Origin of the sequence: Herminiimonas contaminans, assembly GCF_015645465.1 — a bacterium.
GTDB lineage: Bacteria > Pseudomonadota > Gammaproteobacteria > Burkholderiales > Burkholderiaceae_D > Oxalicibacterium > Oxalicibacterium contaminans.
The window spans coordinates 1-57,671 of the sequence record NZ_JADOEL010000017.1; the positions used below are offsets into that span (position 1 = coordinate 1).

Consider the following 57,671-nt stretch of genomic DNA (forward strand, 5'->3'; position numbering starts at 1 on the left):
CTACATTCGCTTTTACAATCATCATCGCCGCCATTCGACATTAGGGTATTTGACCCCAGCGGAATTCGAGCAGCGCCAATTAGCACTCAGTGCTTAACCTTGTGTCCATTGAGGCCGGGACAGACCAGACTAATAGTTTTTGATGCAAATCAAATTTCGACGCACTTCCTGGATTTAGCATGAAAACGTACTGACACAGCGATGTTTAGTGCAATTCAAACGAGATGAAAAACAGTGTAAATCTTCAATTCGACCTTTTCAGCAAGCATCCTACAATCAATTTTCAGAAAGAAACATCATGGAAACAGGCACAGTAAAGTGGTTTAGTGACAGCAAGGGTTTTGGATTTATCACTCCGGATAATGGCAATGAAGATTTGTTTGCGCACATTTCAGCCATAACTATGGGAGGCGTCAAGACCTTGAAGGAAGGACAAAAAGTAAATTTCGAGGTCATACAAGGGCCCAAAGGCAAGCAGGCAACAAATATCCTGTGCGAATAAGAGCTAGAATTTATTCGTTTAAATCCTGTGGGAGCTGCTTTTGTTTAAGCGACTCGCTTACTAAGCTCCCACAGGTGTGAACAACGAAGCGGATATTCCCCAAGATGCCTTCCCCAGCGCGATGCATATATATGCATATGCAGGCCTCATCATTTCAATCCATAAATAAAATCCCAGCACTCCCCCCCTGAACGCGCGGTCATCAATCGCCCCACAACGTTGGATCTGATCGAATAAAAAAACAGCGTCAATTCTTTTACTTCACGCCAACCTCTTTGACTGGGTTGGCATATTGTTGATTTGCATCGAAAACTGACCCACTTAGCCGCATAATTTGCATCCAAAACTGACCCACGTTTAGAACACAATCCTACTTACCAAAGTGAGTGGGAGATTGGAGTGATCGACGTGGCATTACTTGGAATTATTCGACGCTGGCACCTTCGTGACGACGTGTCCTTGAGAGAAATATCCAAACGACTGGGTATCTCTCGAAATACCGTCCGGCGTTATCTACGCGCTGAAACTGTCGAGCCAGCCTATGCTGATCGACGTTCCCCGACTTCTCTCGACAAATACGCGTTCAAGCTTTCAGCCTGGTTAAAGACCGAGGCAACAAAGTCACGTAAGCAACTTCGGACCTTAAAACAGATGCACATCGATCTGTGTGCGTTGGGATTTGAAGGGTCATACGACCGGGTCGTAGCCTTCGCCAGACAGTGGAAGGTGGATCAGTTAGAGAGGGTCAACTCTGCGAGCAAATCAACAAGTTATTGACACGCCTAAGTTGAGCTATCTCTGCACGTTTGTGCTCCGTCGTATCAAATCGACTTTAAAAGCATCACGCAGGCCGCCAGTATTGTCACCGCCGCGAAAATACATTGCAGTGCGCGGAGCGCGACATATCGAGAAAGCCAGCGTCCGAAAAGTGTGCCAACTCCCGCAGCACCAGCAAACCAGAGCCCAGACACAGGAACACTTGCGCCATGCACCATCATTGCCAACGCTGAAAAGATAGATATAGTCGCAATGACCATAAGCGATGTTGCCACCCCGCTACGCATGTCCAGGTCGCTCACACGCCGCAATCCCGGCACGATGACAAAGCCCCCGCCTACTCCGAACAATCCCGTCAAAAAGCCAGCATATGCACCTACCTGCAGCAGTGATCGCACACATCTTGGTGTCCAGCGTAAGCGCCCGGTATTCGCATCGAGCAAACAGTCACCAGTCATGTCATTTGACAAAGGCGATGTTGAGGACTGCTTAAATCGCAAACTGCGTATAAGACGAAGCGCACTGAAAGCCATCAGCCCGCTGAATAAAATCCCACCGACGCGCTCCGGCATCCACTGCGACAGCGAGGAACCAATCGGCGTGACCAGTAGCCCTACTGCCGCCATCCATAATGCAGCACGATAGCGTACCAATCCTTGACGCCATCCATCCATGCATCCCAAAAATGCAGCTAGACCGATAGCGATGAGCGCTATCGGCTTTGCTTCAGTAAGCGTAAATCCCATGCCTACAACCAATGCGGGCACGGCAAGAATGCCACCTCCGGCTCCAGTCAATCCAAGCAGCAGACCAATGCTACCGCCCATCAATAGCCCACTCAGCAGCATGTGGCCTCCATGATGGCAGCAAGTATTGAATACAAAAATGTCATAGCACGTCCAGAGGGATTCTCAGATAGCGCACGCCATTACTTTCTGCCGTTGGCAACTCACCCGCGCGAATATTGATCTGAACTGCGGGCAGCATCAAGACTGGCGGCGACAAGATGATGTCACGCGCATCGCGCAATGCCACAAATGCGTTCTTGCTGATGCCCGCACGAATGTGCAAATTATTGTTGTTTTGATCGTCAACATTTGTGATGTATGCCGGCTCACGCCCGTTAGGTGGATAGTCATGACACACATATAGATATGTGGAAGGCGGCATCGCTAGAATGCGCCGTATCGATCGATACAGAATCTCAGCGTTACCACCAGGAAAATCGCACCGCGCCGTACCTACATCAGGCATAAACAAAGTATCGCCGACGAATACTGCTTTACCGTCAATCACATAGGCGGTATCGGCCGGCGTGTGTCCAGGCACATGCCATGCGCTAACCTTGATATTGCCAATAACAAAAGCTTCATCTGCTTCAAACAAATGATCGAAATAGCCAAAACGGTCCTTGCCTGCTTCTTCCAAATTGTAGATTTCCCCGAAAGTCTTTTGTACTTCACGAATACCTGAACCAACAGCAATTTTCCCGCCCAATTTGCTTTTTAGATAGCGCGCTGCAGAAATATGATCTGCGTGCGCATGAGTCTCGAGCAGCCATTCGACTTCTAAAGAATTTTCTTTAACAAACTCAATAATTTCATCTGCTGACTTTGTTGAAGTCCGTCCCCACTTGATATCGAAATCCAATACCGAATCGAGGACGGCGCACACACTGCCATGCCCACTGTGAAGCACATAACTGAACGTCGACGAGACCGGATCGAAGAAAGACTTCACCTCATACGCCATAGACCCTCCTTCTATCCGGCCAACGTCAATCAATATGTTTTGTAAGACAGGTATTTTCCGCTCATGACAATCTGTACACGATCACCATTAGGGTCTGCCTGGCGTGTCATATCCATTTTGAAATCGATAGCACTCATAATCCCGTCGCCAAATTCTTCATGAATCAATTCTTTGAATGTGGTGCCATAGACCTGTACCAGTTCGTAAAAACGATAGATCGTCGGATCGGTAGGCACCGATGTCGATAGTGAGCCGCGATATGGGACGACCATGAGCCATTTTTTTTCTTCTGCATTCAAATCAAAAATTTCAGCAATGGCGTCTGCAGCTTTGGCATCAAATGTCATCTGACCGTGACACCCAGCGGTAACCCATTCTTTGCTGAGCCCGACTTTGGCTGCGACCTCTGACCATTTCAATCCTTTTGAGACTTTGGCAGCGATGATTTTTTCTGTAACGTCGAGACGATTCATTGTGTAACTCCTTGTTAGTAATTCAGGCGATTAATTGCAGCGACTTTGCTGCGGGTTGTTGAACTGCAGATCCAAATAATGATTTTTCAGTATCAAGTCCCGGCGTGATCACGGGCGGATAAGAAGGAGCACGACCGTCCGAAAGATCCTTCGAGCGCGTAACCAAAAATTCGACAAGATGGTTACGAATTAGGTAGTACTGTGGGTCGTGATGTAATGTGGCTCGTTGTCTGTCACGCGACATTGTGTTCTGAACTATTTCTGCGACACGCGCCCTAGGGCCATTACTCATTAAGAGAATCTTGTCGGCAAGCAGCACTGCCTCATCGACATCGTGAGTAATCATAAAAACAGTTTGTTTTGTCTCAGCACAAATCCGTAGAAGTTCATCTTGAATTGTTCCCCGAGTTAATGCATCTAACGCACCGAACGGCTCGTCAAGCAATAGCATCTTTGGCTCAATCGAAAACGCGCGGGCGATTCCAACACGCTGTTTCATACCACCAGACAATGTAGAAGGCTTCTTGTCGATCGCATGTTTGAGCCCAACTAACTCTACATATTTCTCAACCTGATGATTAATTTCTGTCTTGGACCATTCCGGCCACTTGCTACGTACCGCAAATGCGATATTTTTACGGACAGTCAACCAAGGCATCAATGCATGGCCTTGAAATACCACGCCACGATCAAGACTTGGACCTGCTACCTCCCTGCCGTTCATAAACACATTGCCGGTGCTAGCACTTTCAAGTCCGGCAAGGACGTTGAGGATAGTGGTTTTTCCGCAGCCAGAATGACCGATGATGCATACAAACTCACCGCGATTGATACCAAAATTAACGTTATCAAAAACAGGCTGCGTAGCACCTGAATAAGTTTTTGAAAGATCTTCAATTTTCAGAAACAAGTTTTTTTCTGAAGAGACTTGGGTATTGTTAGTCGACATAAGTGACCACCTTCTGCGCTTTGGCAAATATCAGATCCAATATCATTCCGACAGTACCTATCATTAAGATCGCAAAGATCACGTTGGTGAGCGAAAGATTGTTCCATTCGTTCCAAACGAAATAACCTATTCCGGTACCGCCTACCAACATCTCGGCAGCCACAATTACCAACCATGCGATGCCCATACTGATGCGCATACCGGTAAGAATGGTTGGTGCTGCGGCAGGTAAGATGACTTCAATCGCTTTCCGTATGGGACTGACTTGCAATGTCCGTGCAACATTCATCCATTCGCGTCTTACGCCTGCGACACCAAACGCGGTGTTCACAAGCATGGGCCAAATCGAACAAATGAAAATCACAAAAATTCCTGACAGCGACGCGTCCTTAATGGTGTAGAGCGCAATTGGCATCCAAGCAAGTGGTGATATTGGTTTCAATATTTGGATAAAGGGATCGAGAATACGATAGGCTAATGGGCTCATTCCAATTACGAATCCAAGCGGAATCGCAACCAATGCCGCCAATCCAAATCCCATTCCTACACGTGCTAAGGAATGTAAAATTTGAATACCAATTCCTTTGTCATTAGGCCCATTGTCATAAAACGGATCACTAAGTTGCTGGACGATTGTGCGTCCCATATCGGACGGTGTGGGAAAACCAGATTTGTTGGCTCCCTCGTTTTGCTCCGAAGACTTCCCCATTAATTTTGCGTAGTCAAGCTCTGCAGCTGTCATAGTAGGAGCTACTGTTTTCTTAGGCAGCGTTGCCAGTTGCCAAATGCCGAGTATTACGGCTAAGAGGAGTACCGATAGCAGAGGTGCCTTGAGCTTGTTTAGATAATTGGCTTTCATCATCAAACTCGCTTAATAGGAAAACTATCGGCATAAGCGACAGCCTTATCCGCATCGAATGTCTTACCCATGATGTTAAATTTCGGATAGCTACCTTCTGGCGTTTTTTGCCCGAGCTGCGCCATAGTTTTTTTGGCATCAGTGAGCAGGAACACTTTTTCAGCTACCTGTTTATAGTTGATGTCGCCTTTCATGTAACCCCAACGTTTCATTTGTGTCAGCATCCACACGGCCATGCTCTGCCAAGGAATAGGATCGAAATCAACTCGGTCAGGCACGTTCACTATATTGCCCAGGCCATCAGCAAATTTGCCTGTAAGCACTTGAGTCACCACCGCTTCAGGTTGATTTAGATACGCTTGTGGAGAGATCACCTTGGCAATCAGTTCACGGTTCTTTTGATCACGAGCCATGGCAGCCGATGTCAACACTGCACGATAAAGTGCAGCAAATGTATTTGGATTTTTCTGAATAAAATCTGTTGATGTGCCGAATGCACAGCATGGATGTCCATTCCAAATATCTTTTGTCAGAAGATGGATGAAACCAACCTCCTCATATACTGCCCGTTGATTAAAAGGGTCAGGCCCAAGGAATCCATCAATATTGCCAGCGCGAAGATTGGCGACCATTTCAGCCGGCGGTACCACACGCAATTGCACATCCTTATCTGGGTCAATCCCCGCTTCAGCCAGGTAATATCGCAAAAGCATGTTGTGCATAGAAAACTCAAATGGAATAGCAAACTTGAAGCCTTTCCAGTTTTTTGGATCCCGATTATTTTTGTGTTTTAACGCAAGAGTTATTGCTTGGCCATTGACGTTTTGGATAGTGGCGACATTCATCGGCTGAGGGTTAGATCCCAACCCAAGAGAAATTGCCAATGGCATGGGTGAAAGAAAATGAGTAGCGTCGTATTCCTTGTTCATCATCTTGTCGCGCACCAGCGCCCAACCTGCTGTCTTCAACAACTGAACATTCAGCCCTTGCTTTGAATAAAAGCCAAGCGGATGCGCCATGATCAATGGCGTCGCGCAGGTAATTGGAATAAATCCGATCTTTAAATCCTTTTTCTCCAGTGCGCCCTTTTCCTGCGCCATGGCTTGCAAGCTGGCAATCGGCAACACGCTAGATATTGCTGCCATCGCAGTAGTTTTTCCTACTGCTCGCAGAAATAGGCGACGCGTTTCATCTTGCGGAAAAATCGCTTTTACTAGTGCAGCTTCAATAAATTCATTCGAATACGTTTCAAATTCAGAAGTCTCGCTGCGACGCTTTAGTTCTGCGACGGCATTTGCGACACTGGCGTTTCGATGCTCATCTTCCGATGCATGACGTCCGCAAGAGCAATTCATCATCAAGGATCGATCGGCGTCGTACGGGGAAAAATATTTGCTCATGATTTTCCTTCTATAGGTTGATTGATGAATACGTCACTTAAATCGTGAAACTACGTGAGCTTGTTTTGACGCGTACAACAGGACGTCTACTTAAATAAGCATCTGCCTTATTACCGGTCAGGTGTGCGGCGATAATTCGAGCTTGCCGATTGATCGGCTCGATGAATCTGTAAGCATCGCCATCAATGCTGATACAGTCGCCTAGCGCGTGGATATTGGAGATATTCGTGCGTAGCGTGAGCGGATCAACAGCGATACCGTTATTCCATGTCAAGCCTGCCGTACGCGCCAACTGACTTGGAGTGGTTAGACCGGTTGCAGATATCACGTGGTCTACGTCAAAGATTTGTCCATCATGTGTTTGTATGCGACGCTTACCGTCTACTAGATGAACACTAGAAATTTGCACCGACCCAACATATTGCAAAGGCAGATTTTCCCAAGCATGTAGCAGATCCGCCGACTCTAGATCACTAATTACTCCCTGCAGAGGGCGCGCGTTTATATCTAAGAGGCAAACATTGTGTCCTGCAAGAGCGAGATCATTTGCAAGCTCGCACCCCACCAATCCCGCACCAACTATTGCGATCTGCTGCGACTCTTTTTTTGCTTGCGCTTCGATGCGTTTACGGAATGCTCCATACGCCTGCAGATCGTTGATACGCCAGCATAATTCTTCAGGGAGCTCTGGAAGTTGGCGTTGCGTCGCGCCATGCGCCAGCACTAGATTCTGGTAAGAAAGCGTACCGCGTGTGGTGCGCAGTGCTGATGCATTTGCAGATACGCTAACAGCATGTGTCTGTATCAACAAACGTACGTTCAATCGCTCTGCTGCTTCCGATGCTGTTTCTTTTACCAGCCGCTCAAGGGGCAATTTCTTTGCGATTGCGACGGAAAGCAAGGGTTTGTCATATACATCACCACTACAGCCCGTGACGATGGTGATTGGCACCTGCGAATCCAAATCACGCAATGCACTGGCCATTTGCCATCCTGCGCAACCTGCGCCGACGATAACGATGCCAGCCTGTCCACGCGTTCCAGATGCACTTGGCAGTTTAACGCCGATGGTCGGGGGAATTGACACTGCGATATACAGCTCAAAATCTGCTTTTGTCACTCCGCACAAGGGGCAGGACCAATCGTCAGGAATGTCCTCATATCTGGTGCCCGCCTGTAGACCGCTATCCGGATCGCCCTCTTTCTCGTCATAGATCAGTCCGCATGCACGGCAAATATATTGCCGCCAAGCGGCCTCGACTAAACGCGCACTCATGACGGCACACCGTTGATGCTGAGTCGAGCGATTTCCTTGCGAAGATGCTTCAAAGCTGGCGTAACGATTGCAACGAAATGCGATTCACGCACACGCCGTTGTACAGGAGATGTGAGTAGATATCCCCGCGCACCGTGATGTAGAAGTGCCGACTGCGCTGCACGTAGTGCAATCTCTGATGCGTGCGCACGCACGTCCAGAACATCAATAAGAAATTGCTTGTCCTTCTTGAACGGCGTTTTAGCGAGCAACATCGTGCGCCGACTCAGTTCATCCAATTCATTTTGCAAATCCTGAGGACGGTCCTCCAGATATTGGTTGACATGACCAAGCTGCCCTTCGACGCCAACCATCGAATCGATCGCACCCTGCGCCACACCCAATCCCATTCCGCATTGCAGCAAAATGAATCCAGCACGAATGTGCTCGATCAACGGACGTACTGGATCGGCAATCATGTTCTGTTCATCAACCCTGAAATTCGTCAGGCGCACACCCCAAGTACCGGTGCCCTCCATGGCTGAAAATGATGGACATTCACGTAATTCGACGCCTGCAGCAGCGCAGTCAACCATGAACATAATCTCGTGCGGTTGATCTGCGTTGTCCGACTCAAGCATAGCAATGGCACCGAAATAATGATCGCTGCCCAGATTGCTGACCCATGGCAACGTGCCATTGACGACATAAGCTCCGTCGACTTTGGTTGCACGGAGCAACATCGACTCAATTCCAGCAAATGTTTTCATCGGATTGCTCAGTGCCGTGCCGCCTAGCGTTTGCGCATTACCATGTCGCTCTAGCGTAGCCCCCTGCAATGCGGGATTGTTTGAGTACTCCATGTACATCCCGCACACATCGTGGCACCACATCATGAAGCCAGTTGCGCCACATACTTGGGATACTTCGGCAATTGCCTGAATAGCTGCCCCGTAATCCAGCTCGCCATCCAACGCCATGTGGGCGTTGAAGGCACCGGCCTCCCCCAACTCTTTCAAAATGTTTGAGGGATACGTTCCTACGCGATCGATCTCATCGGCAAGTTTCGCCAACGGACCCTCTGCTATCTTGCGTACAGTGGACAACATCGTGTCGCGTTGGCTGACTACAAGCGAACTGATCGCAATGTCCAGATTACCCAGGGCGGCTGACATAAAGACTCCTTATTCGCGTGTTAAGCCATCTTGATGTCGAATGGAATCGGATTGCGCATTGTGTTGGCAACAGGCGAGAAGAAATTAGCATGTTTGACGATGTCATCGAGTTCTTCGCGGCTTGCATCGCCTTCAACTAAAACCTTGACGCGGATTGCTTGAAAGCCCATGTCCTTTGGCTCCATGACTGCGCCACCTGCACCCCATGCAGCCGGATTGCCGATGTCACCTTCGAGGAAAATTTCCAGTTTGCTCAGCTTCACCCGGCGATGCGTTGCAACCGCTGTGATGCCCACGACCAGACAGCCGCCAAGACCTGACAAAGCGACTTCACCTGGAGCCGGAGCAGTGTCTTGCCCGAACAGATGAGGTGGCTCATCGACGATCACAGGAGCATGGTTACCAACGTAGCTTTCTGTGCGGAATTGGCCGTCCGCAATGGTATGAACCTTATTGGTTCCACGCTGAGCCGGATTGCCGCGCCCTTTTTCGGCGAAGACCATCAAACCGTCGCGATCAATTGGACGCAAATAGGTTTTGACTGTAGTTGTTGGCTCGGTAACGAAAGTCGATACGGATGAGGACATGTGGCACTCCTTTAAATAGTTAGGTTTGTTCCCTACTATTGCAAACAGTGTGCCACGTCCAACATTTGAAAATGGATATCGCTTGAAAGCCTTTACCGGCTTGGGTTTACAGGATTTTTACTGGATATCTTTAAAGAAAATTGGTAACAATAAAAAATTATAATTAAGACAAAATGGCGACATTTTGTCGCCATTTTGTAAATTTAATTTTTCATTATTCCGAGTTTACGTAGTCGGTAAACAAATTGACGTGGCGTCAATCCCAACGAATATGCGGCACGCGATTGGTTACCGTTATGCATTGCCAAAGCCTGTTGCAACGTCAGTGCGTCATGCGAATGCGAAGGCAGGTATTCACGCACGACTGGCATTGTAGACAAGCCAGCTGGAATCGATTCGATCTTTTCAGTGCTATTTGTAAAAGCTGGAATAAAGCGCTCAACTTCCGCTTTTGAAATAACCGCATGATCGGTCAGCAGCACCATCCGCTCAATGACATTTGCAAGCTCACGGATATTGCCCGGCCACGCATATGCTTCAAGTTCATCCAATGCCTGCGGCGATAAATTGACGTTACGATTATTTGCTTGATTGACTCGATTAAGGAAGTGCAAAGAAAGTGGTCGAATGTCCTGTTTCCGTTGCAGCAAGGAAGGCAAGCGGATTGGAATCACGTTCAAGCGATAATACAAATCACGCCTGAACGTACCGCGATCAACTTCGAAAGACAAATCACGATTGGTTGCGGTAACCACACGAATATCGACCTTGATTTCTCTATCACCACCGAGGCGGACGATCGTCCCTTCCTGCAAAGTGCGCAGCAACTTAGTCTGCATCGCCAATGGCATCTCGCCGATTTCATCGAGAAATATGGTGCCGTGATCGGCCTGCTCAAACAAGCCGATTCTTGATTTCATCGCGCCGGTAAACGCGCCTTTTTCATGACCGAACAACTCAGACTCAAACAAGGTTTCTGGAATTGCAGCGCAATTGACTTTAATAAAAGGTGCATCGCGACGCAGGCTGGACAGATGCAAGGCACGAGCAAACAACTCTTTTCCAGTTCCTGATTCTCCGAGCAGCAATACGCTTGCGGTTGCCTGAGCAACGCGCTCCAGTTCTTCCAACGCTTGCAGCAAAGCTGGTGATGTACCCACAATGCCGTAACGTGCTGCAGCGGATTCCAGTGCACGGGCCAATAGTTCGTTCTTATCCTGCAACGCCTTGGTCTTTTCTTCTACTAAGGATTGCAATTGAAGCAGCTGACCGGCAAGTGTCGCCAGAATTTTCATGACAGCGACGTCATCATTCAAGGAACGATTGCGCTGACGAATGCGGTGAGCGGCCAGCACACCCACTGTCCGCCGGTTCGTTTGAATCGGCACGACAATAAATGCAACTGTCTCTTGCGGCAGATTCGCTCTCTTCACTGACCGCGATAAGAATCGAGGTTCTGCATCTATATCCTGCACGATTATTGATTGCCCGATGGCCAATGCAGCTCCGGTAATTCCTTCACCTACAAAATAGGTACCGCGCGCAATTTCTGCTTTGGTCAAACCATAAGCGAAGCGAATCCGGGAAATCGGAGCGCTTGTATTTTTAGTCTGTTTGGTTTCTGCATCAAATGCATCGATGAGTACGATGCGCCCACGATTAAGTCCAAGTAACTCTGACATTAGGTGCAACATCTCGCGGAACACCATATCCGGAGCCAAACTTCTTCCTACCAGACGCATTACTTCGCCAAGTAGTAAGCGCTCCTGCTCCCGCCATGGCGGCGCCGAAGGTTCTTCCGATCTAGCATTGCTCCCATTTTTTACTACACTCATTTGTTATGCGTCCATTTGGTAGCCAGAGCCATAAAATATTGAAGCTCTTTTTTATTCTAGATGGTTATTCGTCATTTGCGTTGAAGTAATTAATGAATACAGATTGAACCAGGTGAAGAAAAATTACGACTAGTTTGATCCGGGTTAGCACTTATTGTTGATTTGCTCGCAGAGTAGCCCCTCTCTAGCTAATCCAACTTCCACTGCCTTGGGAGGGCTGCGACCCGGTCATACGGCCCTTCAAATCCCAATGCACACAAGTCGATGTGCATCTGTTTCAAGGTCCGTCGTTGTTTACATGACTTCATTCTCTCGGTCTTTAACCAAGCTAAACGCTTGAATGGGTATTTGTTGAGAAAAGTCGGGGAGCGCCGATCAGCCTAGCCTCGCTCTATTGTTTCAAAGCGTAGATCGCGCCGGACGGTATTTCGTGAAATACCAAGTTGGTTGATATCTCTATCAATGAGATCTGCTCACGAAGTACCAGCGTCGAATAATTTCAAGTAATGCCACGTCGATCACTTCAATCTCCCTACCCACTTTGTTAAGTAGGATCGTGTTCTAAATGTGGGTCAGTTTTCGATACAAATCAACACGCATGGTTCAAACAGAAAGTACAATCCTCCATATTCAAGCCATGTTGCAGCTTGCGTATTCTTTGCCGCAAGCGCATACGAAATCGAAAGCGCAATCGAACTGAACAGGATCGCAAGTAATGCGATCCTGTTCACGAACGCGCGGGGATAACGCTTCAACGTCATTCAGGCTTCCCAATTCTCATCAACCAAGCCATGTTCTTTTAATGCCCCGAATGCATTTTTTCGGTCGGATTGACTGACACCGCATTGTTTAATGCTCTTGCAGGCACTTTTAATTCTACTGTTTCGCGCTTCCTATCCTTACTCTCAAAAACCAACGTTAGCGGTATGACATCGCCTTCCTTGATTTGCTTTTTAATGTCAAAAAACATTACGTGGTAACTACCTGGTTTGAGTTCCACTGATTTCCCTGCGGGCAGATCTAAGCCATCAATCTGACGCATGCGCATCACGTCGTCTTTCATTGCCATCTCGTGGATTTCAGTTACCAGACCCGGCGAACGCGCTTCTATCAATCGCGCGTCTGTCTTACTTGTTAATTGCATGAACGCGCCAGTCGCTTTTTGCGTTGGGACGGTGGCACGCACCCATGGATCAGTAACTGTGACTTGTGCCAGCAAAATATTAGGGGCAATGCAAAGCATAGAAGCAAGTAAATATTTTTTCATTTTGTTGATTCCTAAAAAATTGAACAGCTATGGTGGTTGGAGAAAAAACTCAATTAGTCACTTGCTTAAACCAAGTTCTGAACGAATAGTAATGACGCAATATGGGTACAGCCCGATGACTTGTCCGAGGTCATCGTTTTAATAGGAACAAGCTGCATTTCTACAGTCGGGCCATAAACTTTGTATTGAGAAGGGGTATTGCGGTAAGTCGCGTATGAAAATATCGCGCTGCAGATAGAAATGATGTTAAGGGCGATGAAAAACTTGCGTCGTGTAGACATGACAAGCTCCTGACTCGATATGAATAAACACCAACAGGCAAGCGCTTTATCAAAAAGTGCGACTATAGGTACTCAGCAAAGATCAGGAGATTACTGGGGGAGCGCGAGGCTGTGCTGCAGCCCATGCAAAAAGCGGCTGCGATGTTTGATAAAACAGGGAAGGTAGAACATGGTCGCCACTAATAAATGGCATAACAAAATTAGCTGCAGGTGGCAGACCGAGAGAAACGGCATGATTCAAACAAAATGGGCAATGCTCGACGTGTGTAATTTTTTGATCGTTCCCAGGAGCTTGCGATGCAGTGTTATCACCTGTTTGAACTAATTTTTTACCCGTAACACTACAGATTTCTATCCAAACATTGGATGTACTGTTTGCTGTACTCACTGCATGAGAAAACGACGGCGCAAGCGCAGACATCAGGATGGCAAAAACAGCAGTCCAAGTCGCTATGCACTGAGTTAATTGGGTCATTCTCATGGCGCAGATACTAGCACCGAAATTTTGGTGGAATAAAAGTTTGCAAGCTGTTGGGACAATTTGTCATATGTGTGCAACAACGGTTTTGACCTATATTGGATCGCTCTAACCCGCAGACATAGCGGCAGTCAGTAAGACTGCATTTAAGGATTGAATGACACATTCGCGACTTCTCGCAGTTCTTCTCACGCTTTGTGTTTTGCTGACTGGCTGCGTACCGCGAGAAAAAATGTCGCCAACTGCAATCGACATTACTGGCCTCGAATATGGAAAAGATTTTAAGCTGAGTGATCCAGGTGGCAAGGAGAGGACACTGAAAGAATTCCGAGGCAAAGTTGTAATGGTGTTTTTTGGATTTACCCAATGTCCTGACGTTTGTCCAACTGCACTGTACCGCGCGGCTGAAGTAAAGAAAAAACTCGGTGAAGAAGGATCCAAATTTCAAACCATTTTTGTAACTGTTGATCCCGAGCGAGACACACCCACCCTTCTCAAAGACTATACCCATGCGTTCGACGATTCCTTTTTAGGCTTATACACAGATCTGGAAAATACGCGTAAAACTGCAGATGATTTTCGCATCTACTATGCCAAGGTTTCGACAGGTAGTACATACACAATGGATCACACAGCAATTAGCTATCTCTACGACACCAAAGGAAATATACGCATTGGGATAAAGCCAAACGCGTCTATCGATGACGTCACTCAGGACGTAAGATTTTTACTGCAAAATTGAGCAATGAAATTCAAATAAATTACATCATTTTCGTCTGTTCGAACGAAATGTCCGTTTAGTTTCACAAAAGAGACGTCGGTAGGAAGACGGAGACGTATGTAACTGAGTCGCAAAATGCTGCCGTAACGTCAGTGCGGAGCCAAAGCCGACCTCGGAAGCAATGCATTCAATCGACAAATCCGTGGTTTCCAGCAATAGCTGCGTTCTTGCAATGCGCTCTGCAGCTAGCCACTTAAGGACGGTAGCTCCCGTAGCCTCGCGAAAGCGTCTTGTAAATGTTCGGCGACTCATCCGTGCTACGTCAGCGAGCACGTCTACAGATAACGGCTCTGATAAATGTTTTCTTGCCCATTCCAGAACACCAGGCAGACGATTCTCGCTGTGAGAGGAAGGAACCGGCTGCTCAATATACTGCGCTTGTCCACCCTGACGATGCGGTGGCGTCACCAGCAATCTAGCCACGCGGTTCGCAACGTCCGCGCCGTCACGTTGGCGTACAAGATTCAAGCAACAATCAATCGCCGCAACGGTCCCTGCGGAAGTTATGACATTTCCCTCATCGACATAAAGTACGTCTGGAAGAAAGTTAGCCATGGGGAATCGCTGAATGAAGAGCTCGCGACAAGCCCAATGCGTAGTAGCACGCCGTCCATCTAATAAGCCTGCATCGCCCAGCACGAAAGCGCCGAGGCATAGACCAACCACTTGAGCACCGCGTAAATGCGCTCTTTGCAGTGCTGCCGTTAGCGCTGCTGGGGCAGTACGTTCTGGGTGGTTCCATGACGGGACAATAACTATGTCTGCATGTTCCATAGCTTCAAGTCCACCCGGCACATCTATTTCCATGCCTTGGTCGCAACGAACCCTGCCTGGGGTCGGCGCGCAGTACAACACTTCATAAGGAGCTAACCCGCTCGGGACGGGACGTACGCCGAACACCATACCTGGCACCGAAAGATGAAAAAGACTTGCGCCCTCAAAAGCAAGGACAGCGACACGGACGACTTGCATTGAATATCCAAAATATGGTGGAGATTGGCCCAATTTTAACTAAATTAGTTATTTGGGCCTATTTTCTGATTGTTCTCGCTTAACCAAAATATAGGCAATCTAAGGCAGTTTAAAAATTAGGCAGCATCTAACGTATAAAAGGAAACTCAATGAAAGCAGCATTAATAGTGATTGATATTCAGAATGACTACTTTTCTGGCGGTGCATTCACCTTGGAAAATGCCGATGGCGCATGTAAAGGTGCCGTCGAAGCAATTGAGCAAGCGAAGCGCGACGGATGGCTAGTCATTGGGGTTCAGCACATCAGTACAAACGATGCACCTCTATTCAAACCCAATACCGACGGTGTAAAAATCCATGGCGCTATTTCTGTCGCATTGGCCGATGCTCCAATCGTTGTAAAAAAAGAGGCCGACAGCTTCTTCGAAACCAATTTGGAACAACTCATACGCGACGCAGGCATTACCGATATTTATCTCACTGGCATGATGACTCAGCATTGCGTGACCCACACTGCCCTGTCTCCGCAATCAAGCGGCATGACCGTTCACATCATCGCAAAAGGCTGTGCGGCCCCCACTCAAGCACTCAGTGACTTGGCCTTGCAAGGTTTGAGCGCAAGATGCAAGGTCGAGTAACAATAGTAAAAACAAACTCTTACTGGATGACCTGCGGAACTAGGGCGACGCAATAACAAAAATTACCCGTGGCTTTTTCGGTGTAGATGTCCGCTATTGGCCGATAGCAGACGGCCATAACTCGCATAGGAAGCCTTCGCCGCCGCTAAACTCAGGGAATGTCTTAAATAGTTAGTCGACTTCAAACCGCTAGGTTGTCGCCATCAACCGAGGAATTTCTGAACATTCAGTGGATGAAAAGATTCCCTCGGACAGTAAGTAAAACGCTCACCGCGGACGTTTTGGTATCCGAACCGATTCCTTTTGTTCTTCGCAAACGCGAGATAGAAAATTGAAAGATAGAGTTTTATATAAAAGAGAAGTGCAATTGCTTAAATCTGTTGTGTATTAAAAAAACTACAAGTCAAAAAAATTATTTGATCAACTAATGTCTTTTTTGGGCCGGAAAGCGAAGCCCAGAAAACCTGAATTTTTTGCATCCACGCTTGCATCCATCCTCAGAATGAAAACATAAAAACACATATGAAATAAGGTTTTCAGACGATTATTCGATTCCGGCTCTCGCACCAATAAGTCATATCAAAAACCCGTTTGTCTTCTGACATAACGGGTTTTTTGTTATTCAAGTCATTCTGCATTCTGCATATTGCATAATGACTCCAGCCCTCCTGAACCACACTTCAGTTCCGACATTAGCGCGCATCGATAAGCGACATGCTTATCTCCTCATAGAACAAAGCTTTCAGATCAAGCGCACTAAAACAAAAGTGCGGATAGAAGTAAATCTACAAAACCTCGTTTCCAAATAGTAATATGCGATGAAACATCTATAGGTGTAGCCATGGCCACTCTCATCCCTGCAATCGGTGCGTGTAAGTCCCGCATGACTAGCGGCGAAAAACGTTTGGCCGAACGCTTAGAAGAAAAGCTTGAGGACGATTACCTGTGCTGGTATGACGTATCGATCGGCGAGAAGACGCGGCACCCGGATTTCGTTATCTTTCATCCCAGTCGTGGCTTGCTGGTAATCGAGGTCAAGGATTGGAAACTCACGTCCATCCAGAGCATAGACAAACAAAGCGTTGTTCTTCACACCGACCATGGCATCAAACATGAATTGAATCCGCTAGAGCAAGCGCGACAATACATGTATGTCATAACCAATAAACTCGAACGTGATCCACAGTTAATTTGGCCAAACGGATCGTTAAAAGGAAAGCCAGCCTTCCCTTATGGGCATGGCGTGGCATTGACCAACATTGACCGTAAGCAGTTCGATGATCACAACATGGAGAATGTGCTACCGGCACATCTTGTCATTTGCAAAGACGAAATGACACAAAGTGTTGACGCCGAAGAATTTCAAAAACGCCTGTGGGATATGTTCCCGTACAAGTTTGCACGCACACTTTCGTTGCCCCAAATCGACCGCGTGCGCTGGCACATGTTTCCAGAAATTCGCATCCCTGCACAGGCGGATATATTTTCAGACAACAGCCAAAAAGAAATTGAAATCCCAGATGTATTGCGCGTCATGGATATCCAGCAGGAACAACTGGCACGTAGCCTAGGCGAAGGACATCGTGTCATTCATGGAGTAGCCGGATCAGGTAAGACACTAATCCTAGGCTACCGAGCAGAACATCTGGCAAAAATGTGCCAACGCCCCATACTCGTACTTTGCTATAACAAGACGCTGGCGGCCAAGCTTGCCAGCACTATGGCGACCAAGGGATTACAGAACAAAGTCAATGTCGTCAATTTTCATGCCTGGTGTGTGAGGCAATTAAAAGCTTATAACGTAGGCATGCCACCAAATAATACCGATATGGATGGCTTCTTCGAAGCTTGTATCGAAAAAGTTATTCGATCCGTCGATCAAAAGTTGATCCCGTCAGCTCAATATGATGCTGTGCTTATCGATGAAGGACATGACTTTAGAGCAGAATGGCTCAAATTGGTGGTACAGATGATTCATCCTGATACGAATTCATTGCTGGTGTTATATGACGATGCACAATCGATTTATAACGGCCCCAAGAAATTACGTTTCTCGTTTTCCAGCGTTGGGGTACAGGCTAAAGGCCGTACAACCATACTCAAATTAAATTATCGTAACACCGCTGAAATCCTGGCAGTCGCGCGTGCCTTCGCCGACGACTTGCTCTCCACGAAAGACACTGAAGAAGATCAAATGCCAACGGTACAACCCATGAGCACAGGGCGACATGGACCGAAGCCATTACTCATTAAGTTTCCGAAATTGAGCGCTGAGATTGAGCACTTGGCCGAAAGACTAATCAACGCCAACAAAACGGGAATGCCCTGGAGTCAGATGGCAGTAATTTATCGAAATTACGGCATCGGCAAGGAAGTAAGTCAGGCACTTAACCGCAAAGGTATTCCCTTCGAATGGCAACAAGACAAGAATAAAAAATTCGACCTAAATCACGAGAGTGTAAAAATCGTGACTATGCACAGCAGCAAAGGATTGGAGTTTCCATTAGTTTGCATTCCCGCTGTCGGAACCACTACAAAGCACGTAGAACCAGAAGAAGACGAGGCACGATTGCTTTATGTAGCGATGACACGAGCAACACATGAGTTAGTAATGACATATGGAGAAGATTCAATGATTACAGGGAAGATGCAAAGGGCAATGACGACCTTAAATTTCATTTGATATCTAATCTGGCCTAAAGTCTGAGACAAATAAAATCGCTCCTACTTTGCAAGAGCGATTTTATTTTTGAGTGGCAATATTCAGATTAATGCTCACTGAAACAAGCCCGTCTCCAGACAAAACGCAATCAACTCCTGATCCGTCTTCACATTCAGCTTGTGCATGGCGGCGATTTTCTGACCACTGACAGTCTTGATACTGCGATTCAAATGCAAGGCCACCTGCATGATGGGCTTGCCCTGTATGAAGTAGCGCAAGACTTCAAACTCCTTGGGCGACAGGCTGTTAATCCTCTCACCGATGAACTTGGTGCGTTCATTCGCCTTGCTATCCTTTTGAAAACCGGGCGGGAAGTATTTACGCCCGAGTCGCAGTATATGCAAGGCGGCGATGAATTCAGCCGGATCGTCACTCTTCCTGACAACTGCATACACACCGGCATCGTAAAGTGCAGAGATGATCATCGGATTGGACATCATGGTCACGATCAGTATCTTGGTTTGCGGGAAATGCCTGATCAGATACTTGATCAGACGTATGCCATCGCCATAGACATCATCGCCCGGCATCGAGTAATCAGTAATGAATATCTCGGCTGGATTCTCGCGCGCCAGTGCTATCAAGGCACTGGAACTGGACACCGCACCTGTCAGTTCAAAACTGGTGTCTTTTTCCACTAGGTCTCGTAATCCCATCAAAATCAAAGGATGGTCATCAGCAATAATGACGGTCTGTTTTTTCATAACAATAATCACCTACTATGGTTAAATTAAATCGTGTGTTGCCACTGCACCATGCGCATTAAATCCTGCGCCAGTTCCTTGATGTCTTTTTTCAGTTCATCTTCCATACCTAGCAAGCCCCCTGTTCTTCCTAACAATTCACATCGTTGCGCAAACTCCGTCATGCCGACGGCAACCAATGCACCATGCATACGGTGCAACATGCTCAGCACCGCCCTTGTGCGATCTTCTTGCAATGCCTGATTCAAAATACCCAGGTCTTCTTCCATGGTTTGTACAAAGACCTCACGGTATCTGGCGGGCACTTCCACATAAAATTGCGGTGTGTATATAAGTTCTTTGGTATTTCCCATCGCCTTCCTGCAAGCTGCATCCCTTCTCTGCTGATTTCTTTTACGTATGCGAGAGAGCACATAGGCAAATCCGGACAACAGCAAGGCAATCGCCGCGCATAACAATAGCCAGAACTTGTCACTGGAAAAGTTCCCATACGAACTGAATTGAATTGCAATCGACATACTCTTATCCTTGTATGCTTTGCAGCTCAGCTTGCAGAACAGCGATAGACAGGGGCTTGGTCAACACCCTGTTCATGCCGACCGCCAGACAACGTTGCTCATCTTCCGGAATCGCATTGGCGGTAATGCCAAAGATAGGTTTGCGATATTCCATCTTGCGCAAACGCTCAGTCAGTTCATAACCATCAACCACGGGCATATTTACATCAGTCAATATGATGTCGAACTCCATCAGGTCTGCACGATCCAGCGCTTCGCGCCCGTTGCCGGCAAACTCGACTTCGCAACCCAGATGCGACAGTTGCTCTTTCAAAATCATGCGGTTAATGGGGTTGTCTTCCACCGTCAGTATGCGTAGCTCCATAGGCGCAGCCTGCGGCTCCACTTCCGTGGTTTCTATGACATCGTGCAGACGCTGCACGCGATCGATTGCTTTTGCGATCGCCCGCACGCTGTAGATATGTACCAACTGCGATTTATTCTTCGCATCATCATCCAGCGATGATCCGGGCAGCTTTGCTACGATGCGTGGCCCGCTCCATGCAATCCCGCCCTGTTTCCTGGATGACGCGATATCCAGCAGGATGGCTTTACCGTCGTCCTGATGCAGCGCCTTGTCATAGCGTATGGCAGCGCCTCCCCACGCTGCCAACCAGCCACATATGTTTGCAGACAGATCGCGGAAACCTGAGTGCACGTATAGCTTTACATCATCAAGAACCGGCACATCTTGCGATACAGCACTCTTGTTGATCGGTAGCGACAAGGTCAAAGAGAAGATGCTGCCCACCCCGGGCTGACTGGTCGCATCCATAGTGCCACCCAGGATTTGGGCAAAGCGCCAGCAAATCGATAAGCCCAGGCCTGTGCCATTTTTCAGCAAGGCATCCTGCTCGACCTGATAGAACGGTTCAAATATATGCACCAGATCTTCTGAGGCTATGCCACGCCCGGTGTCTTCCACCCGTATGGCCAGCGTCACCATGTCATCCGTTGTAGCCAGCAACTCTGACCGGACGACGACGCGCCCTGTTTGGGTAAACTTGATGGCGTTGGTCATCAGGTTGTTGAGTATCTGCTTGACCCGTATCACGTCACCGATCAAGGCATCCGGTATGCGGGGGTCAGGCAGGCTGTAGATATCCAGCGATTTACGTTCCGCCCGCGCGGCATAGACCGCGACCACTTCCTCGACCAGCGCCACGGGTGAGAACGAGCTTGCTTCAAGCTTTACCTGACCAGCTTCTATCCTCGAAATATCGAGCGTATCGCTCACCACATTCAAAAGAATCGACGACGACTGTTGCATCGCGTTCAGATACATCCTTTGCTGGTTCGTCACCGTAGTCATGGAAAACAATTCCAGTGCACCCAACATGCCATACAAAGGTGTACGCAATTCGTGGCTCATCGTGGTAAGAAAAATCGTCTTGGCCGTATTCGCTTCATCGGCACTGATCTTTGCCTGCAGCAATGACGTCTCTATCCGTTTATGTGCTGTTATATCAATGAAAGCACATAGCAAGACTTCCTCACCACGGTAACGCGTAGGTGCTATCGTCAGGTAGACGTCGCGGCCATCACGCAAAATCATTTCCCTGTCTTTGTCGCCGTAAGGATTAGTCAGTACCTTCGCTTGCCAGTCCTCCTCACCGTCCAGCCAGCTACGCGTCAATTCATTCGCCAGGGCCACGCTGCCGTTTTCACGCCGCAATACACACAGAGCCACCGGCGCGGTTTCTATCATGGTCTGGCTAAAGGAAGCCATATCCAGCAAGGCATCGTATTGCTTGGTCGCTGGAACAATCAGGTAATCACGGATATAGCGCATACCGAGGAATACTGCCGCTATGAGCAAGGCACAAAGAAGCAGCGCAAGCTGGATAGCCACTCTGCCGTCGTATAGCAAGTGACCTATGGGTATGTAATAGACTAAATTCCAGCCCGCTTCGCCTACCCGTTTGTTAAGTGCCATGTAGTCGGGCCAAAAATTATTGCCGTACAAACCGAAGGCATCTTGCTGAAAGCTTTTCCTGAATTGCTCCGGCATTTCCAACTGAGGCACGCTCTGCAGAACTGCGTCCTGATTCTGATCCAGCAAGACATAGCTGCTGCCATGGATACTGGGGAATTCAATCCCGCTATCTATGCTGTGCAACTCCAGCCCTAACCAGCCAGCTGCAGGTTGCCTAGGATCCAGCAGGCTGAATATATAAAGACTGTCACGCATTTTTCCGGACACATCCAGCCACACCATTTTTTGCACTTGCGACTTATCAGCGGCAAGCTCTACCTTCATCAATTCCTGCTCTATCAGTTTCGCTTGCTGTGGATTCACAATTGCATCCGGGCTCTCGGCAGGCCAGATAGAAGTGGTCTTTATGCCCTGCCGCGGCAAGAAATGAATCAGACGTGTATACGCCGAGCTGATTGCGTGCAGGTCACGCTTGGTAAGCAGTAAAGCCCAGCTGCTTGCAGGATCTCCGCTTGGTAGCGGCGCAGCCATCACGCCATCACCTTTCATTTCAGCATAGAGATGTAGGGATGGTGAAGATGCAGGTATACGTATCGCGGAATTCTTAAGAGAGCGCAATAATTCTTCACGCTGATCGAAATAAATCTGCGCACTATAGGCAGCAGCATTCATCTGCCGCCGGTGGACAGATACCAGGTTACTGAAGTGCCAGTACAAGAACAGCGCTGTACCGGCGACTATACAAAGCAACAACGCTAACGCTAAAAATTTCAGGAGTGCCGCCGGCGCACCAGGTGCCAACGACGGATAATTGTCACTCCCTTTTTTCCTCTTATTTGTCATTGAGATCAGTCTAGGGAGAATAAACTTGATACGTACCAAGATTAGTCTTGATCGACTACTACGTCCCAATTAACGGAGAATGATCGTTCGATTATTTGCGCATCCGTTAACGCTTTTGCATCTTCATTGCCATATTCAAATTCCCGTACGACATTTTCAGTACAAACGTGCAGACCATCGTCATATTTCTAAACGCGTGACATCTGTAATCTGAAAACATTTATGCGGCATGCGCACTGACTATGCATATGCAAACGAGCAGCGCGAGCAATGGAAAGAACATCGATGCAGCATCGATGAGGTGAAATGCAGGAAGAGTGATGGAGCGCGGACAGAAATGAAGTAAGAACTTGCGCCAGCTACAGACAAGCAATTCAGCAGAGTTTTTAAGTCGCTACCAGTACGACTGGACGCAACATCCAACAGCATGCGTGTAGAAGTGACACAGCCAGCGGGGCTAGCGCTGGCTGTGCCTATCATGCTCACCATCCGGCACGCTTATGAGCACGCACCGGATGACGACCAGATACCCGTCATCAGATTAGATGATCCAGCATGTCCGGACCAAAGACTTCACGATGCAAGTTCTTGACCGGCACACCAGAAGCTACCAGATCCGCCCATTGTGTTTGCATGAAAGGCAAAGGACCGCACATATACACTTTGGTATTGGCAACATCCCATTGCGGTAGTTTCTTCAGCTGCATACGACCCGGCAAAGCATGTGCACTGCTTTGTTCAGCGGCCTCTTCTTCATAGAAGGTCACGCTCTGCAGATTAGGCATCAGCGCCGCTGCTTTTGCAATATCTGCACGATGCGGATGATGACTTGCATTGCGTGCGGCATGCGCAAAGATCACACGTCTTTGTGGCGCCACATAAGCAATGCGGTTCAACGCCGAAATCATAGGCGTGATGCCGACGCCTGCCGACAACAGAACAATAGGCTCTTCGCTATCGGTATCCGGTGTGAAGTCACCGAATGGCTTGCTGACCGACAGCACGCTGCCCACTTGTACATGGTCGTGCAACCAATTGGAAACCATACCGGCGGGTGTTTCCTTGCCAGCGACTTCGCGCTTGACCGAGATGCGCAAGTGGCGATGATCCGGCGCATCCGACAAGCTGTACTGACGTAGCTGGCGCAGACCATGCGACAGGTGCACTGCCACGCTGACATACTGGCCTGGACGGAATGCAGGTGTAGTGCTGCCATCCTTGGGTACCAGCGTGAACGATTTGACCTGCTCGCTTTCCTGTTCGACTGCCGTGACGTTCATCTCGAACAGATCACCCGGGTTCACACCAGCAGCAGCATACAGACGGCTTTCTTCGTCGATCAGCGCTTGTGCCAGGATGCCATAGGCTTCTGCCCACGCCGCGATAAGTTCTGGCGTGGCGGCATCGCCCAGCACTTGCTTGATCGCGCCCAGCAAATGCTCGCCGACTATCGGATAGTGCGCAGCAGTCACGCCCAGCGACACATGCTTATGCACGATGCGCGAGATAACAGGTGCCAACGCGGAAGGGTTATCGATGTTGGCAGCATAGGCAAATACGGCAGAAGCCAGCGACTGCTGCTGCGCACCGTTAGCCTGGTTGCCAGCATTAAAAATATTGTGCAGCTGCGGGTGTGAGATAAACAGGTTTTTGTAAAAGGCCTGGGTAATGGCCAAACCATGTTCACGCAGGACAGGAACACTGGCGTCTATATAAGGACGGGATGCTGCAGACAACATAATCACTCCTATGATGCATTTAAAATGCAACTTTAAACTTATTAAAAAGGGCCCGATCCAGGCCCGACCATACCAACCAATTCAACTTATGCGATAGCTGCGCGATCCATCAGGAAATTGCGATGCATCATGACGATGTGCTCACCCGTATTACCGGAAACAATATCGGCCAGCGTGTACTCATCCATCGCATTGTAGAAAGCATCAACACCTATCTTCAAGGCATTGCGCAAACGACAATCCCCAGAAAGACGGCAGCCTATCCCTTCACAATCGATGGCTTCGTCATCACCTTCCAGCACGCGCAGGATGCTGCCTATATGCAGCGACTCCGGACTGGCAGCCAGACTGATACCGCCGTTACGTCCACGCACAGCATCTATCCAGCCCATCTTTGCCATCATGCCAACTACTTTGACCAGATGGTTATGCGGCACATCGAACTGCATCGCGACCTCTGCCACTGTAACCGACGGGCTGCGCGACTCCCGTGCCAAATACATCAGCACTCGCAATCCTATGTCCGAAAACCGGGTCAGTTTCATAAGCTATCGCTCTCCAGTGATACACATTCTATTAAATATGCATATTGAACGCAACATATTTGATTCCCTGACGTCGTTTCCTTGCCGCAGCGCAGCAGCGAAAACCGCTCATCAGCAAATATCCGGATGCTAGAATGCAGACACATCTGTCAATAGGGAAACATCATGTTGCTAGGCTTCATTGGGCTCTTCATTGTGTACGCGTTATCGCATTACTGGATCACAATCGAACGGCGCGACTTTTTCGCGACCGTCCTCGTCATCGTCCTGCCTTTCGTCGGTGTTTACTACCTCGGCTGGATGGCTTTGCTGTACTGCGTACTGGCGGCATATCTCGGTACCAAAGCAGGCCTTAAAAAACTGCATCGCACCCGTACCTTGCGCGTCTCGTTTTACGAAGACGGCGAAGACAAACCACAACAGTAAATTCTTCAAAGAGAGCGGTACGCCTACCGCTCTCACTTCAGGCATATGGCCGGCTACTGCGCCAACCAGCGCCAGCACAAATAAGCTAGCAAGCACCATACCAGCACGATCAGCGCACCGCCTATATAGCTCTTGGGCTTGCGTGCGTATTTGGTAATCCACTCCTCCGCCTGCACCCGACATTGCTGCAACACCTGCGGTGGCAACAGGCGCAAAGCCAGCCAAATCAAACCGGGCACCAGCAATACGTCGTCCAGATAACCGAGGATAGGAATAAAGTCGGGGATCAGGTCGATAGGACTCAGTGCATACGCCACTGCAATCACGCATACCGCTTTCGCCATGAAGGGCGTATCCGGATGCTTGCGGGCGAACCATAAAACGATGATATCGCTCTTGATACGTCTCGCCCATTTCCTGATGGTTGCCAGCATTGCGCTCTCAGATAAAGGTTCAGCAGGTGTAGCAAGCAGGAATGTTTATAATGATCCCGACCTGAACCTGCAAAGTAATCCCGCAATTATGCCCTTTGCACACCATTCCTGATACCTGGAAGAAAAGCCCTACATGCCCGTTTCACTAGACCGCCTGCTGGTAGTTGGAATCTCATCCCGCGCACTCTTTGACCTCGAAGTCGAAGAAGCCATCTTTCGCACCCAGGGCCTGGAAGCCTATCGCCAGCACCAGCTCGACAATGAAGGAGAAATCCTCAAGCTGGGTGCCGGTTTTGCGCTGGTGCGTGCACTACTGAAACTCAATGCGCTGGCTCCCGGCCAACGCTTCGTTGAAGTCGTCATCATGTCGCGCAACTCGACCGAGACCTCGATGCGCATCTTCAACTCGATCAAACACTACGATCTCGACATCACCAGAGCCGTTCTGTCCGGTGGTGCATCGCTAGCCCCTTATCTGCACGCCTTCAACGTCAGCCTGTTCCTGTCGCTGCATGAAGATGACGTACAGGCGGCGATCGATTCAGGTACCGCGGCTGCGCTGCTGTATCAAAAACCGGCAAACGCCTTTGAAGAGCTGGATCAAATCCGCATCGCCTTCGACGGTGATGCCGTCATCTTCTCCGACGAATCGGAACGCATCTACCAAACCCAGGGCATAGAAGCGTTTGAGAACCATGAACGCGAAAATGCATTGAGGCCTTTGCCAGAAGGCCCGTTTGCGCGTCTGCTCAAAGCCTTGTCCTTCATCCAGAACAGCTTCAAGAACTCGAGCGCACACAAAGCACCAATACGCACTGCTTTGGTGACTGCACGCTCGTCCCCGGCGCATGAGCGCGTCATCCGCACCTTGCGCGCATGGGACGTTACCATCGATGAAACCTTCTTCATGGGTGGCGTTTCCAAGTCCGATGTATTGGCGGCATTCAAACCGCATATGTTCTTCGACGACCAGCCCGGGCATTGCGATCGGGCTTCGCCGCTGGTGCAGACAGGGCGAGTGCCCTTAAAGGCTGAAGTTAAAGACAGCTAAATTCCTTCAATAAAAGCGACCGCGTCGTTCACACAGAGGCCGTGGTTGTGATCCACTGTGACGATGCCGTTTGTGCGGGACAGAAAATGGAAAAAGAAGTGGATGTGTTTGAGGTGTAGCAGGGAATTCGCGGAACACTGTTCCGCGCCTGCGTAACGGTATCCGCTTGCAAGCGGATACGCGCCCTGCAAGGGTAGCGAGTTTCGTCCACTTCCCATTTTTTCTCCTGCACAAACGGGGACCTCGCAGGGGCAGCGGCGCCGTGGTCGCCTTTCTTTGCTTACTTTCTTTGGCGAAGCAAAGAAAGTGAGTGGCCGCCGGGCCACCCCCGGCAACCCAACACTGATCGAAGAAAATACCGCACCAGCAACACTAAACGAAATCAGACAAGCAATAAAAAAAGCCGCCCTGCCTAAAGCAAGAGCGGCTTTTTTATAAGAGCTACAGCTTAGCGTTCAGCCACCGAATCTGCCACACACAAAGCCGTCATATTAACAATCCGACGTACAGTAGCCGACGGCGTCAAAATATGAACAGGCTTCTCGCAACCCAGCAAGATAGGACCAATCGCAACGCCATTGCCAACAGTCGTCTTCAACAGGTTGTAAGTAATATTAGCCGCATCAATATTAGGCAAGATCAGCAGATTAGCATCACCCTTCAAAGTCGAGTCCGGCATAGCCGTTTTCAGCTGTGAAGAATTCAATGCGAGATCACCATGCATCTCGCCATCGATTTCGAGGTCAGGCGCACGTTCGCGTACCAGTTGCAAAGTCTTGCGCATTTTTTGTGCAGACTCGCTATTGCTGGAACCGAAGTTCGAGTGCGACAACAGCGCAGCACGTGGCGCCAGGCCGAAGCGACGCATTTCTTCTGCAGCCAGGATAGTGATCTCCGCCAGCTGTTCTGCAGTCGGATTTTCATTGACGTGTGTGTCTACGATAAACAATTGGCGATCCGACAGAATCAGGCAATTCATCGCGGCATAGACATTCACACCGGCACGTTTGCCCAGCACCTGATCCACATAGTGCAGGTGCAGGTCATTGGTACCGAAGGTGCCGCAGATCATGCCGTCCGCATATTTCTTGTGAATAGCCATCGCGCCGATCAGCGTGTGACGACGACGCATTTCCAGCTTCGCGTATTGCTCGGTCACACCTTTGCGCATGGTCATCGCCAGGTAGGTTTGCCAGAAGTCGCGATAGCGATCATCGTGTTCCGGATTGATGATGGTGAAGTCCACGTCCGGTTTGATACGCAAACCAAAGCGTTCGATACGCTGCGCCAGCACTGCAGGACGACCGATCAGGATAGGGCGCGCGAGTTTTTCATCGACCACGACCTGCACCGCACGCAATACGCGCTCTTCTTCCGCTTCCGCATACACGATGCGTTTCAGCTCTGGCGGTGTCGCCTTCGCAATCTGGAAGATAGGCTTCATGAAGGTGCCGCTGCGATACACGAATTGCTGCAGGCGATCCGCGTAGGCTTCCATGTCGGTGATAGGACGTGCTGCCACACCGCACTCTTCCGCTGCTTTCGCAACCGCCATCGCGATCTTGATCATCAGGCGCGGGTCGAACGGCATCGGAATGATGTAATCCGGGCCGAAGCTCAGATTGTGGATACCGTATGTCGTCGCAACGATGTCCGATTGCTCGGCTTGCGCCAGTTGTGCAATCGCGTGCACCGCTGCGATTTCCATTTCCCGTGTAATCGTGGTGGCACCGCAATCCAATGCGCCGCGGAAAATGTACGGGAAGCACAGGACGTTGTTAACCTGGTTCGGGAAGTCGGAACGACCGGTTGCGATGACGGCGTCATCACGCACTGCACGGACTTCATCCGGCAGGATTTCCGGTGTCGGGTTCGCCAATGCAAGAATCACAGGACGCTTGGCCATCGCCGCCACCATCGCTGGTTTCAATACGCCGCCAGCCGACAGGCCGAGGAAGATATCCGCATCAACAATGACTTCACCCAGGGTGCGGGCATCGGTTTTCTGTGCAAATTTTTCCTTGTCCGGATCCATTAGTTCAACGCGACCCTGATACACGACGCCAGCCAGATCGGTGACGAAAATGTGTTCACGCGGGAAGCCGAGGTCTACCATCAGGTCCAGGCAAGCCAGCGCGGCAGCACCTGCGCCAGAGACCACCAGTTTCGCTTTTTTTACATCCTTGCCGACCACTTTCAGGCCGTTCAGGATAGCGGCTGCCACAATGATCGCGGTGCCGTGCTGATCGTCATGGAAGACCGGAATCTTCATGCGCTCGCGCAGTGTGCGTTCGATGTAGAAACATTCAGGTGCTTTGATGTCTTCGAGGTTGATACCGCCGAAGGTCGGCTCCAGCGATGCGATGATGTCGCACAGCTTGTCCGGATCAGTTTCATTGATTTCGATATCGAAGACGTCGATACCGGCAAACTTCTTGAACAGTACGCCCTTGCCTTCCATCACTGGCTTGGCAGCTGCAGGACCGATGTTACCCAGGCCCAGCACGGCGGTACCGTTGGTAATGACAGCAACCAGATTGCCGCGTGCGGTGTAGCGATAAGAGTCGGCCGGATTAACGGCGATTTCTTCGCAAGCGACTGCCACGCCCGGCGTATAAGCCAGGGCCAGATCGCGCTGATTCGTTACTTGTTTGGTCGGAGTGACGCTGATTTTTCCTGGAGTCGGGAACTCGTGATACTCGAGTGCGGCTTGACGTAACTGAAGGCGGAGTTCTTCTTTTTTATCGGTGTTCGAATCCATACTAAGCAGCCATCCTTTTTATATGCGGAAGCAATTCATTCTAGCAGAGCCGGAAGACGGTAATTTGTTTTTCTACGGGTTTCTACTGAGTCTCAAAAAAATTAAAAATGCCGGCAAATGAATGAACATTGCCAGCACATCTGGGATTTTAGATGATATTTAAAATTAATAACAATAAGCAATGCATGCATGATTCAAGGCAAATAATAAGGTGTCGCTAATTGCTGCAAATTAAATGCAGCTTAAAAACCGGCTTTTGAGTAAACTGCGGCAATTGGATATCCGCGCGATATCAAGTACTGTCACGCATTACATTTTTTAGGCATAAGGATAAATATGAAACCGATCATCATTATCGGAGCAGGACTGGCTGGTTACACCGTTGCACGCGAATTCCGCAAACTGGATAAAACCACTCCCCTAATCATGATCACGGCAGACAGCGGCGGCTTCTACTCCAAACCTATGCTGTCGAATGCCTTTGCCCACGGCAAGCAAGCAGAACAAATGATTACGCACAGCGCGACGCAAATGGCCGAGCAGCTGAATGCGACCATCCAGGCCAACACGCATGTCACCGCCATCGATGCCGCGGCCAAAACAGTCACTACTGACGCTGGCGTGTTTGAATATGAAAAGCTGGTACTGGCCAACGGCGCACAAGCAATACACCTCGGCCTGAAGGGCGAAGCGGCCGACCAGGTACTGTCGGTCAATCACGTCGACGACTATGCGAAATTCCGCGCGCATATCAATGCACCGAAAAATGCCCAACCAGTGCGCGTCACCATCCTCGGCGCAGGCCTGATCGGCTGCGAATTTGCTGATGACCTGGCAGGTGCTGGTCACAGCGTGACTCTGGTAGATCCTAGCGCGCGTCCGCTGGCCGCACTGGCGGCTCCAGCCTTGTCCGCCAAACTGCAAACTGCACTGGGTGCCCGTGGCGTTACCTTCCACCTGAATACCGTCGCCGAAAGCGTGGCTCATGGCGACAATGATTTGCAAGTATCGCTGGCCGACGGCAACACGGTAGCCGCCGATGTCGTACTGTCTGCAGTCGGATTGCGCCCTGACCTGCGCCTCGCGCACGCAGCCCAGCTGAAGACCAATCGCGGCATCATCATCGATACCTACGGTCAGACCAGTGCAGCAGATATCTACGCGCTGGGCGATTGCGCCGAATACACTTCGTTGACAGATGGCAGCACCCATACCCTGCCCTACATCACACCTATCATGACGGCCGGTCGCGCCATCGCCAAAACATTGACAGGCGAAAAGACCGTGATTGACCTGAAGCCGTCGCCAGTGCTGATCAAGACCCCTAGCTATCCACTGGCACTGATTCCGCCAGCACCGCATATCGTTGCGAACGGAAGCTGGCAGGATGAAACCACCGAAACCGGCCGTTGCATCAGCCGCTTCTACGATGCCAACGGTGTACTCGCTGGTTTTGGCGTATCGCCGCATGACAATGCGATCCGGCAAGAATTGCTGGCTGGCCTCGGTCACCCTGCCAGCTCTCCGACAGCCGCCAGCTAATCACGGCGGCCACAGGCCGGGTCACATAAAAGCGCAGCTTGCCATCACCGGAAGCTGCGTTTTTTCTTATCAAATGCACTCCCATACGAAGAGCCGCACCGCATTCTGTACAATGACAGCATGTTGTCCGAATTCGATCTCATTGCGCGCTACTTCGTGCGCCCTGGCCACCCCAAAAACCGAGCTACGCTGGGCATAGGGGATGATTGCGCTTTGCTGGCGCAGCAAGACGGCATGCAAATGGCCATCTCTTCCGACATGCTGGTGGAAGGACGTCATTTCTTTGTTGGGGCCGATCCGCGCAAGCTGGGCCATAAGTCACTGGCGGTGAATCTGTCCGACCTGGCCGCGATGGGAGCAGAGCCGACTGCCTTCACACTCGCCTTCTCCCTGCCGAGCGCAGAAGAAAAATGGCTGGCTGAATTTTCACGTGGCTTGTTTGAACTGGCCGATGCACACGGTTGTGAACTGATAGGCGGCGATACCACCAAAGGCCCGCTGAACATTTGCATCACCGTATTTGGCACAACCCCGACCGGTGAAGCATTGCGCCGCGATACCGCGCAGGCAGGTGACGATATCTGGGTCTCCGGTTCACTTGGCGATGCGCGCCTGGCACTCGGCGCGTTGTACAAGGAATACGAACTGGACGCGAAAGTCCTGGCCAAAGCTGAAGGTCGCCTGCACACACCGCAACCGCGTGTAGCGCTCGGTCTGGCACTGCGCGGCATTGCGCACTCGGCACTGGATGTCTCCGACGGCCTGATCGGTGACCTCGGCCATATCCTGAAAAAATCTGGCGTCGGTGCCACCCTGCACGTCGATGACCTACCGGCAGGTCCCATGCTGCAAAAGCAGTCACAGGACATGCGTCGCCGCTTTACGCTGGCAGGTGGCGACGACTACGAATTGTGCTTTACAGCACCAGTCTCCAAACGCGAAGCTGTATTGGGCGCGGCAATGGCCGCCGATACCGTGGTCACCCGCATAGGTAGCATAGAAGCTGCTCCCGGCTTGCGCCTGCTGGACCAGGCTGGTCGGCCACTGGATCTCAATATCACATCCTTCGACCACTTCGCTTCCCCATGAACGCATCCGAACCCGGCATCGTAAACAAATCCGTCAAATCCAATTCCAGTTTCATGCTGGCGCATCCGGCCCACATCATTGCGCAAGGCTTCGGCAGCGGCTTATCGAAAATCATGCCGGGTACCTTCGGCACTTTATTCGGCTGGCTCTCTTTCAATGTATTGAGCGCACGCTGGCCGCTGTTCTTTACGCCATCCACCTGGTGGCTGGTGATCATAGGCGGCTTCATCGTCGGCGTCTGGGCATGCGCCAAAACCGGCCGCGACCTTGGCGTCTCCGATCACGGCAGCATGGTGTGGGATGAAGTGATTGCTTTCTGGCTGGTACTACTTTTTATTACGCCTGCCAGTTTGTGGATGCAGTTCTATGCCTTCCTCTGCTTCCGTTTTTTTGACATGGTCAAACCGCCGCCTATCGCTTACTTCGACAAGCGCTTCAAAGGTGGTTTCGGCGTCATGTTCGACGACATCGTGGCGGCGTTTTTCACGCTGTTGGTGTTCGCCATCTGGCGCTCTTTCTGAGACAAGGAGCTGGCATGCAAAACCTGATAGAACTGGCGACCGAGGTCGGGCAACGTTTGAAGGAACTCGGACTGATGCTGGCGACCGCTGAGTCGTGTACCGGCGGCGGCGTGGCACAGGCAATTACTGAAATTGCCGGTTCATCGGATTGGTTTGAATGCGGCTTCGTGACGTATTCGAATGAAGCCAAGATCGCCATGCTGAAAGTGCCGGAAGAAGTACTGGCACGTCATGGCGCAGTCAGCAATGAAACCGCGCAGGCGATGGCACAGGGAGCGATCGCAAATAGCCGCGCCACCATCGCACTCTCCACTACCGGCATAGCCGGACCGGGTGGCGGCGTTCCGGGCAAGCCGGTCGGCATGGTGTGCTTTGGCTGGGCTTGGGGTGACGAAGTGCATGTCGATCACATGCTATTCAGTGGTGACCGCCACGCGGTACGTGAGCAAAGCGTTGAGCATGCCTTGCAGGGCTTGCTCAATTTCCTCGCGACAAATACTGCCAAGTAAACAGCTTAAGCGCTGTAACGGTTAATGGCGTCACGCGTATCCAGCGCAACCTGACGCGCAGCCTGCGCAAACGTCTCATCAGCTTTCGCATAGAGTATGGCACGCGATGAATTAATCATCATGCCGGTGCCATACGCGGTACGTCCGGCTTCCACCGTCGCCTTAATGTCACCACCCTGCGCACCGATGCCTGGAATTAGCAAAGGCATATCACCGACCAGCGAGCGCACCTGCGCCAACTCATTCGGGAAGGTCGCACCGACCACCAGTGCGCACTGACCGTTGGTATTCCATTTATCTGCAACCAGATGCGCGACGTGCTGATACAAAGGTTTCCCGTCTACATTCAGGAACTGCAAATCGGAACCACCCGCATTCGAGGTACGGCACAGCACGATCACGCCGCGATCCGGACGCTCCAGGTAAGGCTGTACCGAATCAAAGCCCATGTACGGGTTCACCGTCACCGCATCCGCACCGTAGCGATCAAACGCTTCGCGCGCATATTGCTCGGCAGTCGCACCTATATCGCCACGCTTGGCATCCAGCACGATAGGGATATGCGGATAACGTTCACGCAGGTAGCTGCAGATCTCTTCCAGCTGGTCTTCCGCACGCAAGGCTGCAAAATAGGCAATTTGCGGCTTGAAGGCGCAGGCGGTATCTGCGGTTGCATCGATGATTTCTTTGCAAAATGTCAGGATGGCATCAGGTTTACCCTGCAAATGGGCCGGAAATTTGGCCAAATCAGGGTCCAAACCTATGCAAAGTTGGGTTTTCTGGCTTTGCCAGACGGCGGATAATTTTTCGATGAAGGTCACGGCGGTATCTTTCTGTTTCAAACAATCCGTATTGTAACGCGCCATGTTATCGTGCCGGCATGACATCGCTTTCCCGTAAAGACTGGCTATTGCTGGTTCTCCTGACTGTATGCTGGGGCATCAACTGGCCCATCATGAAAATCGGCGTACAGTTTTTCCCGCCTATCGCCTTCCGTTCACTGTGCATGCTGGGCTCTATCCCGATTCTTTGGCTGGCGGTACGCTCGCAAGGCATTTCCTTAAAAATTCCCCAGGGCGACCTGGGAACCATTTTCAAGCTGACCTTCCCTAATGTGGTCATGTGGAATGTCTGCATCATCGTCGGCGTCAAAATGCTGTCGTCCGGTCGTGCCGCCATCCTCGGTTATACGATGCCGATCTGGGCGGTGCTGTGCGGCCTGATATTTTTCCGCGACAACATCACCCGCGCGGGCTGGTGTGGCATCGCACTGGCACTCAGCGGCGCGCTATTATTACTATCCAGTGAATTTGTGAATATCGCCGGACAACCGATGGGTAGCATACTGGCGCTGATCGCCGCTGCGTCCTGGGGTTTTGGCACCGTATTGATGAAGCGCACGCGCCTGGGCATCGCGTCCATCGCGCTGACCTTCTGGATGATTTTGCTGGGAGCGCTGTGTCTGGCGGTGATTTCCGCCGTGCTCGAATACGATGCATGGCGCATGCCTGATATGCGCGAATTCCTGGCAATTGCGTATAACGCGGTACTGGTATTCGGTTTTGGCCAGGTAGTCTGGTTCTCGCTGGCGCGCAGCTTGCCGCCGATTGCATCCAGCCTGTCGGTGATGCTGATCCCGGTGCTGGGCGTGTTCTCCGGCATGTGGGTCTTGCAGGAAACACCGCACTGGCAGGATTATGCAGCCATGTTGCTGATACTGGCTGCGATGAGCACGGTACTATTGAAACCACGCAGCAAGAGCATCACATAAGCAGGCATCAAGTACTACCAACGGATTTTTGTAAGCTATACAAGGAGGAATCAAATGACCAAATTATTTAAATGGATGGCTATCGCACTGCTGGCCTCTACCCTGAGCGCCTGCGGCTATAACGACTTCCAGAGCAAGGACGAATCCGTCAAAGCGGCCTGGGGTGAAGTCGTCAACCAATACCAACGCCGCGCCGACCTGATCCCCAACCTGGTGAATACCGTCAAAGGCTACGCGACGCATGAACGCGAAACCTTTGAAGCCGTGACCAAGGCACGTGCTGCCGCCACTAGCTTCCAGATCACACCGGAAGTCCTGAACAATCCGGAAGCCTTCAGCAAATTCCAGCAAGTACAAGGCGAGTTGTCGTCCGCGCTGTCACGCCTGATGGCAGTATCGGAAAACTATCCGCAACTGAAAGCCGATACCGCATTCCGTGACCTGCAATCGCAGCTGGAAGGCACCGAGAACCGCATCACGGTGGCACGTCAGCGCTACATCGTTGCAGTACAGGATTACAACATCCTGGCACGCAGCTTCCCGACCAATATCACTGCCAAAGTATTTGGCTATCCGGTCAAACCGTCATTCACAGTAGAGAATGAAAAGGCGATCTCTGCACCGCCAGCTGTGAATTTCGACAAGAAGTAAGACCTGAGCGTCCATGAAAATCCTGCGCACCTTACTGGCCTGTACGCTCGCACTATTTTGCGTACTGGCCGGTGCCCAGAACCTGGTACCGGTACCGCCGCTCAAGGAGCGCGTGACCGACCTGGCCGGCATGCTGAATGCCCAACAGCGCGCTACGCTGGAAAATGTCCTGGCCGAGTATGAAACGCGTACCGGTAACCAGATCGCGATCCTGCTGCTGAAAAGCACTGAGCCGGAAGGCATAGAGCAATACAGCATACGCGTCGCGGATGCATGGAAGCTGGGACGCAAAGGCGTAGATGATGGCGTGCTCTTGCTGGTCGCCAAGGACAACTCGGCGGCTTCCGGTCGCCTGCGCATAGAAACCGGGCGCGGCGTACAAGGCGTGCTGACCGATGCGCAATCCAAACGCGTCTTGCAGGATGTGATTGCACCGCATTTCCGTCAGGGTGATTTCTACGGCGGCCTGGCATCCGGTGTTTCCGTCATTACCAGTTTGCTGGACAAGGAAGCCTTTCCCGAACCAGCGAAACGCGGCCAGGCAACGGCACAGGATGAAGCCTTTACCTGGGGTCCGTTCATCTTCTTTGCCATCCTGATCATCATCATGATGACGCGCAGCCGTGGTGGTCGCGGCCCGCGTGCACATAGCAGCAATGGCGACTGGGGCAATTCGGCTGGCGTCATCCTTGGCACTGCGATCGGCAATGAACTGGGGCGTCGCTCTGGTGGCGGCTTCGGTGGTTTTGGTGGTGGCGGCGGCGGTTTTGGCGGCGGTGGTGGATTCTCGGGCGGTGGCGGCGGTTTTGATGGCGGTGGCGCCTCGGGGAATTGGTAATGAATAAATTTTCACGCGCACTGCGCCACCTCAGTACTACCCGTTACAGCGGCAAGAAAGCTTTTCCCTGCGCGACCCTGACTGCCATACAGAAAGCGATCGCGTCTGGCGAAACCGTACATCGTGCCGAGATACGCCTGATCGTCGAACCTTCACTGGAGTTTTCTGCCATTGTGGCGGGTATCAGTTCGCGCGAACGCGCACATGAATTGTTTTCGCAATACCGCATCTGGGATACCGAAGAAAACTCAGGCATTCTGATCTACATAGACCTCGCCGATCATCAGGTAGAGATCGTGGCTGACCGCGGCATCTCACGTGTGATTCCGCAGCATCACTGGCATGCGGTCTGTAAAACCATGACCAGCGGTTTTGCCAGGGGCGAATACCATGACAGCGTCATCGCCGGGATACAGCAACTGAACGCAGCGCTGCAAGAACACTTCCCTGAAAACGGCGCGCAAGCAAATCAGTTATCGAACAAACCCATACTGCTTTGATTTTTACGCAGGCATAAAAAAACCGACCGCTTTTAAACGGTCGGTTTTTTATTGCGTCACTACCTGATTAATAACCTGCAGCTACACCATCGCCGCGTGGGTCAGTCGCACCGTAGCGCACTTTGGTAGCCGGATCGATCCAGATCGCACCCGCATGTCCCATGGTGTCGGTGTAGTCTTCCACCACATTGATAGGATGGCCGCGTTTCTTCAACTCATCGGTCACTGCCAATGGGGTACGACCTTCTATCTTCAGATCATTCGAAACAGCGCCCCAGGTGCGGCCATGCAACCAGCGTGGGCCGTTGATCGCATCTTGTGGTGTCATACCGAAGTCGACGATGCGGGTGACGATCGCTGCCTGGGTCTGAGGCTGACCTTCACCGCCCATGGTGCCGTACACCAGCAATGGCTTGCCATCTTTCAGCAACATTGCAGGATTCAGCGTGTGGAAAGTGCGCTTGCCTGGTGCCAGATGATTGATGTGCTGTTTATCCAGCGAGAAGAAGCTGCCGCGGTTTTGCAACAGCACGCCTGTACCTTCAGGCACGATGCCCGAACCAAAGTCGTGATACACACTCTGGATCAGCGACACTGCATTGCCATCCTTGTCGACTACGCCGAGCCAGATCGTATCGCCCTTAGGATCGAGTGGCTTGACTGCAGTCGCAGCGGTGGCCATCTGGATGCGTTTGGCCTGATCGATACCATGCTGTTTGGACAGCAGGAAGTCGAGCGGAATCTTCACGAATTCAGGATCGGTCAAATACCGGTCGCGGTCGGCAAACGCTTCCTTGGTCGCTTCGATGATCAGGTGGTAGTAATCAGCACTACCTTCACCGAGTTTCTTGACGTCGAAGTTGTTCAGGACGTTCAGGATTTCCAGTGACGCCATGCCTTGTGTATTCGGCGGCAGGTTGTATGCCATCGTATCGCGGTACGGCACTTTCAAAGGTGTGACCCAATTCGCCTTGTGGTTAGCGAAGTCCTTCAGCGTCAGCAAGCCACCGTTGCGCTGCAGTTCATCCACGATCTTCTTGGCGATAGGGCCTTGGTAGAAAGCTTTCGCGCCATCCTTTGCGATCATGCGCAAGGTAGCGGCCAGCTCTGGCTGCTTGAGCACTTCGCCGACCTGGTACACACTGCCATCCGCTTTCAGATAGGTTTTCTTGAAGCCTGCGAAGCGTTGCAGATTGCGGAATTCCTGGTCAGCCGGATTGACGTTGATCTGCGCCCATTTGGTCAGCGACGGTGTGACTGCGAAGCCATCTTGCGCATAGCCAATAGCGCTATCCATCAGTTGCGACCAGTTCAGTTTGCTGCCCATGCTTTGCTTGCCGTAACGGTAAGCCTCATCCCAGCCTGATATCACCCCAGGAACCGTATTAGCGGCCAGATAACCGCGTGCCGGAATCTTGCTCAGGCCTTTTTGTTTGTAGAAATCGATAGTAGCTTTTTCACCAGCGCGACCACTCGCATTCAATGCGCGCATTTCGCCGGTCTTGGCGTTATGGATCAGCCAGAAGTTATCGCCGCCTATCGTCGTCATCTGCGGATAGACCACGGCCAGCGTCGCGGCAGCCGCAATCGCCGCATCGATGGCATTACCGCCATCGCGCAAGACCTTGAGGCCTGCCTGTGTCGCCAGATAATTGGACGTGGTGACCATGCCCTGGGTAGTAGCAGGATTCACACAACGTGAAGGTGTGTCGCAGTATTTGCCGGTGATGTCGAATGCGCCTGCGCTGGTGGTCGCCAGACCCAGCATGATGGCACCGGCCAGGCGTGCAGAACGGAACGGCAATGGGATTTTGCTCATAGTCTCTTCTCCTTAGCATAGGCTTGTATAGCCAAAAATTATTTTTTTATTATCAAAACAAAATCTGGCACATTTGTGACATGTCAGATTTGATGCAGACGATATCATCAAAATATAAAAATTGGGTAGGGATTTTTGACAACTGTTAAATATTTTTTGATGATTGCCGAACAGCAATTTTCGAAGGACCAAACACTGTTGAAGGCAGCCCTCTTCCAGTGACAAAAAATAAAAAGGGCGTCTGATGAGGCGCCCTTTTGGATGGCTGGTGTAACGATGCGGCATCAGCCGTTTTCGTATATCCACTGCAGCAAGGCATCATGCGCCGCCTGCCCGTTCGCAGCATTCGGATGATTGATAATGCACACCACTGCATAGCGTTTGCCGGATGCCGCCAGCACATAACCGGCGATCGCACGCACATCGTTCAGCGTACCGGTCTTGATATGCGCACGCCCTGCCACTGTCTGTTTGGTCAGGCGCTTGCGCATGGTGCCGTCATAACCAACCAAGGGCAGCGACGACATGAATTCCGGCATAGTCGGTGACTGGAAAGTACTGACCAGCATACGCCCCATCACACCGACCGGGATACGCTCGGTACGCGACAAACCCGAACCATTTTCGATCACGACTTGCGAGGTATCCATGCCCTTGTTCGCCAGCCAGGTCTTGACCACACGTGCACCACGTTCCGGCGATGCCGGTACTTTCAGCACGTCGGCCGCCACCGTCAACAGCAGTTGGCGCGCCATCACGTTATTGCTGTACTTGTTAATATCGCGTATCACTTCCGGCAAGCTGGTCGACTGCCACTCGGTCACCAGACGCGCGCTTGGTGGTACCTGGCCGTTATTCACTGCACCGTTGAAGACGCCGCCGACATCCGTCCACAGTTGACGGAACACCACGCCGAAATATTCGCTATGGCTCATCAGGTAAGGATGCAAATACCAGGTCTTTTCACCACAGGCCGCAGAATAGCTGCCCGCGAAATTCGTGCTGACCCGTCCCATGGTCGGCATCAGCTTGCCCTGCCAGTCTACGCACGGGCCATTCGTCAATGCGGGTGCCATCACTGGATAGGTGGCGACCGGTGGATCTACGCTGATATCGACCTGGTTACGCGCCGGATTCGGCAGGAAGTGGAAGGCAAAGACTTTGTAGTTCAACAGCAGTGCATCCGGCCCTGCGTTGTATGGCTTTAAAGGGTCGCCATCGAACTGCGCCGCGTCATATGGCATCTCTTCAAAGATGCTGCGATCCAGGATCAGGTTGCCGCGTATCTCGCGTATGCCGGATGCGCGTATCTTGCGCAGGAATTGCCAGAAATTTTCGGTCACCAGCTTGGGATCGCCGCTACCCTTGATAATCAGGTCGCCATCCAGCACATCGCCGTTCAGCGTGCCGGTCATATATGCTTGCGTCTTCCAGTTGAAAGTCGGCCCCAGCAATTCAAGTGCCGCATCGCTGGTCACCAACTTCATGGTCGAGGCTGGATTAAAGCCAGCCGTTTCATTCACTGCTATCCACGGCGCCTGCCCGGACACCTCCTGCACGTATGTACCTACTGCGCTCTGCGGTATCGCGCTGCGCTTCAGTGCATCACTAACGACGGGAGGCAAGCCCTGCGCAGCGTATGACGCCAGCGGAGCGGCAGCAAAGGAAAAAATCAGGGTCAGGGCAAGTGGCAGGCGTGATGTAATTCGCATAGTCTGGAGTGTGAGGTGAGCTCGTGATTATTACATGCCAGACAGATACCTACACGCACAGTTCCATACACATGAGCCACTCTCCTACTTGTCGCAGAGACATCAACTGTTGTGCAAAAGAGTCGGATCTGATGACGCACGTTAATCACTTAATTTGAATGTTGCCACGCAGCATGCAGCCACAGCAATCAGCATTACAATAATAAAATTCCTAAATGCAACATGAGGCCGATATGGGCATGACTCTTTTTGCCACGCATCCGATGCAAGCAACACCAGTTGCCGCCACCAGCCTGATGTCGATGGCACCGACTTGTAAAGCTGCCAGCTAGTGCCTGACCTTCTCTCCCATCCGCTGTTCGGTGCCTGGCTAGGCATAGGTGCTATCGCTTTAAGCCTGTTGCTCATCCTGTTGCTGGCTTATCTGCGCTTCTCACTCAGGCGACGCACGCAAGCCGAACGTGCATTCCTCGCAAGCTGGCGTCCGCTGCTGCTCAGTTCCTTGCAATCATCGGTAGCCACGGTATTGCCCATGGTGGCGCGACACGAACGTATTTATTTCCTGAAGTTGTGGAATCAGTTGATACGCAGCGCTGGCAGCAATGAAGCAGCAGAGAACCTGATCGCCATCGCTTACTCGGTCGGTGCTGATCGATACTCGCGACGATTTCTCACACGTGGCAAGCGTGTTGAGTGCCTGCTCGCGACACTGACGCTGGGACATCTGCGCGACCATGCATCATGGGATGCGCTGGTACTGCAAACCATGGCAGCCGACAATGCCACTTCCATCCATGCCTTCCAGGCGCTGGTGCAAATCGATGCGACGGCTGCCGCACAACAACTGACACCACTGATGCTGGCACGTAATGACTGGGCGATCGCGCACATCGCAGGCATCCTGCAACCAGCACACGCAGCCTTTATGCTGCCCTTGCTGGAAGCAGCCGATGAAATACGCGCCGCACATCTGGTCCGTGCCTTGCGCCTGATCGAGGCACTGCAACTGCCTTTGTCACATGCCGCCATCCTGAAGCTGCTGGATAAGGACAACGAAACCGACATCATCATTGCCGCGCTGCGCATCGCCAGTGATGCCAGCCTGCTGCCGTATATACGCCCGCATTTGCAGCACCCGGACTGGCGCGTACGCGGGCAAGCGGCGAAAGTCATAGGACGCATAGGCGAGCACCCGGACGTCAATCGCCTGATACCGCTGCTGGCCGATGCCGAATGGTGGGTGCGTTATCGCGCAGCACAATCGCTGGTCGGCATCCCTTTCCTCAGCATGACTGAAATCGAATTACTGAGAAACAATCTGTCCGACCGTTTTGCACGTGACATGCTGAGCCAGGCCATCGCAGAAAGGCAAACCTTATGAGCCTGTCCGCACTCACATATGGCATAGCCTGGGCTATCTTCGCCTACTTCGTCATCTATCATCTCGGTTACTTCCTGCTGAATATCCTGGCGGTAGTGCGCATGCACGATGCCGAGCAAAGCAAGATACTGACTGACCTGCCGTATCTGCATTCCGAGCTGGAACCACCGATCAGTGTCTTGCTGCCCGCGCACAAACATGCAGACACCATCGTACAGGCGACACAGGCACTGCTGCATCTGGACTACAGCAAATTCGAAGTCATCGTTATCAACGATGGCGCACAGGATGGCAGCCTGGAAGCGCTCACTACCGCGTTCGACCTGCATCCATTTCCGGAAGCCTATCGTGTACAACTGAAAACACAAGCAGTGAAATGCATCTACCGCTCCAGCCGTTATCCGCACTTGCGTGTGATCGACAAGGAATACGGCGGTACCGCAGATGCCCTGAATGCCGGCATCAATGCGTCACGATATCCATTGTTTTGCAGTCTGGATGCAGAAACGCAAGTGCAACGCGACAGCCTGCAATACCTGGCGACGCCTTTCCTCAATGATCATCATGTGATTGCCAGCGTCGCCGCGGCGCGCGTCGCATCACCGGGTGCGGGCTCGCCGACGCGCTGGGCCGCACTGTTCAAGATCGTTGATAGCTTGCGCAACCAGCTATATGCCTCCCTGGGCTGGTCTATGCTGAATGGCATGTTGATCGCCCCTGCAGGCATGATGTTGCTGCGCAAGGAAGCGGTGATTGCAGCCGGTGCGTATAGCCGTGGTGCCCGTATCGCAGGAATGGAATTGATCACGCGTATGCACAGAATCATGCGGGACCGGCAACAAGCCTATCGAATACGCTTCATCGCTGACCCGATTTGCTGGCAACAGGTGCCGGATAATTTTTCTGCTTTGAAAAATGATTGCGTACGCAGCCAGCAAGGTGTGGCCGACAGCCTGGCGCAGAATATGGGCTTGTTGTTCGCCAGACGCAGCGGCAGTGCCGGGCATCTCGCGTTTCCATTTCTCTTGCTGTTTGAAGTAGCGGGACCGCTACTGGAATGCCTGGCTTATGTATTCGTACTGGGCGGCCTGGCTGTTGGCGTCATATCGTGGCCAGCATGCCTGGCCTTCCTGTCCGTCATGATCGCGCTGGGTATCTTGTTATCTGCTTCTGGCTTACTGCTGGAAGAAATGGCCTTCCACCTTTATCCAAAAACCGGTGATCTCTGCACCTTGATACTGGTCGCCATCATCAGCAACTTCGGCTACCGCCAGCTCAACAGTCTCTGGCGCAGCATGGGATTGATCTCTTGGTACGCACATCGGAAACCAGGCGAGCTGCCTGAATACATCGCCCCCAAACGTATCAATTAATCCAGCTGATCAGATCAGCGACCCGCGCGTATCCACCTGTAAACGCCTGTCGTCTCTCAGCATGACTTCCAAAGCATCGGCAGTGATAGGACGGCTAAAGAAGTAACCCTGTATCTGGTCGCAGCCGTGCTGTTGCAGGTAGGCGAGTTGCTCTTCGGTTTCCACGCCTTCCGCAATCACGGTCAGACGCAGGCTATGCGCTAGCGAAATGATGGAGGCGACAATCGCTGCATCATCCGGATCGGTCGTGATGTCATTGACGAAGGAGCGATCAATCTTCAATACATCGATAGGGAAACGCTTGAGGTAAGACAGGCTGGAGTAACCGGTACCGAAGTCATCAATCGACAGCTGCACACCCAGCGCCTTCAACTCGCGCAAGATACCGATCGCATGATCCACGTCGGCCATAACCAGGCTTTCCGTCAATTCAATTTCCAGGCACTGCGGCGGTAGCTGTGTCTCTGCCAATGCCTGTGCAATCGACTCCAGCAAATCCTGCTGTGCAAACTGACGTGCCGACAGATTGACCGACATACGCAAGGAGCCCAGGCCGCGTTCTTGCCACAGTTTGTTCTGACGACATGCCTCGCATATCACCCAGGCACCGATAGGCACAATCAAACCAGTCTCTTCTGCCAGGCCAATAAAGCGCACCGGCGGAATCATGCCCAGCTCCGGATGCTGCCAGCGTATCAGCGCCTCGACGCCGACAATTTTTCCATTATGCAGATCCAGCTGCGGCTGGTAATGCAGGACGAACTCACCGCGCTCCAATGCGTTGCGTAAATCACCTTCCAGGCGCAAGCGTTCCAGCGCGCGTTCGTTCATCGCCGAGGTATAGAACTGGAAGTTATTGCGACCGGTTTCCTTGGCGCGATACATCGCGATATCGGCATGTTTGATCAGCTCTTCCGGCGTCACACCATCATTCGGATAAACCGCGACACCGATACTGCTGCTGATAAAAAATTCATGTCCTTCTATCGTCAGCGGTTTTGCGATGCCATCCATAATGCGTTGCACGATACCGGTCGATAAACCGGCGTCCGCGCGCTCTGGCAGGATCAGCACGAACTCATCGCCACCCATGCGCGACACGGTATCGGTATCGCGCACTGCACCTTGCAGGCGTTCGGCAATTGCTTTCAGCAGGATATCGCCAGCCTGATGACCGAGCGTGTCGTTGACGAATTTGAAGCGATCCAGATCGACAAAGGCAATCCAGATCGGATGATTGTAGCGATGCGCATACGAAATCACCTGGCTCAGGCGGTCGCGCAGCAAGCTGCGATTCGCGAGGCCGGTCAGTGCATCTCGATTGGTCTGGAACTCCAGCTCTGACTCATAGCGCTTGGTTGCAGTAATGTCGTATAGCGCAACCACGAAGTGACTGACTTCACCGGTATCGTCCTTGACCGGCGCGATATACAAATCACTCCAGAACAAAGCGCCATCCTTACGGTAATTACGCAGCACCGCATGGCCTTCACGCTTCTCCAGCGCGATCGAACGCAGTTCTTCTATACCCGGTTGTTCCCAATCCTTGCCCCACAGGAAACCGATATTGCGACCCAGCGCTTCTTCCGGCGAGTAACCAGTGATCCGGGTGAAAGCGGGATTGACGTATTCGAGCGGATAATCCGGTGCCGTGGCACGTGCAATGATGATGGCATTGGCACTGGCTTCGATCGCACGGTCGCGCAATTGCAATTCATGCTCTGCATGTTTGCGTGCTGCGATATCAGCGATCAAATCATCGTTCACTGTGCGCAGCTGCGCGGTTCGGTCGTCGACCAGCAATTGGATGCGGCGTGAGCGGTCGACTATCAGTTGCAGATAGATCGCTGATACGACGCTCAGCAACAAGCCGACCAGGAACGCCCACAAGGCACTGCTGCTGTTTTTCAGGAACAGGATAGGCGGTGTCGATACCACCATGCTCCAGGTCTTACCGGCTACATCAAAAGCATGCTGATAGGTTTCCGGCTGGTCGTAGAACAACCACGCAGGCAAACCGAAAGCTCCATGATGCAGAGTCGGCTCTACGCCCTTGCCAAACACCAGGCTATCCTCGCTATGCTCAGCGCTGGCATACACGCTGACATCGACCGCCATATCGACATGCGATGTCAACAACAAGTCATTGGCCTCCAGTGCGCGCGAGATCAGGTCGTTGCTGCGAAACACGGCCGCGGTATCACCGATCACTGCCGCGCGGCGTGATGCGATATCCGACAACACTGCACCTTCCTTATAAACCGGCATCAGGACGATGAAGCCACGCTGTGCGCCACGTTCCTGTATCAGGTGCAACAATCCGGTAGCCGACGGCTGGCCGGTATCCACTGCACGTTGCATCGCTGCGGTCTGGAAGTGATAGGAATCGGCATCGAAACCTAGCGCGGCTTCGTTCCCAGCCATAGGTACGATGTAATCCACCACGCGATAACGCGGACGCTCCGGTGCGGTCACCGCTCTACCGTCCACCATTTCGGTAATCGTGAAATTCGGAATGAGCTTGGCCATCTCCGCTTCATAAGCGGCACGTTCCTGATGCGACAGATAGCGATGGTAAGCAAAGCCCTGGATGTAGGGATTGCGCGCCAGCAAAGGCTGGGCAAAGGTTTTGAATTCTTCGCGACTGACTATGCCAAAGGTCTTGAACAATTGATTGATATCAGTCAGCACGCGCATGGAACTATCCAGTCCATCCTGCACCGCTGCGACCCGCACTTTGGCTTGCTGCTGGAAATCGATATCGACCTTGTCGTGCTCCAGGCGACGCACCGAAGCAAACAACAACGCACTAATCAACAAACCGATGGCAAGCGTCAACAACGCGGAAAAAGACACAGAAAAAGCTGCGCGATGACGCATCAATAAAAATTCCCTATGCAGTATTTGTTAAAGTCGGCAGCGAGATCAGCGATCGACCGATACCGAGAAAATGTGTTCATACATAAAAAAACGCGCTGCATAGCGCGCTTTTTATGTATGTGGCGCTTGTTAACCCAACCACTTCGCAATAGATAACAACAGAACCAGCAGCATCCACAAGAGCAATGCACGCCATACCAGGCCCACAGTGCTTTGCAGTGCGCGGCTGGACGCTTCTTCGCCGACTGGTGCTTCGGTCTCGATATTGATCGAATCCACCATCGCCGCGTCTGCAGGGATCACCTCAGCCACGGTTTCTACAGGTGCACCCAGGCGTATGCCCATCGCACCACCACCGGCGGACAAGATGATGCCGATAGCTTCATCCTGCCAGCGACCGGCAAAATTACGCCAGGCGTAAATCGCATCTTCGAAGTTGCCGACCACGGCAAAGGCAGCCGCCGTCAGGCGTGCCGGGATCCAGTCTATCCAGTAGAACGCTTGTGATGCGAAGCGACCAAACTCTTCGCGCTCAGCCATCTTCGGTTCGTTCCAGATGCGTGCCAGGTATTCGGCCACGCGGTACATCACGGCGCCGACCGGGCCCAGCGGGGTCAGGATCCAGAAGAACACGCCAAATACGTTGCGATGTGTCGTCACCAATGCAGTTTCAACTGCAATACGTGAGATTTCGCTGACATCCATGCCAGCGGTATCGCGCTTGGTCCATTCAGCCAGCAAGGAGCGGGCGGTCGCTTCGTCGCCATTGTTCAAAGCCAGCTGGATAGAGGTGAAGAAATGGCTGTAATGACGGAAACCCAGTGTCAGATAAACTACACCGACATTCACGATCAAAGCAGCCAGCGGACCGAGTTTGACGCTGATCCAATATAACAACGCTACCGGCACGCAGAACGCAGCGATCATCAGCGCCCATGCCAGCCGTCCGTGATGCGCCTGACCGGCGTTAAACGACCCTTCCAGCTTGGCAGCCAGTGCTCGCGCCCCGGCGTAGACCGGATTATCGGCCCGCAACGGTTTTAATTGCTCGATCAATAGCGCAAAGAAGATGGAGAAAAATGTCATTAAAGCGCCTTAATAGTCAGTCAACCCATACGATAACGCAGCACTTCGCGAGAATCAAATAAAGCGAAACATAATAATTAGCGTTACAGCCAAACTCGGTAATCCACACGCGTAAACGACTTACGCCCGGAGGAAATGAAATAGATTGCGTAACATGCCTGCAGTAGCGCCCCAGATAAAGAAGCGCTCATACGGCATCACATAAAAGGTGCGATTCCCGGTGACGAACTCTGCGGTGCGGCGTTGGTGGTGCATGCCGTCCATCAGGAAAGCCAGCGGTACTTCAAACACCTCGGCTACCTCGAACGGATCGGCCTTTACTTCGAACGGCGGCTTCACGATGCCGACTACCGGCGTAACGCGGAAGCCGGTACCGGTATGGTATTCAGGCAAAGTCCCGATCACATCGATATGGCTGCGACTGATGCCGACCTCTTCTTCGGTTTCGCGCAATGCAGTTGCTATCGGCGATTCGTCATAGCTTTCCATGCGACCGCCGGGAAAGCTGATCTGTCCGGCATGGTCATTCAAATGTGCGGCACGCTGGGTGAACAGGATGGTCGGGCCATTCTCTTCACGCAACACGATAGGTAGCAAGACCGCCGCCTCAGTCAGGGGGCCGCTCATGGGGCGCACCAGGCGCTCCACGGTAATTTCCGGCGACCACGCTGGCGGGTTGGAAAAGCGTGCGCGTAAAGCTTCGTCCCGCAAGCGGTCAAGAGCAACGGCCTCTTCGCCGCCGAGCGAATCTACCGGCAATAATTCCGGATCAAAATGCAGTCTGGCCAATTCAACTTCCTAATACAAAGTTAATCTATGTGCGCTCCATCCGGATCGAATGAAGCAGCGATATCTAAACGGCCTGTGCCTGATACAAGACGCAAGTACGGACTTGCATCGGATTAACTGATGTTAAACCTGTCATCGCTTCAGCACCAAATTTAACAATCAAAAAATGCCTCCGGAAAACAAAAAAGACACCCGAAGGTGTCTTTTTTGTTGCTACCGCAAGTATTGCCCGGACGTATCCGATATTGGCAATTACTCCGCCGCTTTTGCTGCAGCGCGACGTTGTGGCAGTTTTTCTTTGATACGTGCCGATTTGCCCGAACGTTCGCGCAAGTAGTACAGTTTTGCACGACGTACATCACCGCGACGTTTGACTTCGATCGATGCGATCAGCGGGGAATACAACTGGAACGTACGTTCGACGCCTTCACCGGACGAGATTTTACGAACGATGAAGTTCGAGTTCAGGCCACGGTTACGACGGGAGATAACAACACCTTCGTAAGCCTGAGCACGTTTACGTGTGCCTTCAACTACGTTGACGTTGACGACCACTGTATCGCCAGGAGCGAAGTCAGGGATGTTTTTTGCCAGGCGAGCAATTTCTTCTTGCTCTAATGTTTGGATCAGATCCATTTTTATTACTCCAAAAACCATCGTGCCGGCGCCACGTATATATTTGCCCGGTAGAGGATGGGGTTACACATTGCAGGGCTGTTAATGCGCCCCGCTCGATACAACAAACTACAAACTGCTCAAAAACTTTTCATCGACACGTGTCAGCAATCCTGCCTCACGCGCCTTGACGATCAGGTCCGGGCGCTTCCTTGCGGTTGCTTCCAGCGCACGTTCGCGGCGCCATTTTTCGATCTCGACATGATGGCCACCCATCAACACTGCCGGTACCGCTGCGCCTTCGTAGACTTCAGGCCGCGTGTAATGCGGACAATCGAGCAAGCCATTAACGAAGCTGTCTTCAACTGCCGATGCATCATCATGCAAGACCCCGGGCAACTGCCGGATCACCGCATCCATCAATGCCATCGCCGGAATTTCACCGCCTGACAGGACGAAATCGCCGAGGCTGATTTCTTCATCGACGCAGCTATCCAGAAAGCGCTGGTCTACTGCTTCATAACGTCCGCACAACAAAACCAGACCCGGCTCTGTCGTCAGCTGCATCACGCGTTCATGGGTCAATGCCTTGCCTTGCGGCGACAAATACACAACGCGAGGTGCAACCAAACCTTGTTCTGTCTGCCTTGCCTTGGCTGCCTGTACGGCGGCCTCCAGCGGCTTAACCATCATCACCATGCCAGGACCACCACCATAGGGACGGTCATCAACGGTACGATGCTTATCGCTGGTGAAATCGCGCGGATTCCACAAAGACAATGCACATTTCTTTTGCTCAAACGCGCGTCGCGTAATACCCGACTGCGTTATCGCTGTGAACATTTCAGGGAATAGCGTGACGACATCAAATTGCATCTCGCACACTCCTCTCATCGGACTAGTAATCCAGTCCCCAGTCCACTGTAATTTTCTTTGCTGTTCGATCGACCGTGATGACGAACTGCTCAACGAACGGGATCAGCAACTCTTGCGACGCAGCCTTGGGATCAGCGGCATCAGCCGACAGTGGCACAGCAACGCGCAAAATAGGATGCGCACCGTTGTCCATCATGTCACTGACCTGACCCAAGTGTTCGCCCTGCAGGTTCTCGACTTCCAGGCCGATCAGGTCGACCCAATAGAATTCATTATCCGACAGAGCGGGGAAATGACTACGCGGAATCTGCACGGTTGCACCTTTCAGCGCCTCCGCAGCATCTCGCCCTGCCACACCCATCAACTTTGCGACTACATCACCGGTATGCATCTTGGACTGCATCATTTCCACGTCATGGAATTCAGGCTTATCCAGCCACCATGTCTTGGCAGTTAACAATGCATCAGCATCGGCCGAATAGGGTCTGACCCTTACCCAGCCATTCAATCCATACGCACCGGAGATGTAACCAACCAGCACCAAATCTTCAGGAACTTTCATTCCCGATGCCGTTTGATTCGACAAAACTTAAGCGGCTTTTTTGCCGACTTGGCTAACCAGGCGAGCTACTGTAGGCGACAGTTGTGCGCCCACGCCTTGCCAGTAGGCCAGACGGTCTTGCACAATGCGGACGCTTTCTTCAGCGCCGGAAGCTACCGGGTTGTAGAAACCGATGCGTTCGATGAAGCGACCATCGCGGCGATTGCGCGAATCTGTAGCAACAATGTTAAAGAAAGGGCGCTTTTTTGCACCACCACGAGCTAAACGAATGACGACCATAATATTTCCAAAAAGTGTCTGAACACGGAAAAAGCCGCAAATTATAGCCCAGGTAGCACAGCACCTGCAACCTCATTCATTGAGATCAGCAATATCGGTGTGGCAAATCGGGCAATCAGACTATTCCACTATGGAAAAGCTTTTGCGGCGCGTAGTCCATCTGCCCGTACAATAGGTAAAAACCGGGTCAGACAGATGGTATTTGATTTAATTTTGATTAAAAACCGGAGTTTGCACGCATTTTCACACGTTTTTTAATCAAAAAAGCTGATTTTTATATAAAAATCAGCCTTTTCACCGAAAAAATAGCAGGAATATGCCAAATTCGCACAAAAACAAAACCCTAAGCACCCTATTAGCCGCCTTATTTGGCTGGCTCGGCCTGCATCGCTTTTATTTGTACGGCAAGAAAGATTTCTGGGCCTGGGCGCACCTCGCCTTCCCGCCGCTGTCGGTATTTGCCGGTTTTATCGGCGCGCTGGTCATCGGCCTGACCCCGGATGAGAAATGGGATGCGCAACACAATGCCGATTCCGGCCAGATTTCCAACTCCGGCTGGCCCGTCATCGTGCTGGTGGTACTGACTTTTGCGCTTGGCTCCACCGCCCTGATCGCGACCATCGCGCGCGGCTTCGACCTCTACCTGACCGGCGGCGCTTTCGGCTGAGCCCATTCCACCGGCTTGCCATCGCCCCAGCGCAGTGCAAGCCGTCCTCCGCGTGACCTGCGTCAGTGCGCGTAACCGCTATCAGCCGCACTGACTGCCCGCTTTTCCCTCCCTCAACTGATAATTCGCATGGCACACATAGTGCTTTTATGAAACTTGCCGTGGCATCGCCACATGGCTCAATCAGTCCTCAGGGAGTTTCATGATTATGCGTACTGCGTCCTTCGCATCCGCCACATCCATCAAGATGGCGTTGACCATCCTCGTTTCTGCCTTTGTCTTCAGCAACGCTCACGCGCAAACCCCGGCACCGGAAAACACAACACCGGCTGCCGAAACGCAGGCTGCGCCGTTGACCATGCCGATGATTAACGAGCAGACCGAAACGGCAACGCCGGAACCGGTCACAGAAGCGCCACTCACCAAACCCACTGTAGTCGACGCCAGCAAGATCAGCGCGGGCGATACCGCCTGGTTACTGGCGTCAACAGCGCTGGTGCTATTCATGACCATCCCCGGCCTGGCCTTGTTCTATGCGGGTATGGTGCGCAAGAAGAATGTACTGGCGACGATGGCGCACAGCTTTGCCGTCACCTGCCTGGTCACCGTGATCTGGGTCGTCATCGGTTACAGCCTCGCCTTTACACCCGGCTCTCCGTATATAGGAGGACTGGACCGGGTACTGCTCAGCGGCATGGAATTCGTCAAGGAAACCGGCAAGCTCAGCGTCAGCGAAATCGCTCCGACGATACCTGAAAGCGTCTTCATCATGTTCCAGATGACCTTTGCCATCATCACCCCGGCACTGATCACCGGCGCTTTCGCCGAACGCATGAAATTCTCCGCGCTGCTGATCTTCATCACGCTGTGGTCCATCTTCGTCTACGCACCGGTCGCACACTGGGTATGGGAACCGGGCGGCTGGCTGGCAATGCGCGGCGTACTCGACTTCGCTGGCGGCACCGTGGTTCACATCAATGCCGGGGTCTCCGGCCTGGTTGCCGCCATCATCATCGGACCGCGCCTGGGCTTCGGCAAGGAACCTATGCCGCCACACAATCTGGTGCTGACCGTGATCGGTGCCTGCATGCTGTGGGTGGGCTGGTTTGGCTTCAATGCAGGCTCGGCGGTGGCAGCTGATGGCCGCGCAGGTATGGCGATGCTGGCGACACAAATCGCAACAGCGGTCGGCGCGCTGTCATGGATGATCATCGAATGGCTGCGTCGCGGCAAACCGTCGGTACTCGGCCTGGTCTCCGGCGCAGTATCCGGCCTGGTGGCAATCACACCGGCTTCCGGTTTCGTCGGTGTCAGCGGTGCGCTGGTGATAGGCGCCGCCGCTGGCCTCGCCTGCTACTGGGGCGCAACCACACTCAAATCCAAACTCGGTTATGACGACTCACTGGATGTGTTCGGCGTCCATGCCGTCGGCGGCATAGTCGGCGCGTTGTTGACAGGTGTGTTCGCAGTCGAAAGCATAGGCGGTGCAAGCAGCAGCTTCGGCAATCAAGCCTTCGGTGTGATCGTCACCGTGGTCTACTCGGCTGTCATGACCGCCCTCATCCTCGGCATCGTCAGCGCACTGGTCGGCTTGCGCGTCACACCGGAAGCAGAAATCGAAGGCCTGGATCTGGAACAACACGGCGAGCACGTACTATGACCGAAGAACACCACTCACGTGCAGAGCTGGAAACCCATGCGTTTGCATTAATGGGCAGGCTGCACGTGAACCTGAGACGGCAAAGCGGCCGCGTGATCGATATCGAATACATGCGCATCGATCCGGGCTACTGCCGCTATCTGTTGAAGATGGCATCGCTCTCCACCAGCGAAGAGGTGCAGGAGTTGGGGCAAAAATTGCAGGAAGTTTTTTTTGGTACTGAAGGCTTGTTTGTGCGCACCGAACCGCGTCAACCCTTGTTGACGCGACTGCAGGAACCCGCCACTGAACCGGCTGCGGCGGCACCGAGCGCAGCACCCGCCGCACCGGAAACCGGTGACCCGGTTGATCGTGGCTATATAGGACGCTTGCGCTGAAACAGACTACGTAAACTCAGAACTGCGCTTCATCCAGCGCCAGCACACCCGCACTGCCGCTGACGATGGCACTGCGATAAGCGACCGCCTGCGACAGGAAGTAATCAGCGAAGAAACGCGCCGTCGCAATCTTGGCCTGATAAAACTTCGCATCACCACTGCCCGCATCCAGCTTCGCCTGCGCAATCAGGGCGGCACGCCCCATCTGCCAGCCGCAGAGCACAATGCCTGCGAGTTTGAGGTAAGGCACGCTACCAGCGAACACACCCTTGATATCGGACTGAATATTCGCGACGACATAGGCGACGACCTCTTCCAGCGCCGTCGATGCCTCAGCCAGATGTACGCCTATCGCTTTCAAATCCGGTGCGGTCGACTTGGCCAATTCTGCTTCGGTCGCACGCACGGCAGCGATGATACCGCGCGCCACCGCACCGCCATCTCGCACGGTTTTACGACCAACCAGATCATTTGCCTGGATCGCTGTCGTGCCTTCATAAATCGTCAGAATGCGCGCATCGCGATAGTACTGCGCAGCACCTGTTTCTTCGATGAAGCCCATGCCACCGTGGATTTGCAAACCAGTCGACGCCACATCAATCGACATCTCGGTAGACCAGCCCTTGATCACCGGCACCAGGAATTCGTAGAAAGCCTGCTGTGCATTGCGCACTTTTTCATCCGGATGATGATGTGCGATATCGAAGGCGGCCGCACCGACATAAGCCAGTGCACGCGCTCCTTCTATCTGCGCCTTCATCGACATCAGCATGCGCCGCACATCCGGTTGATGGATGATGGAGACTGCGGTCGCCGAACCCTCCAGGTCTTTCGACTGTACGCGATCTTTCGCATAGGCGACGGCTTTTTGATACGCGCGCTCTGCCACGCTGATACCTTGTATACCAACTGCGAAGCGCGCCGCATTCATCATGATGAACATGGTTTCCAGCCCGCGATTCTCTTGCCCGATCAGCGTACCGATTGCACCGCCGTGGTCGCCGAATTGCAATACTGCAGTCGGGCTCGCCTTGATGCCGAGCTTGTGTTCGATGGAGACGCAGAACGCATCATTGCGCTCACCGAGCGAGCCATCTTCATTCACCAGGAATTTAGGCACCAGAAACAGCGAAATACCTTTCACCCCTTCCGGTGCATCCGGCGTACGGGCCAACACCAGGTGGATGATGTTCTCCGCCATATCGTGTTCGCCGTAAGTGATGAAAATCTTGGTGCCGGAAATTTTGTATGTACCATCGCCCTGCGGCACTGCACGCGAACGCACCAGCGCCAGATCGGAACCGGCCTGCGGCTCGGTCAGGTTCATGGTGCCGGTCCACTTACCAGCGATGAAGTTAGGAAGGAATTTTTCTTTTTGCTGATCCGAGCCTGCGGTCATCAATGCTTCGATTGCACCGTCGGTCAGCAAGGGACAAAGCGCAAACGAGAGGCTGGCCGAGTTCAGCATTTCCATGCACGGTGTCGCCACCAGCTTGGGCAAACCCTGGCCACCAAAATCTGTTGGATGCTGCACACCTTGCCAGCCAGCTTCAGCATAGGCCTTGAACGCTTCCTTGAAACCCGGCGTGGTAGTGACCTTGCCGTCTTTCCACTCACTCGGATGCCGGTCACCGGCCTGGTTCAGTGGTGCGATCACTTCACCGCAAAAGCGTGCATTTTCTTCCAGTACCGCTTCCACTGTTTCCGGTGTCGCATCTTCACAGCCGGGCAAGGCATTGATCGCAGCCAGATCGGCCAGTTCGTTCATCACGAACAACATGTCTTTCAAGGGGGCAACGTAACTCATGCAAGACTCCTAAAAGAAAATGGGCAGGACGTTCAGCTCTTGCAGTGTGCCAGAAAACATCCTGTACGCACCACATCTGCTGCTCGTCCTGCCCATTTAAGCTGTAACGACACTGCCCGCTACGGCTCCCTGCATATTAGCTGGCCCGGTATTAACCCAGCTCGGTCACCAGTTGCGGCACGATTTCAAACAAATCGCCAACGATGCCGTAATCCGCTACCGAGAATATCGGTGCTTCCGGATCCTTGTTGATAGCAACGATGGTTTTGGAATCTTTCATACCAGCCAGATGCTGGATCGCCCCCGAGATACCGACCGCGATGTACAGCTCCGGTGCCACGATCTTGCCAGTCTGGCCGACTTGCCAATCGTTAGGCACGTAGCCAGCGTCAACTGCTGCGCGCGATGCACCCATCGCTGCGCCCAGTTTGTCAGCCAGTGGCTCGAGGATTTTGAAGCTTTCTTCCGACCCCAGGCCACGACCACCGGATACGACGATCTTGGCAGCGGTCAATTCAGGACGTGCCGAGGTTGCCAGTTCGCGCGATACGAACGACGACTTGCCGGAATCAGCTACGGCCGTAACGTTTTCAACTGTCGCCGAGCCGCCTTCAGCTGCGGAATCAAAAGCGGTACCGCGCACGGTGATGACTTTGACCGCATCTGCCGACTGCACGGTGGCAATCGCGTTACCGGCGTAGAACGGACGCTCGAAGGTATCGGCCGAAACGACTTTGGTGATTTCAGAAATTTGCGCGACGTCCAGCTTGGCGGCGACGCGTGGCAGGATGTTTTTACCGTATGCGGTAGCCGGTGCCAGGATGTGCGAGTAATTGGCAGCCAGTGCCAGTGCTTGCGCCGCAACGTTTTCGGCCAGGCCGTCGGCGAATTGTGCGCCGTCCGCTACCAGTACCTTGGTGACACCTGCAATTTTTGCGGCAGCCTGTACCGCTGCATCAGCCTGGTGACCTGCGACCAGGACGTGAACTTCGCCACCGCATTGAGCAGCGGCGGTAACGGTATGCAGGGTGCTGCCTTTCAGGGAGGCATTATCGTGTTCGGCAATGACGAGTGCTGTCATGGTGAATTCCTGTGATGTATGCAATATAGCGACGGTGCCGGGCACACATCGCTACAGATAATTAAATGACTTTGGCGTCGTTCTTGAGTTTTTCGACCAGCGTTTTTACGTCCGGCACGATGATGCCGGCCGAGCGCTTCGCAGGCTCTTCGACTTTCAAGGTTTTCAGGCGCGGGGTGACATCAACGCCGAGGTCGGCTGGCTTGAAGTTTTCCAGGGTCTTTTTCTTTGCCTTCATGATGTTAGGCAAAGTCACATAACGCGGTTCGTTCAGGCGCAGGTCAGTGGTCACGATCGCTGGCAGTGTCAGCGCGACCACTTCCAGGCCGCCATCCACTTCACGGGTGACTTTGATCTTGTCGCCTTCGATTTCGATCTTCGATGCATAGGTCGCTTGCGGCCAATCCAGCAAGGCGGCCAGCATCTGGCCAGTCTGGTTCGCATCATCATCAATCGCTTGCTTGCCGAGGATGATCAGTTGCGGTTGTTCTTTATCAGCAACTGCCTTGAGCAATTTGGCGACGGCCAACGGTTGTAACTCAACATCGGTTTCTACCAGCACTGCACGATCGGCACCAATGGCCATCGCGGTACGCAGGGTTTCCTGCGATTGCAGGATGCCGCAGGAGACGGCGATGATTTCTGTAGCTTTACCGGCTTCTTTCAAGCGGGTCGCTTCTTCCACAGCGATTTCATCGAAGGGGTTCATCGACATTTTGACGTTGGCGATATCGACGCCGGACTGATCCGATTTGACGCGGACCTTGACGTTGAAATCAACCACACGTTTGACTGGAACCAACACTTTCATAGCTATGCCTTTGAAAAAGTCACAAGGACGTAAATGTAAACTAGGAAAGATTATAAACGGAAGTGGCGCAGATGCTCAGTTCTGGACACTATGACCAGTCTGGCGGTAGGGATAAGGCGGGAAATCGGAGGTACGGAAACAGGCGTATTGCCAGCATGCGCCGTGGCCTGGCCGCAGCACATGCATCCGTATTATTTGCGTTGCATGAAGAAGGTGAAGACTTCGTCTTGCTGGCTTTGCTCCAGCAATTGATTACCGGTCTGTTTGGCGAAGGCCTGGAAGTCGCGTACCGAACCTGGATCGGTAGCTTGCACACGCAAGACCTCACCGCTCACCATTTCGGCCAAGGCTTTCTTGGTCTTCAAAATTGGCAGAGGGCAATTCAAACCCCGTGCATCGAGGTCTTTGGTAAATTCCATGGTCATACTCTCACATCAGTACATGCGATTGATTCTACTCTCAAACGCAACAGGGGAATGGCCGGAGGCCGGGTATACAACTTATTTAACAATTGCTTGCAACTACACACCTGCTTTTAATGCCCTGCGGAAAAAGCAAACGGCGCAAGCAGGTCAACACTCCTGCTTGCGCCGTCAGGTATGAATTAAGCGCGTTCGCCGACCCAGGCTGCGACGCCTTGCAAGGCATTCGGCAAACCACTGGCATCGGTACCACCGGCTTGAGCCATATCCGGCTTGCCGCCGCCCTTGCCGCCGACTTGCTGCGCGACAAAGTTGACCAGTTCACCAGCTTTAACCTTACCGATGGAATCAGCG

The 57,671-nt window shown here is 52.1% G+C and carries 55 protein-coding genes and 2 pseudogenes (1 of these 57 running past the window's edge); 21 read left to right on the top strand and 36 right to left on the bottom strand.

Annotated elements, in window-relative coordinates; all coding sequences use genetic code 11:
- From IXC47_RS16355 to IXC47_RS16365, 3 genes and pseudogenes are all read left to right on the top strand, one after another.
- Window positions 1–97: IS3 family transposase (locus IXC47_RS16355; RefSeq protein ID WP_195876350.1), on the top strand; the 97-nt coding region annotated here is incomplete at its 5' end.
- 201 nt (window positions 98–298) lie between these two features.
- Window positions 299–502, top strand: coding sequence for a cold-shock protein (locus tag IXC47_RS16360; protein WP_195876351.1), 204 nt, complete (start codon window positions 299–301; stop codon window positions 500–502).
- Window positions 503–901: 399 nt separating this feature from the next.
- Window positions 902–1,270: pseudogene (locus IXC47_RS16365) on the top strand (helix-turn-helix domain-containing protein); the annotation flags it as partial.
- 53 nt (window positions 1,271–1,323) lie between these two features.
- On the opposite strand, the gene IXC47_RS16370 reads toward IXC47_RS16365, so the two are convergent.
- From IXC47_RS16370 to IXC47_RS16425, 13 genes and pseudogenes are all read right to left on the bottom strand, one after another.
- Complete coding sequence (locus IXC47_RS16370) at window positions 1,324–2,127, bottom strand: sulfite exporter TauE/SafE family protein (protein WP_195876352.1); 804 nt, start codon at window positions 2,125–2,127, stop codon at window positions 1,324–1,326.
- A gap of 40 nt (window positions 2,128–2,167) precedes the next feature.
- Window positions 2,168–3,031, bottom strand: coding sequence for an MBL fold metallo-hydrolase (locus IXC47_RS16375; RefSeq protein WP_195876353.1), 864 nt, complete (start codon window positions 3,029–3,031; stop codon window positions 2,168–2,170).
- Between the two features lie 29 nt (window positions 3,032–3,060).
- Window positions 3,061–3,504 carry a cyanase gene (gene cynS, locus IXC47_RS16380; RefSeq protein WP_195876354.1) on the bottom strand — a complete coding sequence of 148 codons (444 nt, stop codon included), beginning with the start codon at window positions 3,502–3,504 and terminating at the stop codon, window positions 3,061–3,063.
- Between the two features lie 22 nt (window positions 3,505–3,526).
- The gene (locus tag IXC47_RS16385; RefSeq protein ID WP_195876355.1) at window positions 3,527–4,453 is read right to left on the bottom strand and encodes an ABC transporter ATP-binding protein; all 927 of its coding nucleotides are present in this window, start codon (window positions 4,451–4,453) and stop codon (window positions 3,527–3,529) included.
- On the bottom strand, window positions 4,443–5,315 hold the full coding sequence (ntrB, locus tag IXC47_RS16390) for a nitrate ABC transporter permease (RefSeq protein ID WP_195876356.1): 873 nt from the start codon (window positions 5,313–5,315) through the stop codon (window positions 4,443–4,445). The genes IXC47_RS16385 and ntrB overlap by 11 nt, the downstream gene beginning before the upstream one ends.
- Window positions 5,315–6,712: a CmpA/NrtA family ABC transporter substrate-binding protein gene (locus IXC47_RS16395; RefSeq protein WP_195876357.1), complete on the bottom strand. Its 1,398-nt coding sequence runs from the start codon at window positions 6,710–6,712 to the stop codon at window positions 5,315–5,317. Before IXC47_RS16395 ends, ntrB begins: the two co-directional genes overlap by 1 nt.
- Before the next feature lie 37 nt (window positions 6,713–6,749).
- Complete coding sequence (locus IXC47_RS16400) at window positions 6,750–7,988, bottom strand: FAD-dependent oxidoreductase (protein ID WP_195876358.1); 1,239 nt, start codon at window positions 7,986–7,988, stop codon at window positions 6,750–6,752.
- Window positions 7,985–9,142 (bottom strand): acyl-CoA dehydrogenase family protein, encoded by a 1,158-nt coding sequence (locus IXC47_RS16405; protein WP_230089617.1) that lies wholly within the window; start codon window positions 9,140–9,142, stop codon window positions 7,985–7,987. Before IXC47_RS16405 ends, IXC47_RS16400 begins: the two co-directional genes overlap by 4 nt.
- A gap of 20 nt (window positions 9,143–9,162) precedes the next feature.
- A complete protein-coding gene (locus IXC47_RS16410) occupies window positions 9,163–9,729 on the bottom strand; it encodes an OsmC family protein (RefSeq protein WP_195876359.1) in 567 nt (188 codons plus the stop codon).
- Window positions 9,730–9,932: 203 nt separating this feature from the next.
- Window positions 9,933–11,564: a sigma-54-dependent Fis family transcriptional regulator gene (locus IXC47_RS16415; protein ID WP_195876360.1), complete on the bottom strand. Its 1,632-nt coding sequence runs from the start codon at window positions 11,562–11,564 to the stop codon at window positions 9,933–9,935.
- 197 nt (window positions 11,565–11,761) lie between these two features.
- Window positions 11,762–12,086: pseudogene (locus IXC47_RS19595) on the bottom strand (DeoR family transcriptional regulator); the annotation flags it as partial.
- Window positions 12,087–12,363: 277 nt separating this feature from the next.
- Complete coding sequence (locus tag IXC47_RS16420) at window positions 12,364–12,831, bottom strand: copper chaperone PCu(A)C (RefSeq protein ID WP_195876361.1); 468 nt, start codon at window positions 12,829–12,831, stop codon at window positions 12,364–12,366.
- A gap of 363 nt (window positions 12,832–13,194) precedes the next feature.
- Window positions 13,195–13,593, bottom strand: a complete 399-nt coding sequence (locus IXC47_RS16425) for a DUF2946 domain-containing protein (protein ID WP_230089618.1) — start codon at window positions 13,591–13,593, stop codon at window positions 13,195–13,197.
- Between the two features lie 229 nt (window positions 13,594–13,822).
- Here IXC47_RS16425 and IXC47_RS16430 point away from each other — a divergent pair, with 229 nt between their 5' ends.
- On the top strand, window positions 13,823–14,332 hold the full coding sequence (locus IXC47_RS16430; RefSeq protein WP_230089619.1) for an SCO family protein: 510 nt from the start codon (window positions 13,823–13,825) through the stop codon (window positions 14,330–14,332).
- Window positions 14,333–14,356: 24 nt separating this feature from the next.
- On the opposite strand, the gene IXC47_RS16435 is transcribed toward IXC47_RS16430, so the two are convergent.
- Window positions 14,357–15,343: a GlxA family transcriptional regulator gene (locus IXC47_RS16435; protein WP_195876363.1), complete on the bottom strand. Its 987-nt coding sequence runs from the start codon at window positions 15,341–15,343 to the stop codon at window positions 14,357–14,359.
- 149 nt (window positions 15,344–15,492) lie between these two features.
- Between IXC47_RS16435 and IXC47_RS16440 the strand changes: the two genes are divergently transcribed.
- Both IXC47_RS16440 and IXC47_RS16445 read left to right on the top strand, forming a co-directional pair.
- The gene (locus IXC47_RS16440) at window positions 15,493–15,981 is read left to right on the top strand and encodes an isochorismatase family protein (RefSeq protein ID WP_195876364.1); all 489 of its coding nucleotides are present in this window, start codon (window positions 15,493–15,495) and stop codon (window positions 15,979–15,981) included.
- 841 nt (window positions 15,982–16,822) lie between these two features.
- Window positions 16,823–18,664, top strand: a complete 1,842-nt coding sequence (locus tag IXC47_RS16445; protein WP_217703461.1) for a 3'-5' exonuclease — start codon at window positions 16,823–16,825, stop codon at window positions 18,662–18,664.
- Window positions 18,665–18,756: 92 nt separating this feature from the next.
- On the opposite strand, the gene IXC47_RS16450 is transcribed toward IXC47_RS16445, so the two are convergent.
- The 5 genes from IXC47_RS16450 to IXC47_RS16470 form a co-directional block, all read right to left on the bottom strand.
- Complete coding sequence (locus IXC47_RS16450) at window positions 18,757–19,407, bottom strand: response regulator (RefSeq protein WP_195876365.1); 651 nt, start codon at window positions 19,405–19,407, stop codon at window positions 18,757–18,759.
- A 26-nt stretch (window positions 19,408–19,433) separates the two neighbouring features.
- Window positions 19,434–19,925, bottom strand: a complete 492-nt coding sequence (locus IXC47_RS16455; RefSeq protein ID WP_195876366.1) for an Hpt domain-containing protein — start codon at window positions 19,923–19,925, stop codon at window positions 19,434–19,436.
- Between the two features lie 4 nt (window positions 19,926–19,929).
- Complete coding sequence (locus tag IXC47_RS16460) at window positions 19,930–22,572, bottom strand: response regulator (RefSeq protein ID WP_195876367.1); 2,643 nt, start codon at window positions 22,570–22,572, stop codon at window positions 19,930–19,932.
- A gap of 707 nt (window positions 22,573–23,279) precedes the next feature.
- A complete protein-coding gene (gene hmpA, locus IXC47_RS16465) occupies window positions 23,280–24,482 on the bottom strand; it encodes an NO-inducible flavohemoprotein (RefSeq protein ID WP_195876368.1) in 1,203 nt (400 codons plus the stop codon).
- 86 nt (window positions 24,483–24,568) lie between these two features.
- Complete coding sequence (locus IXC47_RS16470; RefSeq protein ID WP_195876369.1) at window positions 24,569–25,027, bottom strand: RrF2 family transcriptional regulator; 459 nt, start codon at window positions 25,025–25,027, stop codon at window positions 24,569–24,571.
- Window positions 25,028–25,192: 165 nt separating this feature from the next.
- Here IXC47_RS16470 and IXC47_RS16475 point away from each other — a divergent pair, with 165 nt between their 5' ends.
- Complete coding sequence (locus tag IXC47_RS16475) at window positions 25,193–25,453, top strand: hypothetical protein (RefSeq protein WP_175626169.1); 261 nt, start codon at window positions 25,193–25,195, stop codon at window positions 25,451–25,453.
- 53 nt (window positions 25,454–25,506) lie between these two features.
- Here IXC47_RS16475 and IXC47_RS16480 read toward each other — a convergent pair whose 3' ends face one another.
- A complete protein-coding gene (locus tag IXC47_RS16480) occupies window positions 25,507–25,887 on the bottom strand; it encodes a YkvA family protein (protein ID WP_195876370.1) in 381 nt (126 codons plus the stop codon).
- A 133-nt stretch (window positions 25,888–26,020) separates the two neighbouring features.
- Here IXC47_RS16480 and IXC47_RS16485 point away from each other — a divergent pair, with 133 nt between their 5' ends.
- Window positions 26,021–26,938, top strand: coding sequence for a 5'-nucleotidase (locus IXC47_RS16485; RefSeq protein ID WP_175626167.1), 918 nt, complete (start codon window positions 26,021–26,023; stop codon window positions 26,936–26,938).
- A 448-nt stretch (window positions 26,939–27,386) separates the two neighbouring features.
- Here the strand turns inward: IXC47_RS16485 and IXC47_RS16490 are convergent, their stop codons facing one another.
- The gene (locus IXC47_RS16490) at window positions 27,387–29,699 is read right to left on the bottom strand and encodes an NADP-dependent malic enzyme (RefSeq protein WP_175626166.1); all 2,313 of its coding nucleotides are present in this window, start codon (window positions 29,697–29,699) and stop codon (window positions 27,387–27,389) included.
- Window positions 29,700–30,035: 336 nt separating this feature from the next.
- On the opposite strand from IXC47_RS16490, the gene IXC47_RS16495 reads away from it, so the two are divergent.
- The 4 genes from IXC47_RS16495 (at window position 30,036) to IXC47_RS16510 (ending at window position 33,360) form a co-directional block, all read left to right on the top strand.
- Window positions 30,036–31,241, top strand: coding sequence for an FAD-dependent oxidoreductase (locus IXC47_RS16495; protein ID WP_195876371.1), 1,206 nt, complete (start codon window positions 30,036–30,038; stop codon window positions 31,239–31,241).
- Between the two features lie 120 nt (window positions 31,242–31,361).
- Entirely contained in the window at window positions 31,362–32,330 is a 969-nt protein-coding gene (gene thiL / locus IXC47_RS16500; protein ID WP_195876372.1) for a thiamine-phosphate kinase, read from the top strand.
- Window positions 32,327–32,851, top strand: coding sequence for a phosphatidylglycerophosphatase A family protein (locus IXC47_RS16505; protein ID WP_175626163.1), 525 nt, complete (start codon window positions 32,327–32,329; stop codon window positions 32,849–32,851). The genes thiL and IXC47_RS16505 overlap by 4 nt, the downstream gene beginning before the upstream one ends.
- Window positions 32,852–32,865: 14 nt before the next feature.
- Complete coding sequence (locus IXC47_RS16510; protein ID WP_195876373.1) at window positions 32,866–33,360, top strand: CinA family protein; 495 nt, start codon at window positions 32,866–32,868, stop codon at window positions 33,358–33,360.
- Window positions 33,361–33,365: 5 nt separating this feature from the next.
- Here the strand turns inward: IXC47_RS16510 and pyrF are convergent, their stop codons facing one another.
- Window positions 33,366–34,181, bottom strand: a complete 816-nt coding sequence (gene pyrF / locus IXC47_RS16515) for an orotidine-5'-phosphate decarboxylase (protein ID WP_175626831.1) — start codon at window positions 34,179–34,181, stop codon at window positions 33,366–33,368.
- Between the two features lie 59 nt (window positions 34,182–34,240).
- Between pyrF and IXC47_RS16520 the strand changes: the two genes are divergently transcribed.
- The 4 genes from IXC47_RS16520 to IXC47_RS16535 are packed head-to-tail and all read left to right on the top strand — an operon-like array spanning window position 34,241 to window position 37,120.
- Entirely contained in the window at window positions 34,241–35,131 is an 891-nt protein-coding gene (locus IXC47_RS16520) for a DMT family transporter (RefSeq protein WP_175626161.1), read from the top strand.
- Between the two features lie 54 nt (window positions 35,132–35,185).
- A complete protein-coding gene (locus IXC47_RS16525) occupies window positions 35,186–35,782 on the top strand; it encodes a LemA family protein (protein WP_175626160.1) in 597 nt (198 codons plus the stop codon).
- Between the two features lie 13 nt (window positions 35,783–35,795).
- Window positions 35,796–36,620, top strand: coding sequence for a TPM domain-containing protein (locus IXC47_RS16530; protein WP_195876374.1), 825 nt, complete (start codon window positions 35,796–35,798; stop codon window positions 36,618–36,620).
- Window positions 36,620–37,120: a TPM domain-containing protein gene (locus tag IXC47_RS16535; RefSeq protein WP_175626158.1), complete on the top strand. Its 501-nt coding sequence runs from the start codon at window positions 36,620–36,622 to the stop codon at window positions 37,118–37,120. The genes IXC47_RS16530 and IXC47_RS16535 overlap by 1 nt, the downstream gene beginning before the upstream one ends.
- A gap of 67 nt (window positions 37,121–37,187) precedes the next feature.
- On the opposite strand, the gene ggt is transcribed toward IXC47_RS16535, so the two are convergent.
- Both ggt and dacB read right to left on the bottom strand, forming a co-directional pair.
- Window positions 37,188–38,789, bottom strand: a complete 1,602-nt coding sequence (ggt, locus tag IXC47_RS16540) for a gamma-glutamyltransferase (protein WP_230089622.1) — start codon at window positions 38,787–38,789, stop codon at window positions 37,188–37,190.
- 434 nt (window positions 38,790–39,223) lie between these two features.
- Window positions 39,224–40,651 (bottom strand): D-alanyl-D-alanine carboxypeptidase/D-alanyl-D-alanine endopeptidase, encoded by a 1,428-nt coding sequence (gene dacB, locus IXC47_RS16545; RefSeq protein WP_195876375.1) that lies wholly within the window; start codon window positions 40,649–40,651, stop codon window positions 39,224–39,226.
- Between the two features lie 331 nt (window positions 40,652–40,982).
- On the opposite strand from dacB, the gene IXC47_RS16550 reads away from it, so the two are divergent.
- Together IXC47_RS16550 and IXC47_RS16555 are read left to right on the top strand one after the other, a co-directional pair.
- On the top strand, window positions 40,983–42,032 hold the full coding sequence (locus IXC47_RS16550; protein WP_326838422.1) for a HEAT repeat domain-containing protein: 1,050 nt from the start codon (window positions 40,983–40,985) through the stop codon (window positions 42,030–42,032).
- Window positions 42,029–43,405 carry a glycosyltransferase family 2 protein gene (locus IXC47_RS16555; protein ID WP_195876376.1) on the top strand — a complete coding sequence of 459 codons (1,377 nt, stop codon included), beginning with the start codon at window positions 42,029–42,031 and terminating at the stop codon, window positions 43,403–43,405. Before IXC47_RS16550 ends, IXC47_RS16555 begins: the two co-directional genes overlap by 4 nt.
- A 9-nt stretch (window positions 43,406–43,414) precedes the next feature.
- Here the strand turns inward: IXC47_RS16555 and IXC47_RS16560 are convergent, their stop codons facing one another.
- The 7 genes from IXC47_RS16560 to rpsP all read right to left on the bottom strand — a co-directional run bounded on the left by IXC47_RS16560 (window position 43,415) and on the right by rpsP (window position 50,492).
- Window positions 43,415–46,285, bottom strand: a complete 2,871-nt coding sequence (locus tag IXC47_RS16560) for a bifunctional diguanylate cyclase/phosphodiesterase (protein ID WP_195876377.1) — start codon at window positions 46,283–46,285, stop codon at window positions 43,415–43,417.
- A 129-nt stretch (window positions 46,286–46,414) separates the two neighbouring features.
- A complete protein-coding gene (locus IXC47_RS16565; RefSeq protein ID WP_175626154.1) occupies window positions 46,415–47,371 on the bottom strand; it encodes a CobD/CbiB family protein in 957 nt (318 codons plus the stop codon).
- 120 nt (window positions 47,372–47,491) lie between these two features.
- On the bottom strand, window positions 47,492–48,160 hold the full coding sequence (locus tag IXC47_RS16570) for a CoA pyrophosphatase (protein ID WP_195876378.1): 669 nt from the start codon (window positions 48,158–48,160) through the stop codon (window positions 47,492–47,494).
- A 252-nt stretch (window positions 48,161–48,412) separates the two neighbouring features.
- Window positions 48,413–48,796, bottom strand: coding sequence for a 50S ribosomal protein L19 (gene rplS, locus IXC47_RS16575; protein ID WP_124574775.1), 384 nt, complete (start codon window positions 48,794–48,796; stop codon window positions 48,413–48,415).
- A 108-nt stretch (window positions 48,797–48,904) separates the two neighbouring features.
- Window positions 48,905–49,651: a tRNA (guanosine(37)-N1)-methyltransferase TrmD gene (trmD, locus tag IXC47_RS16580; RefSeq protein WP_195876379.1), complete on the bottom strand. Its 747-nt coding sequence runs from the start codon at window positions 49,649–49,651 to the stop codon at window positions 48,905–48,907.
- A 22-nt stretch (window positions 49,652–49,673) separates the two neighbouring features.
- A complete protein-coding gene (rimM, locus tag IXC47_RS16585; RefSeq protein ID WP_195876380.1) occupies window positions 49,674–50,213 on the bottom strand; it encodes a ribosome maturation factor RimM in 540 nt (179 codons plus the stop codon).
- Window positions 50,214–50,240: 27 nt separating this feature from the next.
- Entirely contained in the window at window positions 50,241–50,492 is a 252-nt protein-coding gene (rpsP, locus tag IXC47_RS16590) for a 30S ribosomal protein S16 (RefSeq protein ID WP_124574772.1), read from the bottom strand.
- 316 nt (window positions 50,493–50,808) lie between these two features.
- Between rpsP and IXC47_RS16595 the strand changes: the two genes are divergently transcribed.
- The 3 genes from IXC47_RS16595 (at window position 50,809) to IXC47_RS16605 (ending at window position 53,196) form a co-directional block, all read left to right on the top strand.
- Window positions 50,809–51,159 (top strand): TM2 domain-containing protein, encoded by a 351-nt coding sequence (locus IXC47_RS16595; RefSeq protein ID WP_195876381.1) that lies wholly within the window; start codon window positions 50,809–50,811, stop codon window positions 51,157–51,159.
- Between the two features lie 202 nt (window positions 51,160–51,361).
- Complete coding sequence (gene amt / locus IXC47_RS16600) at window positions 51,362–52,819, top strand: ammonium transporter (RefSeq protein ID WP_195876382.1); 1,458 nt, start codon at window positions 51,362–51,364, stop codon at window positions 52,817–52,819.
- Window positions 52,816–53,196, top strand: a complete 381-nt coding sequence (locus tag IXC47_RS16605) for a hypothetical protein (protein WP_195876383.1) — start codon at window positions 52,816–52,818, stop codon at window positions 53,194–53,196. Before amt ends, IXC47_RS16605 begins: the two co-directional genes overlap by 4 nt.
- Before the next feature lie 16 nt (window positions 53,197–53,212).
- Here IXC47_RS16605 and IXC47_RS16610 read toward each other — a convergent pair whose 3' ends face one another.
- From IXC47_RS16610 to alaS, 5 genes are all read right to left on the bottom strand, one after another.
- Window positions 53,213–55,003, bottom strand: coding sequence for an acyl-CoA dehydrogenase (locus IXC47_RS16610; RefSeq protein WP_175626147.1), 1,791 nt, complete (start codon window positions 55,001–55,003; stop codon window positions 53,213–53,215).
- A gap of 151 nt (window positions 55,004–55,154) precedes the next feature.
- A complete protein-coding gene (locus tag IXC47_RS16615; RefSeq protein WP_195876384.1) occupies window positions 55,155–56,084 on the bottom strand; it encodes an electron transfer flavoprotein subunit alpha/FixB family protein in 930 nt (309 codons plus the stop codon).
- A 61-nt stretch (window positions 56,085–56,145) separates the two neighbouring features.
- A complete protein-coding gene (locus tag IXC47_RS16620; protein WP_195876385.1) occupies window positions 56,146–56,895 on the bottom strand; it encodes an electron transfer flavoprotein subunit beta/FixA family protein in 750 nt (249 codons plus the stop codon).
- 191 nt (window positions 56,896–57,086) lie between these two features.
- Window positions 57,087–57,314 carry a sulfurtransferase TusA family protein gene (locus IXC47_RS16625; protein WP_175626144.1) on the bottom strand — a complete coding sequence of 76 codons (228 nt, stop codon included), beginning with the start codon at window positions 57,312–57,314 and terminating at the stop codon, window positions 57,087–57,089.
- 185 nt (window positions 57,315–57,499) lie between these two features.
- Window positions 57,500–57,671, bottom strand: partial view of an alanine--tRNA ligase gene (gene alaS, locus IXC47_RS16630; protein WP_175626143.1) — the end only. It continues 2,438 nt past the right edge of the window; only the last 172 of its 2,610 coding nucleotides appear in the window; the start codon falls outside the window, past its right edge; its stop codon occupies window positions 57,500–57,502.

What these genes read in the sequence shown, in the direction of transcription:
- IXC47_RS16610 (WP_175626147.1), bottom strand. Translation starts at nt 55,003, where the DNA reads ATGAGTTACGTTGCCCCCTTGAAAGACATGTTGTTCGTGATGAACGAA.
- IXC47_RS16385 (WP_195876355.1), bottom strand. Translation starts at nt 4,453, where the DNA reads ATGTCGACTAACAATACCCAAGTCTCTTCAGAAAAAAACTTGTTTCTG.
- rimM (WP_195876380.1), bottom strand. Translation starts at nt 50,213, where the DNA reads ATGAAAGTTCCTGAAGATTTGGTGCTGGTTGGTTACATCTCCGGTGCG.
- trmD (WP_195876379.1), bottom strand. Translation starts at nt 49,651, where the DNA reads ATGCAATTTGATGTCGTCACGCTATTCCCTGAAATGTTCACAGCGATA.
- IXC47_RS16470 (WP_195876369.1), bottom strand. Translation starts at nt 25,027, where the DNA reads ATGAAACTGACCCGGTTTTCGGACATAGGATTGCGAGTGCTGATGTAT.
- IXC47_RS16445 (WP_217703461.1), top strand. Translation starts at nt 16,823, where the DNA reads ATGGCCACTCTCATCCCTGCAATCGGTGCGTGTAAGTCCCGCATGACT.
- IXC47_RS16400 (WP_195876358.1), bottom strand. Translation starts at nt 7,988, where the DNA reads ATGAGTGCGCGTTTAGTCGAGGCCGCTTGGCGGCAATATATTTGCCGT.
- amt (WP_195876382.1), top strand. Translation starts at nt 51,362, where the DNA reads ATGATTATGCGTACTGCGTCCTTCGCATCCGCCACATCCATCAAGATG.
- IXC47_RS16475 (WP_175626169.1), top strand. Translation starts at nt 25,193, where the DNA reads ATGTTGCTAGGCTTCATTGGGCTCTTCATTGTGTACGCGTTATCGCAT.
- IXC47_RS16440 (WP_195876364.1), top strand. Translation starts at nt 15,493, where the DNA reads ATGAAAGCAGCATTAATAGTGATTGATATTCAGAATGACTACTTTTCT.
- IXC47_RS16530 (WP_195876374.1), top strand. Translation starts at nt 35,796, where the DNA reads ATGAAAATCCTGCGCACCTTACTGGCCTGTACGCTCGCACTATTTTGC.
- IXC47_RS16555 (WP_195876376.1), top strand. Translation starts at nt 42,029, where the DNA reads ATGAGCCTGTCCGCACTCACATATGGCATAGCCTGGGCTATCTTCGCC.
- IXC47_RS16625 (WP_175626144.1), bottom strand. Translation starts at nt 57,314, where the DNA reads ATGGAATTTACCAAAGACCTCGATGCACGGGGTTTGAATTGCCCTCTG.
- IXC47_RS16595 (WP_195876381.1), top strand. Translation starts at nt 50,809, where the DNA reads ATGCCAAATTCGCACAAAAACAAAACCCTAAGCACCCTATTAGCCGCC.
- rplS (WP_124574775.1), bottom strand. Translation starts at nt 48,796, where the DNA reads ATGGATCTGATCCAAACATTAGAGCAAGAAGAAATTGCTCGCCTGGCA.
- cynS (WP_195876354.1), bottom strand. Translation starts at nt 3,504, where the DNA reads ATGAATCGTCTCGACGTTACAGAAAAAATCATCGCTGCCAAAGTCTCA.
- IXC47_RS16370 (WP_195876352.1), bottom strand. Translation starts at nt 2,127, where the DNA reads ATGCTGCTGAGTGGGCTATTGATGGGCGGTAGCATTGGTCTGCTGCTT.
- IXC47_RS16495 (WP_195876371.1), top strand. Translation starts at nt 30,036, where the DNA reads ATGAAACCGATCATCATTATCGGAGCAGGACTGGCTGGTTACACCGTT.
- ntrB (WP_195876356.1), bottom strand. Translation starts at nt 5,315, where the DNA reads ATGATGAAAGCCAATTATCTAAACAAGCTCAAGGCACCTCTGCTATCG.
- IXC47_RS16410 (WP_195876359.1), bottom strand. Translation starts at nt 9,729, where the DNA reads ATGTCCTCATCCGTATCGACTTTCGTTACCGAGCCAACAACTACAGTC.
- IXC47_RS16455 (WP_195876366.1), bottom strand. Translation starts at nt 19,925, where the DNA reads ATGTCGATTGCAATTCAATTCAGTTCGTATGGGAACTTTTCCAGTGAC.
- IXC47_RS16480 (WP_195876370.1), bottom strand. Translation starts at nt 25,887, where the DNA reads ATGCTGGCAACCATCAGGAAATGGGCGAGACGTATCAAGAGCGATATC.
- rpsP (WP_124574772.1), bottom strand. Translation starts at nt 50,492, where the DNA reads ATGGTCGTCATTCGTTTAGCTCGTGGTGGTGCAAAAAAGCGCCCTTTC.
- IXC47_RS16420 (WP_195876361.1), bottom strand. Translation starts at nt 12,831, where the DNA reads ATGAAAAAATATTTACTTGCTTCTATGCTTTGCATTGCCCCTAATATT.
- hmpA (WP_195876368.1), bottom strand. Translation starts at nt 24,482, where the DNA reads ATGTTGTCTGCAGCATCCCGTCCTTATATAGACGCCAGTGTTCCTGTC.
- IXC47_RS16490 (WP_175626166.1), bottom strand. Translation starts at nt 29,699, where the DNA reads ATGGATTCGAACACCGATAAAAAAGAAGAACTCCGCCTTCAGTTACGT.
- IXC47_RS16525 (WP_175626160.1), top strand. Translation starts at nt 35,186, where the DNA reads ATGACCAAATTATTTAAATGGATGGCTATCGCACTGCTGGCCTCTACC.
- IXC47_RS16485 (WP_175626167.1), top strand. Translation starts at nt 26,021, where the DNA reads ATGCCCGTTTCACTAGACCGCCTGCTGGTAGTTGGAATCTCATCCCGC.
- IXC47_RS16415 (WP_195876360.1), bottom strand. Translation starts at nt 11,564, where the DNA reads ATGAGTGTAGTAAAAAATGGGAGCAATGCTAGATCGGAAGAACCTTCG.
- IXC47_RS16605 (WP_195876383.1), top strand. Translation starts at nt 52,816, where the DNA reads ATGACCGAAGAACACCACTCACGTGCAGAGCTGGAAACCCATGCGTTT.
- dacB (WP_195876375.1), bottom strand. Translation starts at nt 40,651, where the DNA reads ATGCGAATTACATCACGCCTGCCACTTGCCCTGACCCTGATTTTTTCC.
- IXC47_RS16360 (WP_195876351.1), top strand. Translation starts at nt 299, where the DNA reads ATGGAAACAGGCACAGTAAAGTGGTTTAGTGACAGCAAGGGTTTTGGA.
- IXC47_RS16395 (WP_195876357.1), bottom strand. Translation starts at nt 6,712, where the DNA reads ATGAGCAAATATTTTTCCCCGTACGACGCCGATCGATCCTTGATGATG.
- IXC47_RS16375 (WP_195876353.1), bottom strand. Translation starts at nt 3,031, where the DNA reads ATGGCGTATGAGGTGAAGTCTTTCTTCGATCCGGTCTCGTCGACGTTC.
- IXC47_RS16405 (WP_230089617.1), bottom strand. Translation starts at nt 9,142, where the DNA reads ATGTCAGCCGCCCTGGGTAATCTGGACATTGCGATCAGTTCGCTTGTA.
- IXC47_RS16620 (WP_195876385.1), bottom strand. Translation starts at nt 56,895, where the DNA reads ATGAAAGTGTTGGTTCCAGTCAAACGTGTGGTTGATTTCAACGTCAAG.
- thiL (WP_195876372.1), top strand. Translation starts at nt 31,362, where the DNA reads ATGTTGTCCGAATTCGATCTCATTGCGCGCTACTTCGTGCGCCCTGGC.
- IXC47_RS16425 (WP_230089618.1), bottom strand. Translation starts at nt 13,593, where the DNA reads ATGAGAATGACCCAATTAACTCAGTGCATAGCGACTTGGACTGCTGTT.
- IXC47_RS16565 (WP_175626154.1), bottom strand. Translation starts at nt 47,371, where the DNA reads ATGACATTTTTCTCCATCTTCTTTGCGCTATTGATCGAGCAATTAAAA.
- IXC47_RS16615 (WP_195876384.1), bottom strand. Translation starts at nt 56,084, where the DNA reads ATGACAGCACTCGTCATTGCCGAACACGATAATGCCTCCCTGAAAGGC.
- IXC47_RS16435 (WP_195876363.1), bottom strand. Translation starts at nt 15,343, where the DNA reads ATGCAAGTCGTCCGTGTCGCTGTCCTTGCTTTTGAGGGCGCAAGTCTT.
- IXC47_RS16560 (WP_195876377.1), bottom strand. Translation starts at nt 46,285, where the DNA reads ATGCGTCATCGCGCAGCTTTTTCTGTGTCTTTTTCCGCGTTGTTGACG.
- IXC47_RS16430 (WP_230089619.1), top strand. Translation starts at nt 13,823, where the DNA reads ATGTCGCCAACTGCAATCGACATTACTGGCCTCGAATATGGAAAAGAT.
- IXC47_RS16535 (WP_175626158.1), top strand. Translation starts at nt 36,620, where the DNA reads ATGAATAAATTTTCACGCGCACTGCGCCACCTCAGTACTACCCGTTAC.
- IXC47_RS16460 (WP_195876367.1), bottom strand. Translation starts at nt 22,572, where the DNA reads ATGAATGCTGCTGCCTATAGTGCGCAGATTTATTTCGATCAGCGTGAA.
- ggt (WP_230089622.1), bottom strand. Translation starts at nt 38,789, where the DNA reads ATGGTCACCACGTCCAATTATCTGGCGACACAGGCAGGCCTCAAGGTC.
- IXC47_RS16520 (WP_175626161.1), top strand. Translation starts at nt 34,241, where the DNA reads ATGACATCGCTTTCCCGTAAAGACTGGCTATTGCTGGTTCTCCTGACT.
- IXC47_RS16510 (WP_195876373.1), top strand. Translation starts at nt 32,866, where the DNA reads ATGCAAAACCTGATAGAACTGGCGACCGAGGTCGGGCAACGTTTGAAG.
- IXC47_RS16450 (WP_195876365.1), bottom strand. Translation starts at nt 19,407, where the DNA reads ATGAAAAAACAGACCGTCATTATTGCTGATGACCATCCTTTGATTTTG.
- IXC47_RS16505 (WP_175626163.1), top strand. Translation starts at nt 32,327, where the DNA reads ATGAACGCATCCGAACCCGGCATCGTAAACAAATCCGTCAAATCCAAT.